This window comes from Acinetobacter sp. YZS-X1-1 (assembly GCF_000804305.1).
GTDB lineage: Bacteria > Pseudomonadota > Gammaproteobacteria > Pseudomonadales > Moraxellaceae > Acinetobacter > Acinetobacter variabilis.
In genome coordinates this window covers 1-57,671 of record NZ_JWHB01000020.1, presented here as the reverse complement: position 1 = coordinate 57,671, position 57,671 = coordinate 1, and the positions used below count along the sequence as shown (strand labels likewise).

The window sequence follows — 57,671 nt, the reverse complement described above, 5'->3', positions numbered from 1 at the left end:
TTCAAACAGAATAAATGATAAAACCCACTGTATAGCAGGTTTTAAATGACGCCCAATATGTCTATGAATCTCATTCTGTACAGCACTTATGACAGCCCTCTACTTTCTCTCTCGGCCAGTTCATTCTTGCCCGTTTATAAGCCAGATCATAATTAGCAAAATATCCAATCAGAATCTGGTTATCAAATTCTGGCAGGTTTTCATAGCCTCGTGTTGCGTTATGAATATAGTGCACGCCTTGGGCAGACTCTTGTTCATCTACAATAAATTTAATCATTTACAGTTCCCCTAATATTGTTTTTATAAAGTTCAACCACAAATAAAACCATACAGAAATTATGTCTTTATTGAATAAAAATCAAGCAATTTCATAAACAAGATAAGGACCTTTCTTTAAGCAAATATTTCATTAAAAATTAGTGATAAATATTTATTTATCTGACTTTTATAAGGCGGAATTTTCTAGCTTGTTTTTCTTTTTTAGACGTATCCAGCGAATTGCCATGATGGCTAGCATTACAACCAGCAAGGCAGCTAGCACTGGCAAAAGCAATGACAGAATGGATAACAGAATAGCCCCGATCCACTCTCCGGTTGAGAGTACCGGATTCGCAACACCGCCCGTGGTGGTAGTTGATAGTCCGCGTGCTGCAACACTGCTCATTTGCACAGCCCCAGCTGTTCCGCCACCGACAATAATCGCTGCGGCCCAAGCTGCAAACTGGGACATTTCTCCACTGCTGGCAGCCATCGTTATCAAGGTTCCGGCCAGCATGGCTGCAGGCGTTGCAATCGTATCGATGGCATTGTCCACCCAGGGAATATAATACGCAGCGATTTCACAGAGGGTCGCGATGGCTAAAGCCAGACAAACTGCCGGCATGGCCAGCCATTCAAAACCGGTCATCGGTTCAAACCAGCCCATCAATGCAGCAATACTCATCACCAGTAAAGGCACAAAAACACGGAAACCACAGGCTGCACTCAAGCCGATACCGATACATAAACCGAGGATTGTTTCCATGCTGGTTATCCTTGAGATTTAGCCATTTTTATGATGTAAATTATACGCTAACAAAAAAGCCCTATCGGGTGATAGGGCTTTTATTTAAAACAGGATCTTCTGTTTTGAATATCGTGTGCTTAGGCAACCTTATCGTTATATTGGGTGCCGAGGCATTTGGTACACGGTGGTAGTCGGTCTGTACCAATTTCTAAGAAGACGCGATGTCCGCATTGAATACAAAAATAGAAACCTGTTCCCGGTTTTGAGCCAGCTGTAACCATCTTTGTTCTCCGTTGTTTTAGAAAATGGTCTAAGCAGTATAACTCTATTGTGATGAATGTCTATTGTCCATTTTTGTAAATGATAGTGTCGTTAAAGCTAAGCGATATTTTTATTTGTGATTTAATAATATTTCGTCGCTGTGCTTAATCACTTTCACTTTCTATGATAAATAGCTTGATAGCATTGGAATAAATGGAGCTAAAAAAGTATATATAGTGACATGATTAGAGAGAAAACTCATTAGCTCACCATATTAGGAAGTATATTCTGGTGTTCCAATTGAGGTTCCTAATTTTTCAATTCTTAGTTCTAGATCGCTAACTAACTCTTCCTCGATTTCAGATTTTCTCAACGTGCTTAATAAATTTAGAAACTCTTCAGGAATTTGAGAGTTATTAATTTCTTGGTGGATAGTGCTGTGATGATTTCCTGAAGCTAAGTTTTGAACATTGCCAGAAATATTAATATTAAAAATTTGACTAACTTGTTCTTGTGGGATTGGGTTGGAATTTAAAGCAGCTTCACCAGCGTCAGGATCCAGAGCTTCGATTTCTAATACAAAACTCAAGATTCTTGTTTTTACAATATCAAGAACTCCTTCTATCTGAGTTGAAGAAATCGACTTCCATGCTTTAATACACACCATATTTTGATAAATAACATATGCGAACTTAGCTATAAAATCTGGACTCCAAGGTTGCTGCAGTATCTTATTCGTAGAATCTTTATCTATTAGAGATTCTAATTCAGCTATAGGGTCCAGTAAGTATGAAGTTGTTAAATCATTCCTAAATTCAGGTGGAAAACATCCTGATGTGATATCAGCATTCCTAAGCCTAGATCCAAAAGAGCCATTAAAATGTCCCTGAGAGATCACAGACAAAATTCTATATTTAGGCAATATCTCTGTTTCTGCATATCCATTTAGTTCAGAATCCACCCACTTTTTGAAATTTTCATTTCCTAGGCGATAGGCCAAAATTTTACATTTTCGTAGCAAAGCAGAAACTTTAGTTGTAGGACTAACTGCTTCGCTTTGAATTTCTCTTAATAAAGACATCATTTTCTCAGTAAAAGACCCTACTTAACAGTAGGGTCTTTTTCAACCAAATTCAATTATCTTTATCTTTTAATATTAAACAATTAGACCTTTTTAAAAAGCTGTAAAAGCACGATCATACCTCACACTTTTTCATTCTAAATATAAATATTTATACTTAAATAAGAGTAAAACTGAAATTTGTTCCTTTAATAGATTTAGAAAAAACTAATTCTGGATAAATTTCTCTAAATTTATTTTCATTAATTAATTTAGATAAATAATCCTCCTCAACTGTAGGATGTAATCCTAAACACCATAAGGATCTTCCAGTACTAGCTTTAGATTCTTTTATTTTTTCATATTTTTCAATGTCTTTAAGCATATAGCGAATACAATTGGATGCATTCTCATGTTGTTTAATTTCCAATGGAATCGAAGACTGTTTGTATTTTTGACGAATCATAAAATCTATTGAGCAAATATATTTATCTTTTGACCTTCGCTTGTCTAACTCATATCTTTTTTCTCTTTCAATTTCAGAAACATCAGGATGACTAAATAAAAAAATCGCAAACTCTACTTGTAACCATATTTCCCATCCACTAATTTTATTCTCTGAAAACTTATTAAGTTTATACACTATATCCTCTTGTGCAAAAAACTCATTTGCTAATTTAGATAAAAACTCTAGATCATCTTTTAATATTTTCATTGTATATACTTATAAAAAAGCCCCACTCTAAAGTAGGGCTTTTATTGAACAATTACAACAACTTTAGTTTTAAATTTTAAGCAATTGAACCTTCCAAGAAATCCTGTGCAAAACGTTGTAATACTCCACCCGCTTCATAGACAGAAACTTCTTCTTCAGTATCCAGACGGCAAGTTACCGGCACTTCAATGGTCTGTTTCTTACCATCTTCAGTCGCACGCTCAATCACCAGAATTAAAGTCGAACGAGGCGCAATATTACCAATTACGCTATACAGTTCAGTACCATCCAGCTTCAAAGTTTTACGATCTGTACCCGGCTTAAACTCAAGCGGAAGAACACCCATACCGACCAAGTTTGTCCGGTGAATACGCTCAAAACCTTCAGCCACAATCGCTTCTACACCTGCCAGACGCACACCTTTTGCTGCCCAATCACGGCTTGAACCCTGACCATAATCTTTACCTGCAACAATGATGAGCGGTTGCTTACGGTTCATGTAGGTTTCAATCGCTTCCCACATACGCATCACTTCACCTTCCGGCTCTACACGCGCTTTAGAACCTTGTTTGATGGTGCCGTCAGAACGTACCACCATTTCGTTATACAGCTTTGGATTTGCTAGAGTTGCACGCTGTGCAGTCAGGTGATCGCCACGGTGCGTTGCATAAGAGTTGAAGTCTTCCTCAGGCACACCCATTTTCGCCAGATATTGACCCGCTGCTGAATCCAACACAATCGCGTTTGATGGAGATAAATGATCGGTAGTGATGTTATCGCCAAGGATTGCTAAAGGACGCATATTCGCAAGGGTACGTGGTGCAGCCAAAGCTCCTTCCCAATATGGCGGACGGCGGATATAGGTACTTTGCGGACGCCAGTCATACAGCGGACTTGCAGCTTTCTCACGCTCACCTAGATCAAACATCGGAATATAAACTTTCTTGAACTGTTCTGGCTTCACGGACTCTTTCACCAAAGCATCAATTTCTTCATCCGATGGCCAGATGTCTTTCAAGTAAATCGGATTGCCATCTTTGTCTGTGCCTAGGGCATCTTTCTCGATGTCAAAGCGGATCGTACCGGCAATCGCATAAGCCACAACAAGCGGTGGAGATGCCAAGAAGGCTTGCTTCGCATAAGGATGGATACGGCCATCGAAGTTACGGTTACCAGACAATACCGCTGTCGCGTACAGGTCACGGTCTATAATTTCCTGCTGAATTTTCGGATCAAGCGCACCCGACATGCCGTTACAGGTGGTACATGCATACGCCACGATACCAAAGCCTAGTTTTTCCAGATCCTTCAGTACACCTGCCTCTTCCAAGTACAATGCAGCCGCTTTAGAACCCGGAGCAAAAGAAGATTTCACCCAAGGTTTACGCACCAGGCCAAGCTCATTGGCCTTACGTGCCAACAAACCTGCTGCCACGGTATTACGCGGGTTAGACGTATTGGTACACGAGGTAATCGCCGCGATGATGATTGCACCATCTGGCATTAAGCCATCAGTACGGTTTTCTACCACACCTGCAATGCCTTTTTCTTTCAGGTCAGATGTTGATACACGTGCATGCGGATTCGATGGACCCGCTATGTTACGAGTTACGGTAGACAAGTCAAAACGCAGTACACGCGGATATTCTGCCTGCGTCATTTCTGATGACCACAGACCAATCTCTTTCGCATAGGTTTCAACCAGTTTAACCTGTTCAGATTCACGACCAGTCAGAGTCAAATAATCGATGGTGTTTTGATCGATATAGAACATGGCCGCAGTTGCGCCATATTCCGGTGTCATATTGGAAATCGTGGCACGGTCACCGACTGACATGCTGTCTGCGCCTTCACCGAAGAATTCCAGATAAGCACCAACCACACGTTCCTTACGCAGGAATTCAGTTAAAGCCAGTACGATATCGGTTGCGGTAATGCCCGGCTGACGTTGTCCTACCAGTTCGACACCGATAATGTCCGGCAGACGCATCCACGATGCACGGCCCAGCATCACATTTTCAGCTTCCAGACCACCCACACCAACAGAAATCACACCCAATGCATCGGTATGTGGGGTATGAGAGTCTGTGCCGACACAAGTATCTGGGCATGCCACGCCATCACGGTTCTGAATCACCGGTGACATTTTTTCCAGATTGATCTGGTGCATGATGCCATTACCAGCAGGAATCACATCGACATTTTCGAACGCAGTTTTGGTCCATTCAATAAAATGGAAACGGTCTTCATTACGGCGGTCTTCTACTGCACGGTTTTTCTCAAATGCATCTGGGTCAAAGCCGCCGTATTCTACTGCTAATGAGTGATCGACAATCAGCTGGGTTGGAACCACTGGATTAACTTTAGAGGGATCACCGCCCTGATCGGCAATCGCATCACGCAGACCGGCAAGATCGACCAGTGCTGTTTGCCCTAAGATGTCATGACACACTACACGCGCCGGATACCAAGGAAAATCATGTTCCTGTTTACGCTCAATCAATTGGCGTAAAGACTGTTCTAAAATCGTAGGCTCGCAACGGCGTACCAGCTGCTCGGCCAGCACTTTAGATGTATAAGGAAGTTTGGCATATGTGCCTGGCTGAATATCTTCTACGGCTTGTCGCACGTCATAATATTCCAGCTGGGTACCTTGCAGCGGTTTCCGGTAGTTATTGTTCATAGCTTGCCTGCCCTCTTTCATTACTCTTTTTATTCATCAAAATATCTTGATGACTTGTTTTTTAATAAAGGCATTGTACGCTGTCGAAAGTCCATTTCCCAAATCTTATGATTTTCAAAAGCTTAAATACTAAAAATGGTATTTTTACCGAAATTTATAACTCATACTTTAGAATTTTGACTCTAAATTGCATTTTTTCTGAAAAATAGGCCTAAATCTGTCTCATTCTTTAGTATGAGATGTTGATAAAAGTATGAAAAATAATCAATTTCTTGGAATGAGTTTAAGGATAAATTTCATATGAAATTAAAGCTTAGAATCTTTCAATTTTAGAAATAGCTCATTTAATAAAAAGCTGAATCTATGTTTTCTATTTCAGTGTTAAGCGTAGCTCTTAACCAGAAATAGTAAATTTCATTGCAGATATGGCTCGATGAGTTTAGGCGAAAAAATCATTTTTTCAGGTTAAGACATAACCCGAAATAAGTTACATTCTCAATTCCATATATTTTTTAAGACTTTCTTACAATTTTAGAAATACGTTAAATATTTATAAGGCATTTATGCATAAACAGGGGCTTATGAAGTACATTCCTTTCTAAAATACTTTATACACGTCATTTCAGCCTACCATCTGTCGCCCTCCCCCTAATTTGGTGATAACAGTCTGTATCTCAACTTTGTAAATCTACCCTCGAATTACTTCACAACAACACTTATCACAAAAGCACATAAGGGTGATTACAATGATACAACTCGCCATTATTGGTATCGTTGCTGCAGTGATCGCTGTACTGGCAGCAAGCTGGAATGGAGGTAAAAATCCTTCCAATCCTAAACCGCCAACTCCCAATAACCCTAACCCACCAACCACTCCCAATAATCCCAACAACCCACAACCTTCTCCAACAACACCTGATACATTGATTAGCAATCCGCCACTATTGCAAAAAAATTCCAAAGGCACCCATGAACTGATCGTCGCTTATAAAACCGGAAAGATTTACAATCCGAGAAATAGTACCTGGGATCAACTGTTCGTCAGAGGTTATCTCACTAATGCCAGCTTGTTTAACAAGAAAAATGCTGGAGAGTCTGTTGAAGACCTTTTAGTTGGTCCACAAATCCGGGTCAAACAAGGTGAAACCCTGAAAATTAACCTAAATAACCAGCTTCCACCTGAACAGAAAGCCACCTGCCCAGACAAAGTGGATAATGTGAACGATCCACATTGCTTTAATACTACTAACTTGCATACCCATGGCTTCTGGGTAAGCCCTCAAGGCAACAGCGATAATGTTTTCCTGAAATTTAAACCTCAGGAAAAATTTGACTATCAGTACAAAATGGAGCCGAATCATCCGGCAGGAACCTACTGGTATCATGCCCATCTGCATGGCTCAACGGCTATTCAGGTATCGAGCGGTATGGCAGGCCCATTAATTGTAGAAGGCTCAAGAACGCCAAAAGTAAAAAATGGCAAAGTTACTGAAACAGGCGATATGGACATTTTATGGAAAGAAAAAAATAGCTATCCAAATGAAAAAATCCTGTTGTTCCAGCAAATTCAATATCGATGCTCTAACCCTGACCCGGATGTAAAATTCGATATTCCTAACAATTGCGAAGGTAAAGGCTTAGGATTACTGGAAGATTATACAGATATCGCTAATCCTAGCTCTTGGGCCGGCCAGAACTTTTATACGTCTATCAATGGTAAAGTTTTAGGAGAGATTAAAGTTGAACAGAATGCATTTAATCGCTGGCGCATGATTCATGGTGGTGTACGCGACACCATTGGTTTGATTATTAAAGAACTGCCAAACTCCAGTAAATTTAGCGCCGCAGACACCCTTAAAGCCTGTCTGGCATATCAGGAAGCAGATCCAAAAGAGTTTAATGAAAGTTTAAAAAGCTTACCGGTTTATACGATTGCTCAAGATGGTTTGACCATGACTCAGGTACAGCGCAGAACACTGTCTGTGTTCCAGCCTGGTTATCGTCATGATGCAATGGTCACCTTCCCAACCACCAACAAATACTGCATTTATGACTCCAAATTAAATATTGAGGATGAAGTGAATGCACCGATCCCAACGGGTCAAATTACTCCTCAACTAGCTCCGAACCATCCTTTCAATGCTCAACTACTGGGATGGGTCAATGTACAGGCAAGTAAGACAAAAGCACAGACTCCTGCCCAGTTCCTACAAGAGCGAGCTAAAAAAATTGGTTTAAGCAAAGAAATTCAGACTCAGTTATCCAAACTTGATCTTACTGCCTTTACTGATCATCCGTCATTGATGACTCCGGCAATTGACAAGCTGGTCGCTTCCAGACCAAAACAGTACAGTAAATTTGAACTGGCTTTCGCAAATGGCCTTAAATTTGGCTTCCGCCATAAAGAAAATGGTGACTTACTCAGTTTTGGAGATGCATTTGATGGCGAAGGATCAGTCGGTCGGACACATGCCAAAGATCCGGATCGTGAATATGTACGTCAGTTACAAATTGGGCAGACGGATGAATGGGAACTGACGACCGAAGCTTTTGGTGGCCACCCTTTCCATATTCATGTTAATCCATTCCAGATTGTTAAAATCTTAAAAACTGTCACTGGTTCTAATGGCGAATCCAAAGAAGTAGATGTGAGTGAATTAGCACCTGATGATAATGATACAGATGATGTGCAATATCGTGGCATGAAAGGACAATTCAAGGATACCCTGTTTATCAAAGCGAACTATAAATTTATTCTTCGAAGCCACTACAAGAAATTTGAAGGCGATTTTGTACAGCACTGTCATATCCTCGATCATGAAGATCAGGGCATGATGGAAACGGTGCGGGTCTGTGGAGGCAAATTCCCTTGTGATTCACCTCTGCCAACCTCATCTCATCATCACTAATTAGACACTCCTGAAAAGGCCAACGATCCCGATTGTTGGCTTTTTTGTTTGCCTCTATTAAATGCTTGCTGCACAATAGCTTGATTGATTTTGAGTATTCAAACTGAGGCTGATCATGGCAACATCTCCTGCTTTTACCTTATTTACGCTGAATGGAGTAGATGCGCAAAAATTCCTTCAGGGTCAAGTCACTTTAAATGTCGAAACACTGGCTGAAAACCTGACTCGCTATACAGCGATCTGTAGCTTGAAAGGACGTATCCAGTTCGGTATCTGGTTGAAAAAAATTAATCCGCAAAGCTTTGAAATTGTCAGCCCTGAAGATCAGGCAGCAGAACTGGCCAGCCATATTAAAAAGTTTGGCGCTTTTTCAAAAATGAAACTGGAACAGGTTGGCCCGGTTTATCCAGTTATCAATGATATCCAGACTGATTTTTTTGAAACTGAAACGGATATTATCCTTTGGCAACAGCAAGCCATTACCTCAGGTCAGGCCTGGATTCAGGCAGCTACTGCGACCCTGTTCCAGCCACAGGAATTGCGTCTGCATCAACGTGAAGGCATTCACTATGACAAAGGCTGTTATCTGGGTCAGGAAGTGATTGCACGTTTATGGTTTAAAGCTAAGCCAAAACACTGGTTGCATTTGATTAAAGGTACAGGTGAAGCACCTGCTGTTGCGACCAAGCTGCACAATGACATCGAAGTGGTCAATAGTATTGGTACAGATCAGGGTTATCAGGCTTTAGTGGTTGCCAAACCTGAAGCATTGGCTGAGCTGGATGTACAAGTTCTGGAATTACCTGAAGCTTTAAGTGGTGATGTAGCACGTCCACAATAACTAACTGTTCTCTTGATGCAAAAGCCAGAATTCAATTCTGGCTTTTTTATTTTTATTAGGCTAAACAATTAAATAGACAAAGATTGACTAAATAAAACACACCTTAAACCGAGCACGCTTTTATTGATTCATCTCCTTTATGATTCTCAAATAATTTGTAATTAGTCACATATTCAGTATTTACAAAGCCTGAAATCGTCTTATGATGTAGATGAAAACGACAAAAATCGCACCATGGAATTAGGTGTTAGAAAAATTAAGGTTATCGGAACAATGAAAAAATTAGTACTTGCTGCAATTCTTGCTGTGTCCAGCCAATTTGCCCTCGCAACCACTTCAAATGCCCCAGTTGATCCTCAATTTGCCAAAATTGAAGAGATGGTGAATGCTAAGAATTTCAAGGGTGCCTACGATGCTTTAAGCAAATTGGCCAGCCAGGGAAATGCACAAGCCATATATAACTTAGGCTATTTAACGCAAACTGGCCAAGGCACGGCCAAGGATGAAAAAAAGGCCATCCAACTATATGAACAGGCTGCCAGCAAAGGTTATCCGGTGGCCAACTATGTACTGGGCAAGAATTATACTGGTGGTACTTTAGGTCTTAAGCAGGATTTGGGCAAAGCCAAGCAATACCTAGAACGCGCATCGGCAGCCAATTTTGATGAAGCGACGGTAGATCTGGCTATACTTTTATTTGCTGAAGGAACAACAGCTTCTGACCAGCAGGCTTTGAAAAAATTACAGCCTCTTATTAGCAAGGGTAATATGCCGGCCATTCATGCCAAAGCCTTATATGACATCAGCAACGGCTTTAAAACCAAGAATGAAAAGCCGATCCAGCAAGGCTTGAGCAGTATTCAGGATCTGGCGAAAAAAGGCTATATCCCTGCCCTGATGGCGATTGGCAATATGTTTGCCAACGGTAGTATTGTTCCGCAAAACCTACCTGAAGCGAAAAAGATCTTTGCAGCCCTAGCACAGGAAAATATTCCTAAGGCCAGAGAATCTCTAGCAGCAGTGGATAAAATGATTGCCGAGCAGAAAAAAGCACCTGCCAAAAAAAGTTAATCAAATTTTATCAAAATAAAAAAGCTCCTGTTGGAGCTTTTTTATGGGCTATAGATTTATAAGCCAGCTTGGTTAACTCCACCACAAAGTAATAAGTCCACTGGCAACCACAAAACCTGCAAGGGTACTCATTAATAATGGCGTTAGAGTCCGCTCATTGAGGCCGTACGCCTGCCCTAACATACCAAAAATCGTTGGCATAGGTAGGGCTGCGATCAAGGTACCCGCATAGATCATTTCCTGACTTAAATGAGTCAATCGACTCAGGCCCAGATACATCAGGATCGGCATCAGGATATTGCTAGAAAATACCAAATAGAAGCTTTGCAGATTCACATATTTCAGACTCATGCCCACGATTCCGCCACCAATCGCGAACAGCGCCAAAGGTGAGGCAGTCTGTCCAATCATGGCAAAGACCTGATCCAGATAAATTGGCAGGCGAATTTCAAAAATCGCACAGGCCATACCCAGCATTACCCCCATAAATAAAGGGTTCTTAAACAGCATCAGAATAGCACTTTTCACAAGACTCCCCAGATTGGCTTGATGTTGGGTACCGAGTGCAGCCAAGATTAAGACCATCGGAATCAGAATCATGCTTTCAATAATGACCACCAATGAGGTATAGGTCATCGCATGCTGTCCCACCAATAAAGTGAGTACTGCTGTACCAATCAATCCGGTATTGGACATCGCTGCGCCCAAGGACAGAACAGCACTATGCGAAGAGGTATTCTTGAACTGACGGCGCATCAGCCAGAAGCTGAAACCATAAAGTAATAAAGTGACAGAGGTATAGATCGCAAAGTATTCAAAATACCAGATTTCATGCAGATCTTTAGAGGCTAGAAACTGAAAGAACAGTAACGGTAAGGCCACTTTGATGACAAAGGCCCCTACCATTTCAACCTGTTCTTTTTTTAGAATTTGACATCTCACACTCAGGTAACCTAGTGCCAACAATAAAAATATAGGCACAATTACCGCAATAATCATATGAAATGTCCTGTTGTTTGAGATGCGTTATTATAAGCCTTTCTAAGAAAAAATGGCCTTAAAACGATTCAAACAACTGATTTAAGCCATGCGGTGCAGAACGTAAATATTGTGGAGAAATTGCTATTTTTTCATCCAGCGTTACTGCAGCATGCCAAGGCCAGCGTGGATCATAAAGCAAGGCACGTGCAATCGCGATCGCATCAGCCTGTTTATACTCCAGTATGCCTTCTGCCTGCTGTGCATCGGTAATTAGACCCACTGCAATGACTGGAATATTTACGTCCTTTTTAATCGCTTCAGCAAAAGGGACCTGATAATTTGGATGCACATCAATTTTCTGGTCGACATGTAAACCTGCACTCGACACATGAATATAGACTGCACCCAGTTTCTCCAGAGCTTTGGATAGTTCAACTGAAGATTTTACATCCCAACTTTCTACGCCATCCATCCAGTCTGTTGCTGAGATACGAACACCAATTGGAAAACCTTCTGGTACTGCAGCTTTAATTGCTTCAAATACTTCAAGCGTCAGACGAATACGGTTTTCAAATGAACCGCCATATTGATCCTGACGATGATTCGATAACGGTGACATAAACTGATGCAGCAAATAACCATGTGCTCCATGTAGTTCAATCAGTTCAAAGCCTGCTTCAACCGCTCGCTTTGCACTGGCAGCAAAATCCTGAATCACTTGTTGGATTTCATCAACACTTAAAGACTTAGGTGGATGTTCATGAGCCTGGAAAGGAATATCACTGGCAGAGACAGTTTGCCAACCGAGTGCATGATCTGGGGCAAACTGCCCTTTGCCACCCCAAGGTTTATCTGTAGAAGCTTTACGGCCTGCATGTGCAAGCTGTATGGCAAAAGGCATAGGAGAAATTGACTTGACCTTTTGCAATAAGGTTTTGATCTGACTGGCTTGCTGATCATTCCAAAGCCCTAAATCGGCATAACTGATACGCCCTTCAGGCTGTACAGCGGTGGCTTCCACAATGCAAAGACCTGCACCGGATAAGGCATAATTGGCCCATTGTTGTTCATGCCAGTAAGTGATTTCACCTTGCACGGTTGCAGAGTACTGACACATCGGGGCAATCACAATTTTATTTTTAAGTTGCAATGATCCAAACTGAACCGACTGAAATAGTAGTGACACGCGGTATTCCCTCTTTTTGTGAAGTGGCTTTTCAGAACTTTTTACTAAAAAATAAAAAACAGGCTCTGATGAGCCTGTTTATTTATAACGTGATTAAATTCTTTTTAGAAGATCACTCGTGTAGTCAAACCTAACACCAATGCATTATCGACTTTGTTGCTAGACCCCGGATTTATAACGTATTGCAGGTTTGGACGTAACATCAGCCATTTTGTTGCGTTATAGCTGTAGTTGAGTTCGATATTGTATTCGGCACTCGCATCATATACTGGACGTGAATCTGCAAAGCGGTCATTTACATGTACGCGGTTAACTGCCAGACCCAAAATATCATTTGGCTGGCTATCCACCAGACCAATATATTTCAGACCCAACTGTTGTGAATTATCTACTTTATTGGTATCACGGTCATGCCAGGTAAAGTTAGCGAATGAGTGTAAGCCCTGACGGCCATTACCTGTTGAAGTCAACTGCTGCTCTACAGCTAACCAGCCCGCAAAGGTGCGGTTTTTTCCTTCACCTGTCGCAACATCTTTCTGGTTGGCCACATCATCAGCAGTGTTATACATACCGCCTACACGATAGCTGCCAGGCAAACCATTTACTAATGATTTTGGTGTCCAGATTACTTCTGCAGGAATCGTCACGCCATCAGCATTGTCGGTATCAAGACTCCAGCCGTGACCTTCTTTAGCACCATTGCCGTTATCTGGATTAAATTCATAAACACCGACTTGTACAGCAACGTCAGGGTTTAGCTGCTGTTTTACACGTGCACCCCATTGTGCGACTGGGGTATTCATCCAGATATTGCCTTGCCATTTGCCCATCTGCGCAGCACAAAATGCTGTACTGGCAAAATCACAAGCCATCACGTTGAAGTCCATACCCAGACCCAGACGACCAGCTTTAATACTCAGGCCTTGTTCCTTATAGTTCTTTTCAATTGAAAGTTCGGTTAAACGGCTGTCCTGATTACCACGACCAAATGTTCCTTGAACATTGGCCCATTGAGCTGCATCACCTTGTAAATCACGTACCGATGTACTTTGTCCCTGACGCGCAGTCGCAACTGCACGAACAGTTACGCCATCCCAGCCAGCCAGTTTTTCCATGTCTAACTGTGTACCTAACCATAACTGTGCTGAAGTTAAAGGATCAGCTCCTTCATTACGGCCGCCATCAGCCAGATACGCTGTATCTGTCAGCAAGTTTGCTTCAAACTTGATGCCTTGTTGAGCAAGTTCAGTACGTTTTCCATTCCAGTCGCCTAATAGGTACTGCCCTTGAGAATCAAATGCAGACTCAGCCTGCGCAGAGGTCATGGCTGCCATCAATGGCAATAAAGCTAGACTTAACTTTTTCATATAAAACCTAAACATATAGAGAGAGTAAACGCAACCTGATGCATGCCCTGTGTGACTTGATACAGAACGTTACATAACTTTTCACTTAAAAACTCAGCATTTTTTTTATTATTAGTAAAACTTTAAGTTATAAGAAAAGATATTTTATATAACAATAAATTTACATATTTTATATTTTTCAGTAAGTTAAATACTAAAAATCAACCAATATATTTCCTGTTTTTATTATTTGAATCTAAAACCATCTCAATATTAAAGTTTATTTTTTAACCAATTGTTAAAATATTTTTGAATGCCCTGCTCATAACTTCTATTCAAACAGGACTTGCATTCAGACTTAAAACGCCCAATATTAGCCTCATGATATTAGCTGCTAAGTGTTATGCCTGAATTACCCGAAGTTGAAACCACCAAAACCAGCCTCCTTCCCCTTCTTAATCAGCAAGTGCTAAAAGTTGAAGTGCGTCAGCCTAGTTTACGTTGGCCAATTCCTGATGATCTCGCGCGTCTGCAAGGACAACGCCTGATTCAGCTTACGCGTCGCTCCAAATATATTTTGGCGCAATTTGAACAGGATACGATGCTCTGGCATCTGGGTATGTCAGGCAGCTTTCGCTTGTGTGAAACCAATGAAGAATTGCGCAAGCATGATCATCTGATTATTCAGTTTGAAGAGATCCAGCTGCGTTACCATGACCCGCGCCGTTTCGGCTGTATTCTCTGGTTAAATGCTCAATCACAAAGCAAACTGATTGATACGCTTGGGCCGGAGCCATTAAGCGATGCTTTTAATGCCGAATATCTATTTGAAAAACTAAAAAATAAAAACGTTGGCACCAAAGTTGCAATTATGGATAACCATGTCGTGGTCGGCGTAGGCAATATCTATGCAACTGAAAGCCTGTTCAATATGGGTATTCATCCGGCCCAGCCAGCCTCAAGTTTGAGTTTCGAACAGATTGAAAAACTGGTGGTTGAGATTAAGCGTATTTTGAAACAGGCGATTGACTTAGGTGGTTCTACTTTACGCGACTATACCAATGCCATGGGAGAAAATGGTTATTTTCAGCAGACGCTGCTGGCTTATGGCCGTGCAGGAGAAATGTGCGTGAACTGCGAAACGACACTGCAAAATATCAAGCTCGGCCAGCGTGCATCAGTTTATTGTCCTGAATGCCAGCCGCTAAAAAAGGTCAAGCTTTCACCTAAGCGTATGGTTGCTGTACGAGGTAAGAAATCATGAAGACCGCGATTGTCCGTCATATTCTGGTTAAGGATAAAGATACTGCCGAACAGCTTAAGAAAAAGATTCTGGCAGGTGCAGATTTTTCCAAAATTGCCAAACAATATTCGACCTGTAACTCTGCCAAACGTGGTGGTGAACTCGGTGAAGTAAAAAAAGGCCAACTCGTTCCAGTGATTGATAAACTGGTTTTTACTGCTGCAGAACATGTTCTACATGGCCCAGTCAAAAGTCAGTTTGGTTTTCATCTGGTAGAAATCAAGTTTCGGATGGATTTTTAATTTTATAAATCCCTCCTAACCTCCATTTAAGAAAGGGAGGAGTCCCCCTTTGAAAAAGGTGAGAAGCACTGCTTCGCAAGGAGGGATTCAATAAAAAACGGCGCACTCAGCGCCGTTTTTTATTTACTCGAAAAGCTTAAGCTTCAGGACGTTTTTTTAGCTCGTCACGGATTTCACGTAATAATGCAATATCTTCCGGAGTAGCTTCTGGCTCTGGTTCTGCTTCTTGTTTACGGCGTAGTTTGTTCATCAGTTTCACCAACCAGAACACCACCCATGCCAATAACAGGAAATTAATGAGAATGGTCAGGAAATTACCATAAGCAAAGACATTTAGACCTGCCGCCTGTGCCGCAGCCAGATTGGTCACATTATTTGGATTATCACCTAATACGACAAACCAGTTAGAGTAATCAACATCACCACCCAAGATCCAACTCACGACAGGCATGATGATGTCTTTCACCATAGAATCGATAATTTTACCGAAAGCACCGCCAATGATCACGCCCACTGCGAGATCCATGACATTGCCTTTTACCGCAAATTCTTTAAATTCTTGAATAATGCTCATAAAGTCACCAGTATTTTTATGCAATTTTGTGATGGATTATACATTAGTTAGGGATTTCTATTTAAAACTAATTTATTAAGTGTATGTAATTTCTACCCAATAAAAAAGCCGCTGAACTGATTCAGCGGCTTTTTTCGTACGAGTGACTAGTCTTATTTAGAACGGTTACGTTTACGTTCGTTTTCAGTCAGGTAACGTTTACGGATACGGATTGACTTAGGTGTTACTTCAACTAGCTCGTCATCTTCAATGAATTCAAGCGCTTGTTCTAGCGTGTATTCAAGGTTTGGAACAAGAGTCAATGCTTCATCAGTACCAGACGCACGTACGTTAGTTAACTGTTTCGCTTTAGTTGGGTTAACCACCATGTCGTCAGAACGTGAGTTGATACCTACGATCATACCTTCATAAACTTCTAACTGTGGTTTAGCAAACAGTCGACCACGGTCTTGAAGTGTGAACAGTGCATAGCCCAGACAAGTACCTTGAACCATAGAAATCAGTACACCGTTTTGACGTTTCGCAACAGTACCTTGTTTAGCAGGACCGTAGTGCGAGAAGCTTGAAGTCATAATACCAGTACCAGAAGTCATGGTCATGAATTCAGAACGGAAACCGATCAAGCCACGTGAAGGAACAGTTGCTTCAATACGGATACGGCCTTTACCGTCAACTTCCATATTGGTCATTTCGCCTTTACGGTGACCCATTTGTTCCATTACAGAACCTTGGTGCTGTTCTTCAACGTCAAACGTTACGTTTTCGTACGGTTCTTGCATTTGACCGTCGATTTCTTTCATGATCACTTGCGGACGTGATACACCAAGCTCGAAGCCTTCACGACGCATGTTTTCGATCAGTACAGAAAGGTGAAGCTCACCACGACCAGATACTTTAAAACGATCAGGACTGTCAGTATCTTCAACACGAAGTGCTACGTTGTGGATCAATTCTCGGTCAAGACGCTCACGGATATTACGTGAAGTTACGAATTTACCTTCTTTACCAGCGAACGGGGAGTTGTTCACCTGGAAAGTCATAGACACAGTCGGTTCATCTACAGAAAGTGCTGGAAGCGCTTCAACATTTTTAGGATCACAGATTGTATCTGAAATGTTCAGTGCATCGATACCAGTTACACAAACGATATCACCTGCAGAAGCTTCTTCAATGTCAACACGTTCTAGACCATGGTAACCCATGATTTTCAAGATACGGCCGTTACGGGTTTTGCCTTCTTTGTCGATCACAGTCACAGGAGTGTTCAGTTTTACAGAACCGCGCTGGATACGACCAACACCGATTACACCTACGAAGCTGTTATAGTCCAAAGATGAAATTTGCATCTGGAATGGACCGTCAACGTCAACTGCTGGTGGCTCAACGATGTCTACGATTGTTTGGAACAATGGAGTCATGTCATCAGCAAGTTCTTCTGGAGAAGGACCAGCAACACCACGAAGACCAGAAGCATAAACTACTGGGAAGTCTAACTGTTCGTCAGTACCGCCAAGGTTGTCGAACAGGTCGAATACTTGATCGATTACCCAGTCTGGACGCGCACTTGGTTTATCAACTTTATTGATAATTACGATTGGTTTCAAACCACGCGCGAACGCTTTTTGCGTTACGAAACGAGTTTGTGGCATAGGACCTTCTTGTGAGTCTACAAGAAGCAGTACGCAGTCAACCATCGACATTACACGTTCAACTTCACCACCGAAGTCGGCGTGTCCCGGGGTGTCCACGATGTTAATACGGTATTCTGTATCTGTACGTTTATCTAACCACTTGATTGCAGTGTTTTTTGCAAGAATGGTAATACCACGTTCAGATTCTAACGCATTCGAATCCATGACACGCTCGATCTCACCCGCGCGATCACCGAGAGCACCTGATTGTTGCAAAAGTTTGTCTACAAGAGTGGTTTTACCATGGTCGACGTGCGCGATAATGGCAATGTTACGGAGAGTTTTAATATCTGACATGTAAATTCGATACGTTTTAAATTTGAGGGCAAATTATACAGAAAAATACAAACTTTTGACAGTGACTGTTTGTAGAGAGCGTCAATTTTTTTTCCAATTACTTTTGTAATGACGTGTAACTCGATTAGAATAGCGCCACCCAGCCTTAATTTGCATTGACACATGTCTGATTTTAATCAATCTCCTCCTTCTAAAGATCAACTTGACCTTGTGTACGGCCTTGAAGATCATCCTAAACCGTTTATCGCATTTTTAGCCGCATTCCAGCATTTATTGGCCATTATTGTCCCAATTGTGACCCCTGGCCTGCTCATTTGTCTGGCGCTGGGAGTCTCCAGAGAAGACACTAACATGATCTTATCCATGTCTTTGGTGATTTCGGGGATTGCGACTTTCTTACAATCCAAGAAAGTAGGTCCCTTTGGTGCAGGCTTGCTGATTGTTCAGGGTACAAGTTTTAACTTTATTGGCCCGATCATCGGGATCGGTTCAGCGATGGTCGCTGCAGGCACACCGGTAGAAGCGGTGATGGCTTCGATCTTTGGTGTAGTGATTGCAGGTTCATTTATTGAAATGGGCGTGTCACGCATTTTACCGTGGGTGAAGAAACTCATTACTCCACTAGTAACGGGTATTGTAGTTCTATTGATTGGTTTAACCTTGATTAAAGAAGGTCTGATCAGCATGGGTGGTGGTTATCAAGCCATGGGCGACAAAACTTTCGCCAATGCAGATAACCTGATCATGTCATGTACCGTTCTGGCATTAATTATTTTACTGAACCGTGTACGCATCACTTGGGTAAAAAGCTCAGCAATTCTGATTGCACTGGTTGTGGGTTATATCCTTGCCGGCTTTATGGGTCATCTCAACTTTGATGGTTTAAAAGATGCACCTCTGGTTCAGATTCCAACCCCAATGCATTTTGGTTTAAGCTTCTCTTGGAGCTTATTCATTCCAATGTCATTCATTTACCTGGTGACTTCACTGGAAGCCATTGGTGATATTACAGCCACATCAAAATTATCGAATCAGCCAGTGGATGGTCAAACCTGGATGAATCGCATTAAAGGCGGTGTATTGGTAAATGGTGCCAACTCCCTGCTTGCAGGATTATTTAATACCTTCCCGAGCTCAGTTTTCGCACAAAATAATGGTGTGATTCAATTGACTGGTGTAGCTAGCCGTTATGTCGGGATCTGGATCGCAGCACTCCTTGTGATTCTAGGTCTACTTCCAGCAGTAGCCGGTGTGATTCAGGCCGTTCCTCAGGCTGTGCTTGGTGGCGCAGTGATGGTGATGTTCGGTGCAGTCGCTGCATCTGGGATTAATATCCTGTCTGGTATTCACTTGGACCGTCGTGCCCTGCTGATCATTGCAATCTCACTTGCACTTGGCTTGGGTGTTGCGCAAGTGCCTCAGATTCTGGAACATCTTCCTGAATTATTCCGTAACATCTTTAGTTCCGGTGTTGCGACAGGTGGTATTGCAGCCCTCGTATTGAATATTGTACTTCCTGAAGTAAAGAAGTAATTTCATGTCCAAAGAACACTGTCTGAGTTGGACTCGGACAGTGTTTTTTCTATTGGAGAGAGATCTATGGATCCTAAAAGCGAAGTTTTATTAAGACAATATGATTATTTGTCTGGTCGCGTATTGCTGGTGAATGCCCCGACCGATGAGCTTCTTGCTGAATGTGGTGAATCTATCCAGCCCTTTGTTTGGACATGGAATTATAATGATTTTCAGTATTTCCAGTCACAGCAGGCCCAGGTTCATTTCGGTGTAGAATTTCCTGATCAAGAATTTGATCAGGCAGTTATTTTCGTACCTAAATCAAAAGAATTATTGAATTATCTGATTCACAATATTGCAGCCCGATTAAAACAAGGCAGCAGTGTCTTCCTGGTGGGTGAAAAGAAAGGTGGTGTAGAGCGTGCAGCAAAGCAGCTACAGGCTTATGGTAAACTCATCAAGCTCGACAGCGCACGACATTGCCAATTGTGGCAATTGACTCTAGACTACACGGTCGAAGCAAAAGCGTTGGCAGATTGGGCACAGACCTATACAGTGGCGACACCAAAAGGTGATTTGCAGATTTGTGCACTTCCAGGTGTATTCAGTCAGGATCATCTGGATGTAGGAACAGCGGTGTTCTTACCCTATTTATCTCAAGTGACTTCAGGCAAGATTGCCGACTTTGGCTGTGGCGCAGGTGTGATCAGTGCTTATTTAGCCAAACTGAATCCTGAGAACCGTATTTTTGCTCTGGACGTAGATGCCTTTGCCTTGGCTTCTACTCAAATGACATTTGAGAAAAATCAGCTCAGTCCTCAGCAGCTGGAAATTAAAGCTGTGTCAGGTATTGAAGATGCACCGCTCTTTTTACATGCCATTGTCAGCAATCCCCCTTTCCATCAGGGAATCCAAACCAACTATGCGGCTAGCGAAACTCTATGTAAGACTTCGCGTCGTCATCTCAAGTCTGGCGGTGAATTGTGGATTGTGGCAAACCGCTTCTTAAATTATCCAATTTTAATTGAACAAAGTTTTGGCCAATGTACAGTCAAAACTGATCAACAAGGTTTTAAAGTGCTCTTCGCCAGCACTCAAAAAAATGCTAAGGAATCATGATGAGCGAAACTCAGAACAGCGTGCAGCTGCAGCGTAAGCTTGGTGCTCGTCATCTCAATATGATCGCGATTGGCGGGTCTATCGGTACAGGTTTATTCCTGGCCTCAGGTGCGACCATTGCCAGCGCAGGCCCGGGTGGTGCACTTCTCGCCTATGCCCTGATTGGCGTAATGATTTATTTCTTGATGACCAGTCTGGGAGAACTTGCGACACATAATCCAACCTCGGGCGCATTTTTCACCTACGGAACCAAATATGTAGAAGGTGGTTTCGGTTTCGCTTTAGGCTGGAACTACTGGTACAACTGGGCGATCACCGTTGCCTTTGAACTGGTTGCCGTACAGTTCATTATGAAATTCTGGTTCCCTGATATTCCCGGCTTTTACTGGAGTGCGATCTTCCTCGCTGTGATCTTTGGGATTAACGCTCTCACAGTAAAAGGTTTTGGTGAATCAGAATTCTTCTTCTCATTAGTGAAAGTTCTGGCGATTATTGCCTTTATCATCATCGGAATCTGGATGATTGCCAAGATCATGCTCACACCGGGTGCTTCAGCATTTGCAAACTGGAGCGTGGGTGAAGCGCCTTTTGTTGGTGGTTTCCAGGCCCTTATTGGTGTTGCCATGATTGCCGGATTCTCGTTCCAGGGAACCGAGATGGTTGGTGTAGCCGCTGGTGAATCTAAAGATCCGCAGAAAACCATTCCTGTCGCGATCAAGCAAATCTTCTGGCGAATCCTGCTGTTCTATATCGTGTGTATTTTCATTATCGGCACACTGGTTGCTTATAATGATCCACGTCTCTTACAGGCAGCTGCAACAGAAGACGTTGCCCTTTCTCCATTCACTTTATTGTATGAGAAAGCAGGTTTTGCTTTTGCAGCGAGCATGATGAATGCCGTAATTTTGACTGCGATTCTGTCTGCAGGTAACTCAGGCATGTATTCTTCGACCCGTATGCTGTTTGATATGGCACGTAAAGGCAGTGCGCCTAAGCTGTTTGCCCATCTGGATCCACGCGGTGTACCGATGAATGCCCTGTATGCGACCACAGCGATTGCGGCACTATGTTTCTTGACCACATTCTTTGGCGAGCAGGAAGTGTTTAACTGGTTGCTGAATATGTCAGGTATGTGTGGCTTCATTGTCTGGCTTGGGATTGCAATCTCACATTACCGCTTCCGTAAAGGTTATCTGGCTCAAGGCTATCAACTTGAAGGTCTGGCCTATAGAGCTAAATTTTTCCCGTTCGCACCTTGGTTTGCCTTCATTCTTTGTTCAATTGTCGTATTAGGTCAGAATTATCAAGCTGTCCTAGACGGTGAGTGGCTGGCTGTTCTTTCTACTTATATCGGTATTTTATTATTCCTGGTGATTTGGCTGGGTTATAAGTGGAAATATAAAACCAAACTGGTTTCTTATCAGGAGATGGATGTTCGACCGATGAATATTGAAAAAGACTAATATCTCACCTTTATTAAAAAAGCAGCTCAAGTGGCTGCTTTTTTATATTCTGAAATCAGCTATGACGCATGACAAAATTACGGTCATCAATCACGATGACTTGCTGACAAATACCTTCTACTCGACGCTGCTGTTCGAAGACTTCTATAGGCATAGCATCAAAACTATCAAAGAAACTGATTTCTTTTTCATTGATTTCATAAATTAATGAATGGTTCCCCATCTCTTCCAGCGTGTCGTAGAATACAATTACAAAACGGCCTTTATCCACTAATTTTTGAATATCTGTATAAGAAAGTGGATATTCATGAACAGGCACTTTGAGTTCTTGTGCTTTTTGATAAAACTGGATTTCAAGCGGCTGTTTATCGGGATCAGTTTCTGTAAAAAACTCAACATCGAGTCCCAATGTTTTGAGGGCAACAGCGAGCGCAATACTTGAAGTTCCCATCTCATCATTATGTTGTGTCAATTGCACTAGATCAGGAATATGCAGATCCACTCCATAATGATGAAAAATCATCCAGATCGCATAAATACCACTATTAGCTTCCAGACTTTGTAAGTCTTCAGGGAGTTCTATGCTCATGCTTTAACTCAAAATCAGTTTCGAGCAGCAAGTGTATGCAAAAAACAGCCATAAAAAAAGCGACTCAAAGAGTCGCTTTTTTTAATCAGTGTTCAATAACGAATTATTGAGCAACTGGTTGTTCAGCTAGAACAGTACGGCTACCAGTGATTGTCGCGAATACACGACGGTTCATAGCACGACCTTCTTTAGTGTTGTTGTCAGCAATCGGTTGATCCCAAGCGAAACCTTGAGTAGACAAACGAGATGCATCTACGTTGTATTCGTTAACAAGTGCAGATTTAACAGAGTTAGCACGAGCTAGAGATAAACGTTCGTTCAATGCACGTGGACCAGTGCTGTCTGTGTGACCTTCAATACGAGCAGTTGCGTTTGGATATTCAACTAGCTTCTCAGCAACTTTCGCGATTTCTGGTTTGTATTGGTCTTTGATGTTTGATTTATTCGTATCAAAGAACACGCGAAGTTCCATGTTCAGGTCTTCAGTCAACTCTTGTGGAGCTGGCGCAACTGGAGCTACTGGCTCAACTGGAGCAACTTCTACAACGTCAGCAGCTGGTTTCAAACGACCACCTAGAACTACGTTAAGACCAGCAAGTGCTGTATAGTTCCAGAATTTTTCGTCGAAGTGGTAAGTACCACGAGCTTCAGTACGTAGCGCTAAAGCATCGTTGATGTGCCAGAATGCACCGATACCAGCATTACCTAGTGTACCTTCTTCTTCAAAACCACGACCAGTACGACCTAAAGCAGCTTCTGAAGCACCATCAAACTCATATTTATAGTGACCAGCACCTAATAATGCATATGGCTTGATTTTGCTGTCATAGTTGCCAGTAAATACGTCAGAAGTTGCATAGAAATTACCTGCAATGTTCTGGCCTTTGTATTCAGCACCTGGTAGATCTCGCATATCGCCTTTAACTTGGCTATATTCAGCTTCAAAACCTAACCATGGAGTTAGTTCAACACCAATTGCAGCACCAACAAATAGATCATCTTCCATTTCACCAGAAGTTGTTAGTTCGCCATCATCACCGCCATTGTTGTGTTGGGTGTCTTGCCAAGTATAACCTAACATTAATGGAGTAACAGTTACACCTGCGTTTGCAGCAGCAAAAGGAGCAGCTACAAGCATTGCTAAAGCAATACGACTCATTTTCATGGATTTATCCTCCAGAGATAACAATTGTTGTTCAAGCTCAAGCCTTCTAATAGGCCATTCTGAGATAGGCTTTTTTTACCCCAGTGTTATTTTTAAGCTATTCACTGCGCATCATACAAACACTTTATTATTTTTCCAAGTGCTTGATTAATCTAATCAAGTAAATTATTGACAAAATTACTTACAATTTCCGTTGTAATTCAGTAATTTTTTACTCAATTTTTTGTTGTGAATCGCCTATTGTCATTGCCAATTTATTTTTAAGCGCCTTTTTGAATTTTGAGTAAGGCATTTCTTACTCGCTCAATTAAGCATAAAAAACGCACAATTAATAGCATGTTTCAAATAAAAATAATATATAAATCAGGTAACTCTATGTATAAAAAGATAACAAGAGCGTTCACTATTGTTGAGTTAATTATCTGTATTGCCCTTATGGCAATTGTGGTCACAATTGCCTTGCCTTACTTTCATGACTATCTATTCAAGCAGGAAGCTAAAAATATTCCGATGAAAATTACAGCAACCAATCGTTATGCACGCAGCCAGGCAGCTGTGTTTCACCAGAATATTGTGATTTGTCCCAGTCAAGATTCATTAACCTGTCAAGCAAACCAATGGAATAAAAATTTGCTGGTATTTATTGATAAAAACCGTAATCGTCAAGTCGACAATGACGAACAAATTTTACACATTGAACAACTTAATCTTAAATACGGTAACCTGAGTTGGCGAGGTGCCTTAAGTATACCGAACGTAACTTATCAAGCCCAGACGGCTTTACCGATTGGATCAAATGGCAGCTTTTATTATTGTTCTACTCACCTTGCATCCCAACAACGTATTGTCTTGAATAAAATGGGACATATACGGATCGAACATCTGGCCTCCTGTTAATAAAACCCTAGAGTCTATGATTTATCCAGATTAGGACTTTAATCCTGCACTTTTTTCAATATACTGCTTAGGTTCGAGAAAAAATGATCAAAACTTATAGGGAGATATAACAATGACTGACATCGTAATTGTCAATGGCGCACGTACGGCGATGGGCGGCTTTCAAGGCAGCTTGGCTAGCGTTACTGCACCTGAACTTGGTGCTGTCACCATCAAAGAAGCGATTGCTCGTTCAGGCTTGCAGCCAACCGATATTGAAGAAGTCATTATGGGTTGTGTACTCCCGGCAGGTTTAAAACAAGGCCCTGCCCGTCAAGCGATGCGTAAAGCAGGTCTGCCTGATTCTACCGGTGCTGTCACCATCAACAAATTATGTGGTTCAGGCATGAAAGCAGTCATGCAAGCGGCAGATATGATTAAGGCAGGTTCTGCAACTTATGTGGTTGCAGGTGGTATGGAATCCATGACCAATGCCCCATACGTATTGCCAAAAGCGCGTGGCGGTTTCCGTATGGGTCATGGTGAAATCAAGGACCATATGTTCCTGGATGGCCTGGAAGATGCCGAAACTGGTCGCCTGATGGGTTCATTTGCTCAAGATATGGCAAATAGCAAAGGTTATACACGTGAACAGATGGATGAATTTGCAATCCGTTCACTGAAACGTGCTCAAACTGCAGTCAATGAAGGCTACTTTGCTGATGAAATCGTGCCAGTCACTGTTTCCACCCGTAAAGGTGATGTGGTCGTTGATAAGGACGAACAACCTTTCAATGCCAATATTGACAAGATTCCAACTTTACGTCCTGCTTTTGCAAAAGACGGGACGATCACTGCGGCAAATGCCAGCTCAATTTCAGACGGTGCCTCTGCCCTTGTACTGACTTCAAGCGACAATGCAGCAGCTAAAGGTTTAGCGCCTTTGGCTAAAATCATTGCTTATGCTTCAAACTCTCAGCATCCATCTGAATTCACGATTGCTCCTGTTGGCGCTATTCAGAAAGTTCTGGATAAAACTGGCTGGAAAGCTGAGGAAGTTGACCTTTGGGAAATCAATGAAGCGTTTGCTATGGTCACCATGTGCCCAATGGATGAGTTCAAGCTTGATCCTGAAAAAGTCAACATTAACGGTGGTGCATGTGCACTCGGTCACCCGGTTGGTTCTACAGGTTCACGTATTATCTTGACCTTGATTCATGCATTGAAACGTACAGGCGGTAAACGTGGTATCGCTGCGCTATGTATTGGCGGTGGTGAAGCAACTGCGGTCGCAATCGAACTGATCTAATTCTTTTATAATCAATTAGTACAGAGGGCTTTTATAGCCCTCTTTTTATTTTATAAATATTTCATTTTTCTATAAGCCATCTTTAAAGTAAATTCTTTTACTTACATTTTCATAAAGCTTCTTTATTAATCAAATTCAATTCAGGGCGTAAATTAAAGGGATTCAAAATAAGAAAAGGAATCCTGCATGCGACTTAATCACTATCTCAATTTCCAGGATGAAACCGAAGCTGCCTTTACCTTTTATCGCTCGGTATTTGGTGGCGAATTTTCCAGTCTAACCCGTTATGGAGATACGCCTGGACAGCAAGGAATTGATTTATCAGATGAAGAAAAAAATCTGATTTTGCATATCTCACTTCCAATCAATGAATACACAGAGCTCATGGGTTCGGATATCAATGACAAGCTCTGTACTGAAAACACACCAGCATTTAGGAAAGGTACTAATCACTATATTGCGATTATTTTAAGTGCCAATGAACAGGATGAAGCCAAACGACTCTATGAAGCTTTATCGTTGAATGGCTAAATCGAAATGCCTTTGGAAAAAACATTTTGGGGTGCACTTTATAGTGCCTTTACGGATCAATTCGGAGTACAATGGATGATTAATTGCCTACTTGAAGAACGTGCACCCTAAGGTTTAAATACAAAAAAGCCTCCAGATGGAGGCTTTTTAGTTGAAGGCGAATTAAGCCCCAGTTTGATAATTCGGTGTTGGTACGGCAGTTGAAGCTTGGTACGGATTGGTAAAATCACCCAAACCTGCAGCTGCTTCCTGAATATCTTTACCTTCTTTAATGACAAAAGTATCGAAACCAGAACGCTTCATGTAGTTCAGGACATCTTTGAACACATCACCAGTCGCACGCAGCTCACCCTGGAAACCTTGACGGCGAAGCAATGCAGCAAATGAATAACCACGGCCATCATTAAAACCTGCAAACTCAATCAAAATTGCATCAAGTTGATCAAGCGGAAATTCATTGGTTTCAGGTGAAGCATCAACCGTTAAGTACAATGCTTTTTTACCAGAAATATTAGTAATCTGGTCCAACTGCTCTACAGTCAGAACCACATCACCCTGTGGCAATACACCATCTTCACCAATTAGCTGGTAAGTGTTATCTGCAATTGTGCCATCTTTAGAGAGCACTTGTAGTGCGGTATTAAGCATATGCGCGCTCCTTGAATGGTTGAATGCCGACACGACGATAAGTATCGATAAACTCTTCACCGTCCTGACGCAAGTCAAGATAAGTATTCAGAATTTCTTCTACGATATCTGGCACCACTTCTGCAGCAAATGATGGTCCAAGAATATCGCCAATAGAGGCATCATGATCTGCATTACCACCTAAAGTGATCTGATAGAATTCAGCGCCTTTTTTATCTACACCCAGGATACCGATGTTACCCACGTGATGATGACCACAGGCATTCATGCAACCTGAAATGTTCAGGTCCAGTTTACCCAAGTTGTAAATAGTATCCAGATCATCAAAACGGCGTGAAATCGCTTCAGAAATTGGAATGGATTTCGCATTCGCTAGTGAACAAAAATCACCGCCTGGGCAGCAAATAATATCAGTCAAGAAACCGATATGCGCACGTGCCAGGTTATGCTGATCCAGCGTCTGCCACAATTCAAATAAGTCTTTTTGTGGTACATCTACCAGCGCAATATTTTGCTCGTGAGTTGTACGCAGTTCACCGAAGGTGTACTTGTCTGCAAGATCTGCAATCAGGTTCATTTCTTCAGTGGTCACATCACCCGGTGCAATACCCGCACGTTTCAGTGAAATCGTGACAATACGATAACCTTTCACTTTATGTGCATTGGTATTGATATTGAACCATTGCTTGAACTTCGGATACTGGGCAAACAGTTCAGTGAAGTCTTCATCCGCATAATCTTGGTAGTCAAATGGAGTGAAGTTTTCATCCATTTTCGCCAGTGTTTCAGCATCAATCTTTAATGTCTTAACAGTATGTACAAATTCGGCTTCAACTTTTTCAGCAAAAACTTCTGGCGTTAATGCTTTTACCAGAATCTTGATACGTGCTTTGTATTTGTTGTCGCGACGGCCGTGCAGGTTATACACACGTAGTACCGCTTCAAGATAAGCAATCAGGTCTTCACGTGGCAGGAAGTCACGAATAAAACTGCCAATTACTGGCGTACGGCCCAAGCCGCCACCCACTTTAATTTTATAGCCGATCTCGCCTGCTTCATTTTTCACGATATAGACACCGATATCGTGGAATGAAGTTGCTGCACGGTCAATCTCTTCCAGCGCAGATACCGCAATCTTGAACTTACGTGGCAAGAAAGCAAATTCCGGGTGGAAAGTTGACCATTGACGGATCAATTCACAAGTTGGACGTGGATCTGCAATTTCACCTGCCACGACACCTGCATACTGGTCAGTGGTAGTATTACGGATACAGTTCCCTGAAGTCTGGATCGCGTGCATTTGCACGGTTGCCAGTTCAGCCAGCATATCAGGCACGTTCTCTAGTGCAGGCCAGTTAAACTGGATATTCTGACGGGTTGAAACGTGCGCATAGCCACGATCATATTCTTTCGCCAGATCAGCCACTTTACGAAGTTGTTTAGAGTTCATCAGGCCATAAGGTACCGCAATACGCAACATTGGCGCATAACGTTGTACATAAAGACCATTTTGAAGGCGGAGCGGACGGTATTCATCTTCCGTCAATTTGCCCGCTAAATAACGTTCCGTCTGGTCACGGAACTGTGCAACACGTTCATTAATCAGTTGCTGATCGAAATCAGTATATAAATACATGGCGTACAGCTAGTAGTTTCTATTATATCGTCGGCAAGGATAACGACATTGAATCTATCAATAAAATGCTTTTTATACATATTTCATAGCGATTTTATTGATAAGCCTAGCAAACTTTCAATGATATAAAGCTTTAGATCAGCTTCCTCTGATTTTTAATGTGAATGATTCATTTTTTAAATCTTTAGCAGTTTTTTTTCATAAACCAAAATGAGAAGGTCGCTCAATTACCACTCTTCGGTTTCGCCTAAAGCCTGACCAATAAATTGATATCGCATAGTTGATCTTGAAAACTTGATCGGGCAAGCTAGTTGAGCTTCGGTTTGCTCCCGCTGATCCGCTTTAACTGGCACTTGCACCACCCATTCACGTTGCTGCGCCAGCTCAGAATGCAGGGCTTCATCAAGCTTTAATACAGGTTCGACACAGAAATCTGCCTGAGAAAATAAGGCTTGCCAGTGAGATAGAGGTTGGGAACTGATTTTATCGCGAATCGCCTGTTTCACTAAAGCATGATCTTCAGGTACGAAAGAAGCACCTTTTTCCAGAATAATCGGCAAATCCAGCAATTGTGCCAGACCTTGCATGAATTGAGGCTCCAGACTGCCTATTGATAGATAGCGATCATCCTGAGTCTGATAATAGTCATAAAAGGTACCGCCATTTAAGTAACCTGATTCTATCTGCTGATGCTGATTACCCGCCAGACTGGCAGAAGCTGCCATATTATTTAATGTCGCCGCGCAATCGGTCATGGAAATATCAATATATTGTCCCTGACCACTACTCTGCCGCTCAATCACCGCTGCCAGAATGGCAACCAGCGCATGCATAGAGCCGCCCGCGACATCAGCAATCTGGATTCCCATTGCCGGTGGTCCGCTTTCAAGCCGGCCACTATGCCCAGCAATCCCAGATAAAGCCAAATAGTTAATGTCATGCCCAGCCCGATCTATATAAGGGCCGGTCTGACCATAACCAGTAATCGAGCAATAGATTAAGCGTGGATTGAGCGCACTGAGTGTTGGATAATCCAGGCCAAGCCGTTGCATCACACCTGGGCGAAATTGTTCGACCACAATGTCATAATCTGCAATTCGGGATTTGATCTGCTTAATATGTTCGGGATTCTTTAAATCCAGTGCGACAGAATGTTTGTTTCGGTTCAGATAATTATGCGTTGTGGCCTGTCCATGTGCAAAAGGTGGCATTAAACGCACCAGATCAGGACGTGCGGGTGATTCAATATGCACAACTTCTGCACCCATGTCTGCAAGATATAATGTGGCAAATGGACCGGGTAATAATGTAGAAAAATCTAATATTTTCAAACCTTTTAATGCATATGACATTGGAGTTATTACTCTATTTATATTGCTTTTTGCCTCATCATAAGAACATAAATGCCCAAAAACAATGTCATGTTCAGCCATTTACCTTGATAGTTTCGGCAATTTAACATGTAAGAAAATGGTAATTGCATTCTTGTAAATTGCCATTGATTTTTTATTTTTTGTCATTTAGGTCAAATATTAGTGAACATTAAAGAGACTGAAGGATTAAACATGAGTCGTGATACGATCAGTATCCATTTCGTCAATGCAGCCTTATACGGCGTTAAGCGCCTGGGCATGGATGTCGATACTTTATTGTCTCACGTTGGGATTGAAGCCGAGCTTCTGCATCAGCCGAAGGCCCGTATTTCGCCTGAACAATATACCCGTTTTATCAAGATGCTCTGGATGGTAACCCAGGACGAACATGTCGGTTTTGACAAACAGCCGCGTCGTCTGGGCACTTTCGCGATTATGTGCCAGTTGATCATCCATGCCAAAACGCTAGGCGATGCACTCGAGCTTTCTTCACAATTTTACAAACTCTTTGGTGATGACTGGTCTGTAACCCTGGAACGTGACAAGCACGAAGCGCGTCTGGTTCCCCTGATTCCAAATTCGATGGATCCGGAACACTTTATTACCGAAAGTATGCTGATGATCTGGCATGGTCTGGCATCGTGGTTAATTGAACGTCGTCTGCCGCTGGAACGTGTACATTTCAGCTACCCGCGTCCTGCTCATGCAGATGAATACGATGCGCTGTTCTTTGCACCTGTGATGCAGTTCGATATGCCGCGTACTGAAATTACCTTTGCAGCGGATTATCTGGATTTGCCAATTCGCCAGAATGAAGAAACGCTGGAAGAATTCCTCAAAGCAGCTCCGGCTCAACTTCTAGTCAAATTTAAAAATACCAACTCGCTGACTTCTCGGATCCGTGATGTATTAAAGAGCCAGATTGGTGAAGAAATGCCGACCTTGAACGATGTCGCATCGATGCTCTACCTGTCTCCGCAAACCCTGCGTCGCCGTCTGGCTGCTGAAGGCAAGAGCTATCAGGGCGTGAAAGATGCACTGCGCCGTGATGCTGCAATTCACTTATTACTTAACCCAGATCTGACTCTGGAAGATGTTGCACAACAGGTTGGCTTTAGTGAAACCAGTACTTTCCACCGTGCTTTCAAAAAATGGACAGGGGTAACACCAGGCCTATACCGTCAGTTACACGGTTACCATTAAAAACCTTGCTATAAAATTGTATACTTGAAAAGTATCGTTTATTAAGCGCTACAAGCCCCTAGCCCAAGCTCCAGACTTGGGCTTTTTTATGCCCGCTTTTTAATCCATCAAGACTGACCAAATTGCTCAAATGATCTGGTCCGTTCTCGTCATTGCACTTCAAGATTTAATCATTACACTCGAAGCATTAGAACAATTTCAGTAAAGCAAGAAAAGGATATTGTATGAGCGAGGCCTATATTATTGATGCCATTCGCACGCCACGCGGAAAGGGAAAAAAAGACGGATCATTATATGAAGTTAAACCAATTAGTTTACTGACTACGCTCTTAAATGAACTGAAAGAACGCCATAACCTGGATACATCTCAGGTGGATGATATTGTGCTGGGCTGTGTGACTCCAATCGGTGATCAGGGTGCAGACATTGCCAAAACTGCTGCAATTGCCGCAGGCTGGGACAATGATGTGGCTGGCGTTCAGATCAACCGTTTCTGTGCTTCGGGCCTGGAAGCTGTAAATCTGGCAGCACAAAAAGTTCGTTCAGGCTGGGAAGATCTGGTCGTTGCGGGTGGCGTTGAATCCATGTCTCGTGTTCCGATGGGTTCTGATGGCGGCCCGTGGGCTTTAGATCCTGAAACCAATATGGCTTGCGATTTTATTCCACAAGGCATCGGGGCTGACCTGATCGCGACCATTGATGGTTATAGTCGTGCAGATGTAGATCAATTCGCCGAGCAATCACAAAAGAAAGCGGCAGCAGCCCAAGCGAATGGTTATTTTGATAAATCCATTATTCCAGTGAAAGATAAAGCTGGCGTCGTGATTCTAAACAAAGATGAATTTATTAAACCGACAACAACTGCAGAAGGCTTAAGTGCATTAAAGCCAAGTTTTGCAACGATGGGCCAGATAGGCTTTGATGCCATCGCTCTACAGAAATATCCGGAAGTAGGCTCTGTAAACCATGTACACCATGCGGGTAATTCTTCAGGCATTGTGGATGGTGCAGCAATCGTATTACTTGCCTCCGAACAGGCAGTGCAACAGCAAAATCTCAAGCCACGCGCCAAAGTACTGGCAACGGCGCTAGTCGGTGCCGATCCAACCATTATGCTGACCGGCCCTGCCCCGGCTGCACGTAAGGCTTTAGCCAAAGCCGGACTCATCATTGATGATATTGATCTGTTTGAAGTCAATGAAGCTTTCGCTGCTGTGGTGATGCACTTTATCAATGAAATGAAGGTTGATCCTGTCAAAGTCAATGTCAATGGTGGTGCCATTGCCATGGGACATCCACTCGGTGCGACCGGTGCCATGATTCTAGGCACTTTACTGGATGAACTGGAACGTCAAGGTAAGAAACGTGGACTGGCCACCCTGTGTGTGGGTGGTGGTATGGGCATCGCAACCATTATTGAGTTGGTATAAGGAGATCAGCATGAGCGCAATTCAATATCAAAAAACTGAAGATCATATTGTCATTCTGACCTTTGATTCTCCAAACCAGTCCGCCAATACCATGAATGCCGACTTTCGCACGGCTCTGGAAGAAGTCGCTGCCCAGTTACAGGCAGATGAACAGATCGCCGGAATTATTTTCCGATCAGCTAAAAAGACATTCTTTGCTGGCGGTGATCTGGATGAGCTGATTCAGGCGACGCCTGAACATGCCACTGAATTCTTCAATATGATTGAAGACATGAAAGCCAAATTACGCTATATCGAAACGCGTGGCATTCCTGTGGTGGCAGCTTTAAATGGCACCGCACTCGGTGGTGGTTGGGAAATCGCTTTATGTGCCCATCATCGTATTGCCCTCAATGATGCCAAAACCAAGTTTGGTTTACCTGAAGTCACTTTAGGCTTGCTACCAGGCGGTGGTGGTATTGTCCGTATGGTTCGTCTGCTAGGCCTGCAAAATGCCTTACCTTTGCTGATGGAAGGCAAACAGTTCGGTGTAGAAAAAGCCAAGTCTTTGGGACTGGTACATGACACAGCCGACTCACTGGATGAGTTACTAGATAAATCTATAGCCTGGATTAAACAACATCCGCAATCCCAACAGCCTTTCGATGTAAAAGGTTACAAAATTCCGGGAGGCTCTCCTTCTTCGCCTGCCGTTGCACAGATGCTGGCCATTGCTCCTGCGATGCTGCGTGATAAAACCAAGGGCTGCTATCCAGCTCCTGAAGCCATTTTATCCGCTGCGGTTGAAGGCGCTCAGGTTGATGTTGATACCGCACTGAGAATTGAGTCGCGTTATTTCACCTATCTCGCTACCGGCCAGATTTCCAAAAACATGATCGGTACATTCTGGCATGGCATGAATGCCATTAAATCAGGTGCCAGTCGTCCTAAAGACTTTGCGCCATGGAAAGCCACTAAAGTAGGTATTTTGGGTGCAGGTATGATGGGTGCAGGTATTGCCTATGTCACTGCCAGCAAAGGCATTCAGGTGGTACTAAAAGATATTTCGGTCGAAGCTGCTGAAAAAGGCAAAGCCTATAGCCAGAAATTACTTGATAAAAAAGTAGCCCAAGGCCGCTTAACAGCTGAAAAACGTGACCAGATTTTAAGTCTGATTCACACCACGACAGAAGCAGCAGATTTTCAAGGCTGTGACCTGATCATTGAAGCAGTATTTGAAAATCAGGGACTCAAAGCCAAAGTTACTCAGGAAGCAGAGCAATATTTAGCATCCAACGGTGTAATGGCATCCAATACCTCGACTCTACCCATCAGTGACTTGGCTCAAGCCTCTCAAAATCAGGTGAATTTTATCGGTCTGCATTTCTTTAGCCCAGTCGACAAGATGCAACTGGTCGAGATCATTAAGGGGAAAAATACTTCAGCAGAAACACTGGCCAAGGCATTTGACTTTGTGCAGCAGATTGGCAAGCTACCGATTGTAGTGAATGACAGCCGTGGCTTCTTTACCAGCCGTGTCTTTGGAACCTTTGTACAGGAAGGTTTACGTTTGCTCGCCGAAGGGGTGCATCCAGCCCGTATTGAAATGGCTGCGCTGAAAGCAGGTATGCCGGTCGGACCACTTGCTATTCAAGATGAAGTCTCTCTGACACTTTCTGAGCATGTAGCTGCAGAAACCCGTAAGGCTCTGGCAGCACAAGGCAAAGAACGCCCAAGCACCGATGCAGATGCCGTGATTCAAACCATGATTCATGAGTTTAACCGTAAAGGCAAAGCTGCTGGTGCAGGTTTTTATGATTATCCTGAAGGTGGCAAAAAGCAGCTGTGGTCTGGCTTGGAGCATTGGTATAAAGAAGTGGATATTTCTGAACAGGAAATGATAGACCGCTTCCTGTTTGTTCAAGCGCTGGATACCGTACGCTGTCTGGAAGAAGGTGTGCTGGAGTCAGTGGTCGATGCCAATATTGGTTCAATCTTTGGAATTGGTTTTGCCACTTGGACGGGAGGTGCAGTGCAGTTCTTGAACCAGTATGGTTTAACCAAGGCCTTAAATCGTGCTGAGATATTAGAACGTAAATATGGCGAACGTTTCAAAGCGCCACAGTTACTCAAACAGAAAGTTGCTGAAGGTCAGCGCTTTTAAAAACTGGGTCTAAAAATGAGGAGCTTGACTCCTCTTTTTTTATTTCGACGCGATAAACTCTCGAAGTCTATTGCATTCAATCAATGACAGATTTTGATCTGCTTTCCAGACAATTTATGTTATAAAGTTACATGAGTTAGACATCCACGATGGGTATATGCATATGACTGATCACAGTTCACCTGAAAAATCACCTTGGGGTTGGAAAGCACTGATTATCTTCTGTATTTTAGGTGGATTATTTATGTTGTTTTTCTGGCTTGCGGTCAGCAATGAACCAGACTACATGCCAAGCCAGCAAAAGAAAGAAAATACCCAGCAGCATGCATTTAAGAATGCACCTGCAATGTCTCCAGAAGCTTTAGCCAAAGCACAGGCTGACCGTGAAGCTCGTCATGCTACCTCTTCATCTCATCAGACTCATGAGATGAGCGCGGAGGAGCATAATATGTCTGCTGAAGAACATGCACAGATGGACAGTGCTAGCCATGACGAAAATACGGCTCATGGTCACTAGACAGTTCCAAGATCAAATTTAAAAAAGCGAGGTTTTCCTCGCTTTTTTATTTTTTTAGTCTTTTAAGCTGAGATACATATCTATATGTGGAATGCCGCAATCCAGATATTCCTCACCCCGCACGTCAAAACCCAAGTTCTGATAAAAGCCAATCGCATGTACCTGTGAAGAAAGCTTTACGAATTTACGTTGCTCTGCCTTGGCCTGATCAATCACAGCCCGCATGGTCTTGTAGCCGATGCCCGTACCACGTGCCGACTGTAATACAGCTACGCGACCAATACTGTGATTCTTTAATAAGCGTGCAGTCGCCACGGCTTGATCCTGTAAATAAGCCACAAAATGCGTAGAGATTGTATCCTCCGCATCCCATTCATCTTCAGGAGCAATTTGCTGTTCCTGAATAAAAACGGCTTCACGTATCACTCGGGCATCTTGAGCTAAATCATCCCAGCTGCCTGACACGATTTTAAGATTTTTATCATCTAGCATTTAGAACCAATTCCCTGCTGATCCCACTGGTCATTCAATAACAATTCCAGTGAATGTTTTTGAATCCCATACATCTCTTTCAATGCCTGAATCTGGGCGAGAACAGCCTGATCGGGCTGTTCATAATCCTTACGTTTGGTCGCCAGAATCATTTTATTTTTACTGGTGTGTTCTAGGGCCACAAATTCAAAGACCTTGGTTTCATAACCATAAGCCTTCAGCAATAAGGCACGAATGGTATCCGTCAGCATTTCGGCTTGCTGCCCAGCGTGAATGCCAAACTGCAACATTGGCGATAGCACTTTCGGACTCTGTAATTGCGGTCTTAACTCTTTATGACAACATGGAGCACACATGATGATTTGTGCATTCAGGCGTATACCGCTATGGATCGCAAAATCGGTCGCCACATCACAGGCATGCAGAGCGATCATCACATCCAGACGTTCCGGTTCATAGGTACGCACATCACCCTGGAAGAAATCCAATTGATTAAAACCGGATTGCTGCGCGACATTCTGACAGAATTCGACCATTTTCGGATTCAGCTCTACGCCGGTGACATAGGGCGTCTGACCATGTTTTTGCATATAGTCATACAGTGCACAGGTTAAATATCCCTTACCTGAACCGAAATCGACGATACGTAATCCTTGTTCCTGCGGCTGGATTTGAGCCAGTGCGCCGGAGAAAATCTCGACAAATTTATTAATCTGTTTCCACTTACGCGCCATGCTCGGAATGATCTGGCCTTGCTGATCGGTAATTCCTAAATGCTGTAGGAATACACTGTCTTGATCGACATAACGCTGCTTGATCCGGTCATGGCCTTGTTCTGCTTTAGCCTTTGTAGAGACTGGTTTAGCTTTACTTCTTGTCAGCATGGCCTTTTTCTTGTTTTTCTTCAGCTGCAACTCTTCCTGATCAGTAAACAGGTTAGCTTGCTTACAACAGGTCAATAATTCCTTTACTTGAGTTAAGGCTTCATTCAAAGGATAATTTTTAGTGACATCTTGAGTCTTGTATCGATAGACACAGCTCAAAACCTTCTGCTCATTGAGCGAAATGACTCTAAAGGTCATTTTCTCCAATTGTTCAAGTTCACCTTTATACTGACTCAAAATCAGACGATCAAAATGATCAGTTTCAAAGGCTTGCTGAAAAGCCTCCAAGAATTGTTGTTCCTGAACCGAGAGAGAAGTCGATGTCGACATAAGAAAAACCTGATATGAATTGCTGCTCAAGTTTAATTGTTCTTAACTTAAAAGCAAAATTGAATTATTATACAAGTGTATATTTAAACAAGAATGACAATCATGCAGAATGCTCCCCTAGTTCCAGATTATGATCACAATGAGGAACGGATTAATTACACTAGTCATGGCCTCGGTGCTGCGCTGGCTTTGATTGCCGGTATTTTATTGATTATTAAAGGCTCTTATTTGAGTACCGGACAATGGATTGGCCTTTGGGTCTATGCTTTCAGCATGATTCTGCTGTTTTCCGCTTCGATGCTCTACCATATGTCTACTGCTGCTGACCGACGCTATTTTTACAAAAAAGTTGATCATACGGCAATTTACTACCTGATTGCAGGTACCTATACCCCGTTTCTATCGATTGCGATTCCAACAGCCAAAGCCCAGTATTTACTGATTGCCTTATGGGTGATTGCTGTACTTGGAACACTATTCAAGTTCATTTTCATCAACCGTTTCCAGAAACTTTCTTTAGTCGCTTATCTGGTCATGGGATGGCTTGCACTACTGGTTATGGACGATATGCAGCAGTACTTAAGTGCTCAATCTTTAACCTTTCTGATCATTGGTGGCTTAGCATACACCGTAGGTGCATTGTTTTACGCTTTAAAAAGAGTAAGATATACCCACGCTATCTGGCACATTTTTGTATTGATAGGCGCAGGATCACATTTTCTGTCTATCTATCTTTACGTGATTTAATCATCTCATTTCTCCATTTCAGTGACCCTGAGCGAGTTGAAACGAGAAGATTGCAGTTGTTTTTTTAAAAAATTACGCCTTTTTTAAAAAGATTACGCTTTTAAAACTAAATTTTTTATTTTTAGTAAGTGTAAGGTTATTCATGGCGTCTTCAGATTCTATCGCTGTAACAGAAATTACAGCAACCAATTCAAAATTTCGTGTTTTAACAGCAAGTTTAGTGGGCACTACAATCGAGTTCTTCGATTTCTATATTTATGCCACAGCTGCCGTTATTATTTTCCCTTATCTGTTCTTCCCTACAAGTACAGATCCTATGACTGCGACTATTCAGTCGCTGGCAACCTTTGCGATTGCCTTTATTGCCCGTCCAATCGGTGCTGCACTCTTTGGTCACTTAGGAGACCGGATCGGACGTAAAGCGACTCTGGTCGCTGCTTTACTGACTATGGGCCTTTCTACCGTTGCCATTGGTTTATTGCCAACTTATGCACAAATCGGTATTGCTGCGCCATTATTGCTGGCTCTTTGTCGTTTAGGCCAAGGCCTTGGTTTGGGTGGTGAATGGTCAGGTGCGGTTCTACTGGCAACTGAAAATGCGCCAGAAGGCAAACGTGCCTGGTATGGTATGTTCCCGCAACTTGGTGCACCAATTGGCTTCATTCTGGCAACAGGCTCATTCTTGACCCTTGGCGCATTCATGTCTGAAGCAGAGTTCATGCAATGGGGCTGGCGTATTCCATTTATTTCTAGTGCACTACTGGTGATTATGGGTCTATGGATTCGCTTGAAACTGCATGAAACCCCTGCATTCCAGAACGTATTGAAAAAGCAGAAAGAAGTGAATGTACCCTTCTTCGAAGTATTCAAAAAGCATTCTAAAATGCTGGTATTGGGCACTATCGCAGCGATCTGTACATTCGTAGTGTTCTACCTGACGACTGTATTCGCATTGCAATGGGGTACCAAACAGCTCGGCTATACACGTGAAGAATTCCTTCAGTTGCAGTTAGTTGCAACTCTGTGCTTTGCTGCGTTCATTCCACTTTCAGCAGTTCTTGCAGAAAAATTCGGTCGTAAGACAACTTCAATCGCGGTATGTGTGGTCTCTGCTATTTTCGGTATTTTCTTTGCCGATATGCTTGAATCAGGCAGTACGCTGGTTGTGTTCTTCTTCTTATGTATCGGCCTAGCGATCATGGGTCTAACTTATGGCCCGATTGGTACCGTATTGTCTGAAATCTTCCCGACTTCAGTACGTTATACCGGTTCTGCCCTGACCTTTAACCTGGCAGGTATTTTTGGTGCATCTTTCGCGCCATTGATTGCAACCAAACTGGCAACAACTTATGGCTTGTCTGCAGTAGGTTATTACCTCACAGCAGCTTCTATCCTGTCATTGCTTGCATTCTTGCTGATCCGTGAAACTAAAAATGATGATGTAAACAATCAGATCTAAGGATCTTGACAGATTAAGTCATCTCAATCGAAGCCAGCAGTTCATGCTGGCTTTTTTTATGATTTCACAACAAAAACTTGCTACTTCTTTGCGGATATTTCGGGAACAATCCAATAAATAAAGCCAGAGAATGAGGCAGAGTGATGCAGGATCTTATTGAGCAACTTACTCAAGAACAGCTGGTAGATATTGTGATTCTGCTAGAGGATGATAAAAAACTGGAAGCCATTCGCTATATCCGGACGCATACAGCTTTAGATGAATCACAGGCGATACAGGTCATTGATGAAATTATCCGCGAGCATGATCTGGCGCTGAATCGGAACAATAAAGGCAACATTGGCCCACGCTTTACAGATGATGCAGATGAAAATATTTCAGTGGTAACTACACCTTTGGAAGTTCCAGATCATCCCAACCTGAGCATCGCCAAAGATACTGAGGTAGCTGCACAGCAAGTCGGCAAACGCGTACCCGGCCGTGAGATTGAAAAGAAAATCTGGATCACCGCAGCCGTGATTTTACTGATTATTATTGTGCTCTGGTTGCTGCTTTAGCTGCAGTGAATGAATCTTTTTTATACCAGTTCAATAATATCAATAGTCGGTGGTACACGAAAACGGAATGGCACGCCTACCATACCCGTTCCCACGGTCACAAATACATCTGCATGTTCATGCCGGTATAGACCTTTTTTATGGCCCAGAATGGAGACCTTTTTCATCACATAATCCGTCAGCCAAGGTAACTCGACCTGTCCGCCATGCGTATGCCCAGAAAGCATCAGTGGCCGTGTGGGCAATTTCGGCACCATATCCACGGTATCTGGATTATGCGACAGAATCACCCAAGGTTTGTCTTGAGGCAGATCCGGCATTGCGCGCATATCGGTTTTTCCAGCCCAAAGATCCCCTACTCCTAAGAGACGAAATTCGTCAAACTCGACAATCTGCCCTTCTATGTCCATCACCTGATTCACTTCCAGCGCATAACGAAGCAATTCCTGAATAGGCGGGCCAGGATACTGTTCATCATGATTCCCTGTCACCGAATATACTGGCGCATGAATTTCTTTCAAGACCGCCAGCTCCTGTGCCAGTTTATTTTCAGGTTCATAGGTCCAGTCCCCTGCGACCACCACCAAGTCCGGTTTCAGATGATTCAGCTTATGCACAATCTGTCTTAACTGGCGTTCATGTCCGGAAAACAGACCAATATGTAAATCTGCAATCAGGGCAATCCGTACCGGCTTTTTAAGTTTCTGTTGAGGATTGATTTGATAAGGCGTGGTTTCAACCCGAATCAAATGCGGCTCGATAAAACGTGCATAACTGAGTACTGCACTAATCAAGAAAATAAAAATAGACTCATGAATCGAATAGTAGCCTATCCATCCTGCATAAATACTGAAGAACACCAACGGAATCAGCAAATAGGCCAGATAGAAAGCCAGCAGGTGACAAAACGCTTTAAAGGGATGAATGGTTTCTGTACGCGACTGACTCGACCAGGCCTGATACACTGCCCAAACGGCAAGAATGGCCATGCCTAGATAAAAATAAAAAAGTACGGAACTGGTATCCCACATAGATTTGCCTTGTCGAGTCGAGGAGCTGATTAGTGGCTTTATATTTATCTTTTCATAGCTGGCAATTATACTCAATCCAAATTTTTCAGTCTTTGATGTTTATGGTAAATGCTCCCCACGCTTCCGCTCACTCAAAACCTTCTGGCTTATCAAAAGCTTACCGCTATAAAGCTGGCATTTTACTGAGCTGCAGCCTGGTACTCGGCATTCCTGCTTGCAGTACGCTGCCTCCGCAAACTGAACAACCTAGCCGGATGGCATTTGAAACGGATACCTCACAAACCAGTCTGGCCCAGATTGTTGAGCCTTTACGTCGGCAGAATATTGGCCTGACCGGTTATCACGTGCTGCCAGATCCGCTTGAAGCACTCGCTGCACGTATCCAGCTGATTAATAAAGCCGAACGCAGTCTGGACCTGCAATATTACATCTGGGATAACGACCGTATTGGAGCATTGGCCTTACATGCCCTCATCCAGGCGGCAGACCGTGGCGTAAAAGTCCGTCTACTGATGGATGATAACAATGCCAAGAAAATGGAAGGTATTTATCTGGCGCTGGATCAGCACCAGAATATTGAGGTCAAACTGTATAACCCCTACCGTTTCCGTAAATACCGTGCCATGGATATGCTGCTGGATCTAAAACGGATCAACCGCCGCATGCATAACAAAAGCTTTATTGCCGATAACCAGATTGCCCTGATTGGCGGCCGTAATATGAGTAACCAGTATTATAACGTCAGTGACAGTTACCAGTTTTCTGATGTAGATGTGATGTTGGTTGGTGCCGCTTCTGATGAAATCATTCATTCTTTTGATGAATACTGGAATGATGATTATGCCTATCCAGTTCGGCAGATTGTTAATCCTCGCCATCACACGCTACGCTTCCCGAGCCTGAAACAGCAGCTGGAAGAATATAGTCATGATACTGCAATCCAGAATTACCTGAATCTGGCCAATCGCTCCCAGGCTTTCGATAAATGGCTGGAACACAACATTCAGCTTGATTGGGTGGAAGCTGAAGTCGTCAAAGACCCGCCAAGTAAAATCAAGTCAAAGGCTAAAACTGAAGATCACTTGAACTTCCAGCTATTACAACATCTGGAAAAACCGGAAGAAAGTGTGGATATCGTGTCGGCCTATTTTGTACCGGAAAAACAGGGGGCAGAACGTCTCAAGAAACTGGCTTCAGAAGATGTCAAAGTCCGAGTACTGACCAACTCTTATAAGGCCAATGACGTGCCGCTGGTCCATGCCTTTTATGCCAAATATCGTCAGGAACTGCTGGAAAATGATGTAAAACTCTACGAGTTTTTGGCCGCGCCAGATGCCGACAACCTGAATGCCAATACTGAAGAGCTGGCACAAAAAGCGAAGGTCAGCTTAAAAGGCCTGAGCCGTTCCAGCCTGCATGCTAAACTGATGGCTATTGATCAGAAACAGGTATTTATCGGCTCTTTTAATTTCGATCCGCGTTCGGCTTATTTGAATACTGAAATTGGCGTATTGCTAAATAGTCCTAATCTGGCCCGTGCGGTACACGAAACCATGGACAAAAACTTAAGCAAGTATGCCTATAAGCTGGTTCTGGATGCCAACCAGAACATTAACTGGAAAATCCGCAATGCCAAAGGTGAAATAAAGACCTTTAAAAAAGAGCCGGGAATGAAGTGGTATCAAAAAGCCTCAATAAAATTCCTGTCGATACTCCCAATCGAAGGTTTTATGTAATGAATATCTCTGAGTATTTCTATTAAAAAAGCCTCTTAATGAGGCTTTTTTAATACTTTGGCTTGCAACCTTTGCAAACCCTCTAGCATATTTTCATGCACTAGTGCAGTCAGGCTTTCTACTGTATGCCCTTCGGTCGCAATTGCCGGCAAGGCCATCAGATGAGCTGTTACTTTAGGCATTTCCAGAACATTTTGTACATGTTTGGCAAAACTGATATTCCCAATAAAAGGCGCCACCATATCCAGCTCACCCTGCTGATTTACATAACAGATCAGACAGATTTGTACCGGACGTTGCGCTTCGATTGCTGCACCGAGAATACGACCATAGATTTTTTTAATTGAGCGTCCATCAGATGTGGTCGCTTCAGGAAAAAACAGGACCGGAATATTCTGTTTCAGGAAGCCGGTAATCTGTTCACGGATTCTGACTGAATCTCCTGAACCACGCTTGATAAATAAGGTGCCACCGCCTTTAGCCAGCTTACCCAAAATTGGCCAATTTTCAATTTCAGCTTTGGCCAGAAAAAACACTCGCGCGCCTGAACCCAAAACGGCGATATCCAGCCAGGATACATGATTGCTCACCCATAATGCAGGCTCACGTGGAATCACGCCATGAACCTGAACCTCGATATTAAACACCTTGCACAACTGGCGACAGAAATACTGCACATATCGGGTATTGTTCGGGTTATTCGGGTCTTTATACAAACCGTGACGGTAAACCAGATAAAACCCCTGGCTGATGGCTGCTAATGCAGAAGTCGTTTTTCTTGTATAAAGAAAGAATTTTGCTAAACCTTGTATCTCAGGTGATTGATTTTGTACAGTCGAGTTCATAAAAAGATCACTAAATCCTAAACAAGATACAGGGAATATCCACGAATTAAACCTATTTTATACTGTTCATGTCCAACTTGCATTGATAATAAAAAACGACCAAGTACATCTATATTTTCAATTTAAATTCATTAAATGAATTAAATAAAATAAATAAATCGAAATATTAGATTGAAAAAGGATGCTCATCATGCAAGATGAAACAGTGAAATCAGCTGAAATGATTCGACCCTTAAAAGTATTAAGCTATATCTTGGGTGGTACCTTGTTATATACAGTTTTGCTCGTAACACTTGCACAACTGTTTGTCACGGCACTCTAAAACAAAGCTCGCTATTTCAGTATCTGTAAAGTTCATTTTCAACTAAAATGAAGTTTTCAACTGGAGATTGGCCTGAGTGGAATATTTTGAGCAACATCAGGGAAAAGAACGCGTCATACTGGTCAGTGTGAGCGTACAAATGCTGGATGACCTTGATGCTGAAGAGTTTCATCTGTTAGCTCAATCTGCAAATGCCGAAATTCTGGAACATCTTTTTGTTCAACGCTTAAAACCGGATGCCAAATTCTTTGTGGGTTCAGGAAAAGCAGAAGAAATTGCTGAACGGGTCAAAGAACTCGATGCCAATCTGGTCATTTTCGATCATGCACTGACACCTGCCCAAGCACGTAACCTGGAAAATGTGGTGCATTGCCGGGTAGTCGATCGTACCGAACTTATCCTCGATATCTTTGCACAGCGTGCCCGCACCTATGAAGGGAAACTGCAAGTTGAATTAGCACAGTTACAGCATCTGTCTTCACGACTGGTTCGTAGCCGTACCAATCTGGATAGCCAGAAAGGCGGGATCGGTCTGCGTGGTCCGGGTGAAACCCTACTAGAAACAGATCGCCGTTTATTGCGTATCCGCATGGGACAGCTTAAAGCCAAAATAGAAAAAGTCCGTCAAACCCGTATTCAAGGCCGTGTTGCACGCCAAAAAGCGGCTGTTCCAACCGTGTCTTTAGTAGGTTATACCAATGCGGGAAAATCTACCTTATTCAATATTCTGGCCGATAGCGATGTTTATGCAGCTGACCAACTATTTGCGACTCTGGACCCAACTTTAAGACGCCTGCAATGGGACGGCGTCGGTAATCTGGTACTGGCAGATACGGTAGGTTTTGTACGTAATCTTTCACACTCACTGGTTGAATCTTTTAAAGCAACTCTGGAAGAAACCGTTGAAGCCACTCTGCTTTTACATGTGATCGATTCCAGCAGTCTGGAAATGCTTGAACAAATTGAAGCCGTTGAAAAGGTGCTCAAGGAAATTGGCGCTGACGTTCCAGTTTTAAGGGTTTATAATAAAATCGACTGTAGCGGTGAAGATGCCAAAATCATTTACCGCCAGCCTGGTCAGCCTGAACGAGTCTATGTTTCAGCACATAGCGGTGAAGGTCTGGATCTGTTACGCAAAGCCGTGCATGAAGCATTAATGGGTCAGATTCAACACTTTGAACTGGTATTGAAACCTGCCTATGGCAAACTGCGCAATCAATTTTATGCGCTGAATGTGATTCAGTCCGAACATTATGACGATGAAGGTCAATTGCATATCAATGTAAGGATTGCACCTCCGAAGCTGGAACAATTGATCAAACAGGCACATTTACCGATAGAAGAAATTCTGGGATCTCAAGCACTTCAATTCCAGCGTCCACTTGAAGAGTTTGAAATTCGGCCTAAGATCGAGTAAAACTTGATAAGTAAACTTTTAAATGACATCACCAATGAACTGGATAAAACATATTGACTGGCCAGCATGGATCGGCACTCTCCTCTTAATTATTGTATTTCGTGAAGCTTCAGTCTGGCTAATGACCCAGCTAGATCACCCTGAACTGGGCAATCTGGTCGGACTCATCAGCCTGCTAGTCACCTTATTTGCCTGGCGCTATTTTGGCAAAATTCCAGCGCGTCTGGTGGATACCAATAACAAGCTGATGAAAGAAAGTGCCTTCGCTTTTTTACCAATTAGTGCAGGCGCGCTAATTATGCTGATGCATATGGGACAAAAAATTCCGGCCTTCATGCTGGTGTTATGCCTGAGCACTCTGCTCCCTCTTTGGATCTACGCCAAAATGGCAAAACGCTGGTTATAGGAGTCGCACATGTTTTCTGTTCTTTATGGCTTTGCGATTACCTTAATTGCTTATCTGCTTGCTAAACCCTGCAATCGTGTTATTCCGCAAATTCCTGTGATTGTGTTTAGCATGTTCTTGGTGCTGGTGATTTTATTGGTGCTCGGTATTCCTTATGAGCATTATATGGATGAAGTCAATCCACTGTTTAACCATTTGCTCGGTTATGTCACGGTTGCACTGGCGATTCCACTAGCGGCCATGCGTTATGATGACTTGCCGCTGAAAGCCATTATTGGGATTCTCGTTTTTGCCAGTATCAGTGCGGTTGCCTTACCGATGGGTCTCGCCTATTTGCTGCATATGTCTTCTGGCGACATCATGGCCTTTGCCACCCGTGCAGTCACAACACCAATTGCAATTAATATTGCAACCTTACTGGAGGCACCTGTTAGTCTGGCCATTCTGATCGTCATTTTGTCTGGCGTAATTGGTGCAGCATTTTCACCATTTATTTTACGATATATCAATGATGAGCGTGCTTCAGGTCTGGCTCTAGGTCTAGCAGCACATGCGATTGGTACAGCTCAAGCTTGGCAGCGTGGTAGTGTTGCCGGACGTTATGCTGCGTTTGGCATGGCAGTGAATGCCGTTTTTACTGCGATCTGGTTGCCAACTTTTATACTTTATCTGCAAAAAATGTGACTCATCAATCAATATTTAACGTTTGTTTCTGAATGAAACTATTCTTACTATAGGGAAATAAAGAATTTTTCACTCAGGAACAGACCTATGAAAAAGGTTCAATTATTATCCGTTTTAGCCCTGACCTTTTTCAGTCATCTGGCTTTCGCTTCTGATATTTCAGGTACCTGGAGAAGTATTGACGATAAAACAGGATCCGCCAAAGCGATTTTGGAAATTCGTGAAACTTCAAATGGTGTTTATACCGCCAAAATTACCAAGATTACGCCTCGTCCTGGCTACACACCGCGCGAAACCTGTGTTTCCTGCCCTGCACCTTATACCAATAAACCGATTCTTGGTCTGGATGTACTCACCGGCTTAAAGGATGCAGGTAATAATAATTTCTCTCAGGGCAAACTGATTGACCCTTTATCTGGCAATATTTATAACACCAAAGCTAAATTAAGTGCCAATGGCAAACGTCTAACCCTACGTGGTTATGTGGGTGTTTCAGCCTTAGGACGCAGCCAGACTTGGATTAAACAAGATTAATTCATGACTTAGTGCACAGAAGCTTGCATTTTCATGCATTAAGTTGTATCAATATTAGACAGATGCTTTTTTTATGCAATATAAAACATGCATATAAATATTAGATTCATTTGCTTTAACAGGCTTAGCATCAAACGGATTTTGATGGGCAATATAAGGAGATAGAATGCAAGACATTACCATGTTAAAGATCTTATTGAATTTCTCTGCTTTTACTGAAAATTCAGCCACAAAGCAATTAACATCGGCATATTTCTGTCATGGGGAATCAACAGGGTTAAAGCAGATTGATCGAGCAATCTGCAACGCTCATTACTCTAAAATCAACCAAAATTAAAAAACCACACGCTTGTGTTTGGGATAGTTTGTTTCATCTATGAAAAAAGGATAAATATAAATGAATAAATCTAAATTAGGATTAATGCTCATTGCTACATTCATGACTGGGACCATTTATGCACAAGACTTGACCGGGACATGGCAACAAATCGATGATAAGACTGGTTCACCAAAAGCACTGATTGAAATCCGTCAGGACAGCAATGGTACTTATGCCGGCAAGATTGTCAAAGTAACGCCTCGTCCAGGTTATACCCCGCAAAAAACCTGTAATAAATGTCCTGCTCCTTATACTAATCAGCCAATCCTGGGGATGGATGTACTGACAGGTTTAAAACAGGTTGGTGATAGCGTGAATTATGAAAAAGGTCGTGTGATTGATCCATTGACAGGTAAAATTTACGATGCCAAGGTTCGTCTGAGCAGCAACGGCAAACGTTTAACCCTACGCGGTTATGTGGGTGTATCTGCTCTGGGTCGTAGCCAAACCTGGATTCGTCAGGAATAAGTTCACACTTTTTCTCAAAGCTGCCAAACAGGCAGCTTTTTTTATAAATTTAATTCCATGTTTTTAATTATTTATTGACTATTTGTGCAATCTTCCTAACATGTGCGGGTAATAATGAAAAGTTCTTTGGAATGATGGATATGTTAAAGAAGATATTCCTTGCCACATTGACTACAGGATTCATGATGAACCTGTGGGCTCAAGATATTAGCGGAACCTGGCAACAAATTGATGATAAAACTGGAGCAGCAAAAGCCATCATTGTCATCGAAAAAGAAGCAAATAATACTTACTCAGGCAAGATTGCGAAAATCACGCCACGTCCAGGTTATACACCACGCGAAAAATGTAATAAATGTCCAGCCCCTTATACCGATCAACCGATTTTAGGCATGACTATTCTAAAAGGCCTGAAACACGTTGAAGGCACCAAAAATTATGAAAAAGGTCGTGTCATTGATCCATTGGCAGGTAAAATTTATGATGCCAAGGTTCGTCTAAACAATACCGGCAAGCGTTTAACGCTACGTGCCAGTATGGGCGTTTCAGTTCTGGGTCGCAACCAGACCTGGATTCGTGTAGACTAATGATCAGCACACAAAAAAGCCACGTTGAACGTGGCTTTTTTAGCTTTGAATTTTTTAAAATACCGGATTATCGACAGCGAACATTTGTTGGTCTTCCAGACGATAAGCCATCAGCTGATTACCCCAGACACAGCCACCATCGACATTCTGAATTCGCTCAGAAATGGTTTTACCCTGTAAAGCGGCCCAGTGTCCAAATACAATTTGATGGGTTGCTGCAGTTTTCGATTCAAATTCAAACCAGGGCTTAAAACCTTCTGGCATCGGATCATCCAGTGAATCTTTAAAACTATATTCCAGACGCCCTTCTGCATCAGTTAAACGCATCCGGGTCAGGTAATTCACGATACAGCGTGTACGCTCATGACCTTCTAATTCATCTGACCAGAGTGTAGGCTCTTTCCCAAACATTTCCTTTAAGAAAGTATCCACCACCTCAAAATCATCATGGGCAATAATGGCTTCTACTTCTTTAGCCAATTCAGCCGTCTTGGCTGCATCCCAGATATTGGGAATACCGGCATGGGTCAGTACCGTCTGTTCATTCGGAAACAGACACATCGGCTGTTTACGGATCCAGTCAATTAACTCATCACTGTCGATCGCATCAATCACATCACGGACATTATCCTTGTCTTTAATCGGCTTAATACCGCGTGCATAAGCCAGCAAAGTCAGGTCATGATTACCCAGCACTGTTGCCGCCACGCCATTATCGACAAGCTTTTTAATGAAGCGTAATGCACCCAGCGAGTTTTCCCCTCTAGCCACCAGATCACCAGCAAACCAGACAAAGTCCTGATCAGGATCAAAACGGATTTTTTTCAGCAGTGCCTTCAAGGCTTCAAAACAGCCTTGTACATCACCAATCATATAATTGTATCGAACAGTGCGGGTCATTATTTTTAAGCTACCATTTGATCAGATAATGCCACAAATTGGGCAAGTGACAGTGTCTCTGGACGTGCCATTGGATCCACACCTGCCTTTTCAAAACCATCTTCAACCAGCATCCCTTTCAGGCTATTACGCAAAGTCTTACGGCGCTGGGTAAATACATGCGATACCAGACGAGCCAAAGCTTTTTCATTTTTTGCCATGATCGGTTTTACATCATATGGCTCCAAACGGAACACGGCAGATGTCACTTTTGGTGGCGGATTAAAAGAACCTGGCGGCACTTCAAACAGAAAAGTCGGTTTGCAGTAATACTGGATCATCACCGACAAACGACCATATTCTTTGGTGTTCGGTGAAGCTGTAATACGATCGACCACTTCTTTTTGCAGCATGAAGTGCATGTCTTTCACTTTGTCACCAAATTCCAGGAGATGGAACAATAGTGGCGTTGAAATGTTATAAGGCAGGTTTCCGACTACACGTAGCGGACGACCTTCTTCAAACAAATTGGTGAAATCGTATTTCAGTGCGTCTGTTTCAATAATGGTTAAACGTTCAGGATGCGGCACACGACCCGGCAAACCAGCGGCCAAGTCACGGTCCAGCTCAAGTACGGTCAAGGCATCACATTCACCAATTAAAGGAGATGTCAAAGCAGCCAGACCCGGGCCAATTTCAACAATATTTTCGCCTGCACGCGGATTTACCGAACGCACAATTTTGGCAATGACACGTTGGTCATGTAAGAAGTTTTGACCAAAACGCTTGCGCGTGTGATGCCCTTCATCTTTTGGGTTTAAGGCATTAATCTGATACATAGACATTTCCAACGTGTAATAAAGACGAGATCATTGACGCGCTAAATCCAGCGCCAAGTCCACAGCCACATGTAAGCTTGAGCTTTTCGCAAGGCCTGTACCTGCGAGGGAGAGTGCTGTGCCGTGATCGACAGAAGTTCGGATAAACGGTAAGCCCAAAGTAATATTGATGGCTTCACCAAAACCCTGAGATTTTAACACAGGTAAACCCTGATCGTGATACATCGCCAGAACAGCGTCGGCATCTTTCAAATTTTCAGCGGTAAATAAAGTATCTGCAGGCAGGCTCAGACTCATATTGATACCTTGAGTACGGTAAGTCTCCAGTACTGGATTGATGACTTCAATCTCTTCCATACCCAAATAACCGCCCTCACCTGCATGTGGATTTAAACCACAGACCAGAATATGCGGATGCTCGATTTTAAACTTCGATTTTAAGTCATGAATCAGGATATCAATCACCTGATGTAAGCGTTCCGGAGTAATGGCATCGGCAACTGCACGAAGTGGCAGATGGGTGGTTGCTAAAGCAACACGTAAAGTTTTAGTCGCTAGCATCATCACCACACGCGGTACACCAGCAAATTCCTGGTAATACTCGGTATGACCACTGAAATGGATGCCTGCATCATTAATGACTGACTTCTGCACTGGCGCTGTAGCCACTCCGACACTTTTGCCTGACATGGCATATTCGGCTGAACGATGTAGCTGTTCCAGTACATAAGCAGCATTATGGCTATTCAGCTGACCTAGTACTACCGGCTCTTTTAAAGGCACATGCTCGACATAAAGCTGACCTTTTTCTGAAGAAGTCGTTTGCCCCTGATAATCGATCAGTTCAACCAGAAGTTTTAACTGCTGTGCCCGTTGACGGAGCATTTCCAGATCGGCAAGTACCACCAATGGACGCTCATCAATACGATCCGCCAGACTCAGGCAAATGTCTGGACCAATTCCGGCAGGTTCACCACTGGTAATATATAAAGGCAGCATGACTTTCTTCTGTATTATCAATTGTCCTTATTTTAGTACAAATTTCACAGGGAAAGTTTTAGATAAAGGTTTAGATGATGTTTATTCAAATAATACTGTACCTTTCTCATTATATTAAAGAAAGATAAAACCGGACTGACTTCAATAAACCCTATAAAGAGTTTCAGGCAATCCTCTCAACACTCGACATGTTTAGCTTTTGGTATTTTCAAGGAGGATTGTCTCAAGTTTAGAAAGCAAACCTAGGCAGACTCGAAGACAGGCCATTTGCTAAAGAAATACATATTAAAAAACAGGTGAATCCATTCATACAAAGACGTGCCCCTAGTCTTAGGTCCGTTTTATTATTTAATGATTAATCATATGTGTTTATAAGCTAAAAATCCTACTGGTCATTCATTGAAAGACGTTGTAAAATACAGCGCTTGAAATTTTATATTTTCATTGTGGTTCTCCTGGCTTTCGGGTAGAATTCGGTCTCCTTTTGTTTGGACAGCTTCCATAGTCCAAACCAACTATAATAGGTAGTGGTTTAATGAAAACTCTCAGCGCTAAGCCAGCTGAAGTTCAACACGACTGGTACGTTGTTGATGCTTCTGGCAAAACTTTAGGTCGTCTCGCGACTGAAATCGCTCGTCGTTTACGCGGTAAGCATAAAACTTCTTATACTCCTCACGTTGACACTGGTGATTACATCGTTGTTATCAATGCTGAGCAAGTTCAAGTGACTGGTAACAAATCACTTGACAAGAAATACTATCGCCATACTGGTTTCCCTGGTGGTATTCGTGAAACTAATTTTGAAAAATTAGTTGCTCACAAACCAGAAGAAATTTTCCAACGCGCTGTAAAAGGCATGTTGCCAAAAGGTCCTCTTGGTTATGCAATGATCAAAAAAATGAAAGTGTACGCTGGTACTGAGCATCCACATACTGCTCAACAGCCACAAGTTTTGGACATCTAAGGGATACAGCACATGGCTACTAACTATGGTACAGGTCGCCGTAAGACCGCAACTGCACGTGTTTTCCTATCTGCTGGTACTGGTAAACTCGTAATCAACAACCGTTCTTTAGAACAATACTTCGGTCGTGAGACTGCTCGTATGGTTGTTCGTCAACCTCTAGAGCTTCTTGAAGCGACTGAGAAATATGACCTTTACATCACTGTTGCTGGTGGTGGTATCGGTGGTCAAGCAGGCGCTATCCGTCACGGTATTACTCGTGCACTGATCGCTTCTGACGAAACTCTTAAACCTGCTCTTCGTCAAGCTGGTTTCGTTACTCGTGATGCTCGTGAAGTTGAACGTAAGAAACTTGGTTTACGTAAAGCTCGTAAACGTCCTCAATTCTCTAAACGTTAATTCGTTTACCGAATCGGACAAAAAAACCCTGGTTTATTCCAGGGTTTTTTATGGCTTGAAATTGACCACTTAGTTGGATTCTATATTTATTGTTCATGCACATCCTTACCCCATACCCCTTCATGACACCAGAAGGATTTGGTCAGATAATAATTCGCAACACCGATGATAATAAACAGAATGATTAAGCCAAAATTCATGATCATATTGTTCTGCTCCTTTCATTTTTTTCTCTACTCTACCCTGCCTTAGTCCAATTGGCTTTTTATGCTTCGTGCTTTTTAGGTTGATTTTTAGTATCCTAGTCTATTCATTAGAACTTAATCAGGATTTATGTCAGTCGAAAGCGCGCCACTTCAAGGACTCACCTTATATAGCCATGCCGATGACTTTCGTTCCCATTGGATTCGCTACGTACTTGCCGAAAAGCAGATTAAATATAACCTGATTCTGGTCGATAGCGATGATGAAGATCTGGCCAGCCTCAATCCTTATAACCAGCTGCCCATGCTGATTGAAAATGATTTAAAATTGTTCAATACCAGCATCATTTCAGAATATATAGACGATCGTTACCGCCAGAACAAGCTCTATGCAGATGCCCCTATGCCACGTGCGGAACAGCGGCAATATATCTGGCGTTTTGAAAATGACTGGCTCAAACTGGCCGATATCATGTTATGCCACCCAGATACCTTGGATGCTGTAGCTAAAGTGAAAGCTCAAAAACAGTTGCATGATATCCTGATTTCATTAACGCCCCTGTTCCAGCATTTTCCTTATTTTATGTCGGAACAATTCAGCATCTTAGATTGTATGCTGGCTCCCATTTTCATTCGACTCAAAAGCATGGGAGTAGAATTACCTCGACAACAATGTCGTCCATTTTATTTATATTGCCAACGAGTTTTTAGCCGTCCTGCATTTGCAAAATCCATGACCTTGCAGGAAAAAAACCGCTACCAAGAGCAAATCAAATCTGTAGAGAAACATCATGTCTGAACAAGAATTCAACTTAAGTCCTACCCGTCCCTATATGGCACGTGCAATCTATGAGTGGATTTGCGATAACAATATGACGCCTTATCTGCTAGTCGATGCTACACGTCCAAATACCATGGTACCTGAACAGTTTATTAAAGATGGCCAGATTGTCCTGAATATTGTGCCGCATGCAGTTCATGCGCTGAATATGGATAATGAAGCCATCACCTTCTCAGCACGTTTTGGTGGTGTATCACGTGATATCTATGTACCGATGGCAGCAGTCCTCGGGATCTATGCACGTGAGAACGGTCAAGGATTATTCTTTGATCCAAATGAATATGAGCATACACAAAATGATGAAGATGCTTTAAAATCAAGCACTGAAGAACAGCCTGAACCCGCAAAGAAAAAACCAACCCTAAGGTTATTAGATTAAAAATAATGGAGTAAGTGAATGGCTTTTGATTTAGTACAATATTTTGTTGAACAGATAGAAACTCAAAAGCCTGAGCTTCTACAAAGCTATACAAAAGAAGAAAGACGTAAATATATTTCAGAAATCAATGCTCTCACTTTAGGCAAACTGATTAGCGAATGGCGCAATAACCCGCAAAAAATTTATAATGAAATCAAGCATCCAGATGAACTTTATATCCTGGAAATCGCCCGTCACCTGACTACCCGAGTGGAAAACCAGTCAACTTTACCAAAACCCGAGCTGGAACAGCTCACGTCTGAAATTTTCCATTTTCAGCTGACTGAATTAAAGCAGTTACATGATACTGGCAATCATAATCAGACCAGTATCCAAGAGCTGCTAAAAGGACAAATTGAACATTTGTCTGGCCAGGCAGATGATTGGGTTTGGACAACAAATAACCTAACAGAACTCAAAGGCTCTAAACCAATTCATGAAGAAGAGCTATCATTAGAAGCATCAATGAAGGAGTTTAGCCAAATGGTTCATCAAAATAGCCAGCATCATGATGTTGAAGAAGTTGCTGTTGTAGAAACACCAACCTGGGCAAAAATCGTTGAGCCAGTGGTTGCGCTTGCGATTCTTTGGGTATTGATTGATGCAGTATTACGCGTATTTGCATAAATACTTCAACCTCAAAAATTCAGTTTTACTAAAAGCCAATGAGATATTGGCTTTTTTTATTCTTTAAATTTATCAGGAAATGAAGTGAATCAATTTTCTTAACTGAAATTTTTACCTAACTAGCCCCATAATTCATTCAAAATATTTTATTACATCTTTTAGATTAAGGTGAGATTATAGATCAAAAAATAATCACAAAATCACTTCACATATCCTTAAATAAAAAGGTAAACGCATCACATAATTAAAAAGTACAAGTTAAAAATTAAAATCTAAAGTAAACCATTAAATTTTATATAGTTTTTATTTCAATTGTAATTTACTTGCCCATTTTTATAATGAATTTGAATGAAAAAGATAATATTCGAACTTCATCAAATACAACTAACGCATCAACTATTTTTATAACAGGGAAATAATTGTGGCTAAGGTAACCTTAGATACACTTACAGATATTGATGGTTTCGTTGCTGCAGCATTAGCTGATGGTGAAAGCGGGCTTGGCTTTAGCAACTCAAGGTGGTGGCAATATCGATCTTAAACTTGCAGCAGCCGGCAATACAGAAGTGGTTCGCGCTAAACGCCGTGTAGCGAATTCATTAAACCTGAATGACTCGATTGAAGATATTCTGATTACGCTGGGCAAGCAATATCATCTCATTCGCCCACTAGAAAAGAATAACAATGTATTTCTGTACCTTGTACTGGATCGCTCTAAAGCAAACCTGGCTATGGCTCGTCATGAGCTTAAATCTTTTGAATAAGGTTTAGACTTCAGCTAATACACAGTTTTCCCCTTTATTTCATGCGATAAAGGGGATTCTTATGCGCTTCACCCAATAAAATATAAAGTTTAATCGAGACTTAAAATGCATAGGCATTATATTCATATTGGAATAGCAGGTTTAAGTATTCACGATGCTGATGAACTAAAAAAGACTTTACAACACATCACTCCTGACCATTTTATCCTGCAATGGAACACTGCTTCCGATCCTCATCTCGATTGCCTGTTGGTGTATGAATACTTTCTTGAAACAGAGGGTATTCAACGTGTTCTCAAAAACCAAAAATGTCCTTATTTATGCATCTCTAAAAATGCTCAATATTCGAACCAGATTATAAATAACACGCTCGCTTTACCCCTGCAAAACACACAAATTCTCAAGCAATGGTTTGAGCAAAATGTTCTTAATTCAGAAATTAAACCAGAAATAGAAGAACCTATATTTTCAACGCTAGTTCATTCCCAGCAATCTTCTGACCATCCCTACACAATTAACTTTTTTAAAGAGATGCTGCATCCTGAAAAAGGCAAATTACATCTTTATGACCGGCATGGCACCATTGCCATCATTGACTCAGCAAAAACCTAGCCTGGTTAAACAAAGACCGGGCTGAAACAGGCACAGACTTTTCTTTTCAATATGACTTCGCCTCTACTAGCGACCTATTAAAAGTGACACGTAGAGAAACGCAGATTTTACAAGACTGGTTATGGAATTTTTTCTGTAACTCGCCTAGTTTTGCCCAGATCGCACCTGAAGATGGTCACTATAAAATTCATTACTGGCCAAAGCCGGCTCATCCGCTGCATAAAAAACGTATTTTTCAGATATCTGCCTGCTTTATTTAAGGCGGTAAGATTTCAAAAATTGCTGAGCAACATGCAATTTCTTTACTCACGCTTCGACAATTTATCGCAGCCAGTATGGCTTCAGGAAATATTGAAAAAATTAATGCTTGGGAAAGTCGTTATCGCGCCACTGCGCCAGTTGAAAGAACAGAACAGCAAAGTTTCATTAAAAACTTTTTTGGAAAGCTACGATTTAAATTTGGATTTTAATAAAGTAAATACTTATGATTTTACAACAATATAAAATCGTTTTTGCGGGCTCCATGGGCGCAGGTAAAACAGCCGCGATACGTTCATTATCTGATATTCCAGTGTTACTCACTGAGGCACTGAATACTGACGACCACAGTCATTCAAAAATGGAAACCACGGTAGGAATCGATTATGGTGAAATCACCTTAGAAGATGGAACCAAAATTGGCCTATATGGGACGCCAGGACAAAGCCGCTTTGACTTTATCTGGCCTGTCATCTGTCAGGGCGCACTAGGTGCTATTATCCTTATTGATCATACAGTAAATGACCCGATCCAGGAACTGGAAAGCTCTATCGAAGTATTCCAGGAATATACCAATAATATTGCCATTGGGATTACGCATAGTGATCTTGAAAGCCCTCATTTTACCCAGATTTATAGGGACTGGCTGATCCAGCCGGATCTCTATACTCCCCCTCTTTTTTGTAGATGCACGTCAAAAAGACAATATCTTACTTCTCTTAGAAGCCTTAATTACTTCAATCGAAATCAACCATAACCTCATGAGCTAAGGATTAAAGCATGCTTACTATACAAGAAAGACGTCAAGCCCCGGAAGCCCTCGTTCAGCATGCTAAACAACAAATTCAGGAGATTATTAGCAATGTTCGTGGCGTATATTATGTAATGGTCTGCTCAACAGATGGGTTTGAATTGGCCACAATTCATAAGAAAGACAACTATAACAACAGCAAACTGGCTGCGGTGAGCAGTTCGATTTTAGCGATGGTTTCTGCATTTACCAAGGAAATCCATCTTACTGGCTGTCAGAGTATTACTTTGGATGCAGAAAATGGTAAAGCCATTTTGACAGCGGTTGCAGCACCGAAACATCCTCTCATTCTGGTTACCTTGGCTGAAAAAGATATTTTTATTGGGTCAGGCCCTGTATATGCTAAAGCATGCAACACAATCCATTATCGCGGCAGATCAATAAATAGATAGATTCAAAAAGGCTTAAATTTATTTAAGTCTTTTTCTATTTCATCTTTATTTCACGCATAAAAAAAAGCCCCCAGCGTGAGCAGAGGGCTTTTGGAATAATGAGC

Annotated in this window: 56 protein-coding genes and 4 pseudogenes; 37 read left to right on the top strand and 23 right to left on the bottom strand. The window is 42.4% G+C overall.

Annotation, left to right across the window (positions count from 1 at the left end; translation table 11 throughout):
* Positions 1–70: 70 nt before the first annotated feature.
* From RJ01_RS11215 to acnD, 6 genes are all read right to left on the bottom strand, one after another.
* Entirely contained in the window at positions 71–277 is a 207-nt protein-coding gene (locus RJ01_RS11215; protein WP_034171127.1) for a hypothetical protein, read from the bottom strand.
* Positions 278–445: 168 nt separating this feature from the next.
* Positions 446–1,024, bottom strand: coding sequence for a DUF4126 domain-containing protein (locus RJ01_RS11210; RefSeq protein WP_034171126.1), 579 nt, complete (start codon positions 1,022–1,024; stop codon positions 446–448).
* A gap of 119 nt (positions 1,025–1,143) precedes the next feature.
* The gene (locus RJ01_RS16130; protein WP_262477982.1) at positions 1,144–1,335 is read right to left on the bottom strand and encodes a hypothetical protein; all 192 of its coding nucleotides are present in this window, start codon (positions 1,333–1,335) and stop codon (positions 1,144–1,146) included.
* A 206-nt stretch (positions 1,336–1,541) separates the two neighbouring features.
* Complete coding sequence (locus RJ01_RS11205) at positions 1,542–2,348, bottom strand: hypothetical protein (RefSeq protein ID WP_227504424.1); 807 nt, start codon at positions 2,346–2,348, stop codon at positions 1,542–1,544.
* Positions 2,349–2,505: 157 nt separating this feature from the next.
* The gene (locus tag RJ01_RS11200; RefSeq protein ID WP_034171125.1) at positions 2,506–3,042 is read right to left on the bottom strand and encodes a hypothetical protein; all 537 of its coding nucleotides are present in this window, start codon (positions 3,040–3,042) and stop codon (positions 2,506–2,508) included.
* A 76-nt stretch (positions 3,043–3,118) separates the two neighbouring features.
* A complete protein-coding gene (gene acnD, locus RJ01_RS11195) occupies positions 3,119–5,725 on the bottom strand; it encodes a Fe/S-dependent 2-methylisocitrate dehydratase AcnD (protein WP_034171124.1) in 2,607 nt (868 codons plus the stop codon).
* Between the two features lie 746 nt (positions 5,726–6,471).
* On the opposite strand from acnD, the gene RJ01_RS11190 reads away from it, so the two are divergent.
* From RJ01_RS11190 to RJ01_RS11180, 3 genes are all read left to right on the top strand, one after another.
* Positions 6,472–8,634 carry a multicopper oxidase family protein gene (locus RJ01_RS11190; protein ID WP_034171123.1) on the top strand — a complete coding sequence of 721 codons (2,163 nt, stop codon included), beginning with the start codon at positions 6,472–6,474 and terminating at the stop codon, positions 8,632–8,634.
* Positions 8,635–8,749: 115 nt separating this feature from the next.
* Positions 8,750–9,475: a folate-binding protein YgfZ gene (locus RJ01_RS11185; protein ID WP_034171122.1), complete on the top strand. Its 726-nt coding sequence runs from the start codon at positions 8,750–8,752 to the stop codon at positions 9,473–9,475.
* A 273-nt stretch (positions 9,476–9,748) separates the two neighbouring features.
* Positions 9,749–10,546, top strand: a complete 798-nt coding sequence (locus RJ01_RS11180) for a tetratricopeptide repeat protein (RefSeq protein ID WP_034171121.1) — start codon at positions 9,749–9,751, stop codon at positions 10,544–10,546.
* 72 nt (positions 10,547–10,618) lie between these two features.
* Here the strand turns inward: RJ01_RS11180 and RJ01_RS11175 are convergent, their stop codons facing one another.
* The 3 genes from RJ01_RS11175 to RJ01_RS11165 form a co-directional block, all read right to left on the bottom strand.
* The gene (locus RJ01_RS11175) at positions 10,619–11,545 is read right to left on the bottom strand and encodes an AEC family transporter (protein WP_034171120.1); all 927 of its coding nucleotides are present in this window, start codon (positions 11,543–11,545) and stop codon (positions 10,619–10,621) included.
* A gap of 58 nt (positions 11,546–11,603) precedes the next feature.
* Positions 11,604–12,713 carry an NADH:flavin oxidoreductase/NADH oxidase gene (locus RJ01_RS11170; protein WP_034171119.1) on the bottom strand — a complete coding sequence of 370 codons (1,110 nt, stop codon included), beginning with the start codon at positions 12,711–12,713 and terminating at the stop codon, positions 11,604–11,606.
* A 104-nt stretch (positions 12,714–12,817) separates the two neighbouring features.
* A complete protein-coding gene (locus tag RJ01_RS11165) occupies positions 12,818–14,080 on the bottom strand; it encodes a carbohydrate porin (RefSeq protein ID WP_034171118.1) in 1,263 nt (420 codons plus the stop codon).
* Between the two features lie 382 nt (positions 14,081–14,462).
* On the opposite strand from RJ01_RS11165, the gene mutM reads away from it, so the two are divergent.
* Both mutM and RJ01_RS11155 read left to right on the top strand, forming a co-directional pair.
* Positions 14,463–15,323 carry a bifunctional DNA-formamidopyrimidine glycosylase/DNA-(apurinic or apyrimidinic site) lyase gene (gene mutM, locus RJ01_RS11160; protein ID WP_034171117.1) on the top strand — a complete coding sequence of 287 codons (861 nt, stop codon included), beginning with the start codon at positions 14,463–14,465 and terminating at the stop codon, positions 15,321–15,323.
* Positions 15,320–15,604, top strand: a complete 285-nt coding sequence (locus RJ01_RS11155; protein ID WP_005237136.1) for a peptidylprolyl isomerase — start codon at positions 15,320–15,322, stop codon at positions 15,602–15,604. Before mutM ends, RJ01_RS11155 begins: the two co-directional genes overlap by 4 nt.
* A 136-nt stretch (positions 15,605–15,740) precedes the next feature.
* On the opposite strand, the gene mscL is transcribed toward RJ01_RS11155, so the two are convergent.
* A complete protein-coding gene (gene mscL, locus RJ01_RS11150; protein ID WP_005237137.1) occupies positions 15,741–16,178 on the bottom strand; it encodes a large conductance mechanosensitive channel protein MscL in 438 nt (145 codons plus the stop codon).
* 152 nt (positions 16,179–16,330) lie between these two features.
* The gene (gene typA, locus RJ01_RS11145; protein ID WP_004785176.1) at positions 16,331–18,166 is read right to left on the bottom strand and encodes a translational GTPase TypA; all 1,836 of its coding nucleotides are present in this window, start codon (positions 18,164–18,166) and stop codon (positions 16,331–16,333) included.
* 162 nt (positions 18,167–18,328) lie between these two features.
* Between typA and RJ01_RS11140 the strand changes: the two genes are divergently transcribed.
* From RJ01_RS11140 to RJ01_RS11130, 3 genes are all read left to right on the top strand, one after another.
* Positions 18,329–19,699 (top strand): uracil-xanthine permease family protein, encoded by a 1,371-nt coding sequence (locus RJ01_RS11140; protein WP_034171116.1) that lies wholly within the window; start codon positions 18,329–18,331, stop codon positions 19,697–19,699.
* Between the two features lie 66 nt (positions 19,700–19,765).
* Positions 19,766–20,800, top strand: a complete 1,035-nt coding sequence (locus RJ01_RS11135; RefSeq protein WP_034171115.1) for a methyltransferase — start codon at positions 19,766–19,768, stop codon at positions 20,798–20,800.
* The gene (locus RJ01_RS11130; RefSeq protein WP_034171114.1) at positions 20,800–22,263 is read left to right on the top strand and encodes an amino acid permease; all 1,464 of its coding nucleotides are present in this window, start codon (positions 20,800–20,802) and stop codon (positions 22,261–22,263) included. The genes RJ01_RS11135 and RJ01_RS11130 overlap by 1 nt, the downstream gene beginning before the upstream one ends.
* A 55-nt stretch (positions 22,264–22,318) precedes the next feature.
* Here the strand turns inward: RJ01_RS11130 and RJ01_RS11125 are convergent, their stop codons facing one another.
* On the bottom strand, positions 22,319–22,852 hold the full coding sequence (locus RJ01_RS11125) for a cysteine peptidase family C39 domain-containing protein (RefSeq protein WP_034171113.1): 534 nt from the start codon (positions 22,850–22,852) through the stop codon (positions 22,319–22,321).
* Between the two features lie 103 nt (positions 22,853–22,955).
* On the bottom strand, positions 22,956–24,017 hold the full coding sequence (gene omp38, locus RJ01_RS11120) for an outer membrane protein Omp38 (protein ID WP_005237141.1): 1,062 nt from the start codon (positions 24,015–24,017) through the stop codon (positions 22,956–22,958).
* Between the two features lie 375 nt (positions 24,018–24,392).
* Here omp38 and RJ01_RS11115 point away from each other — a divergent pair, with 375 nt between their 5' ends.
* The 3 genes and pseudogenes from RJ01_RS11115 to RJ01_RS11105 all read left to right on the top strand — a co-directional run bounded on the left by RJ01_RS11115 (position 24,393) and on the right by RJ01_RS11105 (position 26,844).
* Entirely contained in the window at positions 24,393–24,914 is a 522-nt protein-coding gene (locus tag RJ01_RS11115; RefSeq protein ID WP_034171112.1) for a GspH/FimT family pseudopilin, read from the top strand.
* A 112-nt stretch (positions 24,915–25,026) separates the two neighbouring features.
* Positions 25,027–26,202 (top strand): acetyl-CoA C-acyltransferase, encoded by a 1,176-nt coding sequence (locus RJ01_RS11110; protein WP_034171111.1) that lies wholly within the window; start codon positions 25,027–25,029, stop codon positions 26,200–26,202.
* Between the two features lie 186 nt (positions 26,203–26,388).
* A pseudogene (locus RJ01_RS11105) lies at positions 26,389–26,844 on the top strand (VOC family protein).
* Positions 26,845–26,895: 51 nt separating this feature from the next.
* Here the strand turns inward: RJ01_RS11105 and RJ01_RS11100 are convergent.
* From RJ01_RS11100 to RJ01_RS11090, 3 genes are all read right to left on the bottom strand, one after another.
* Positions 26,896–27,381, bottom strand: coding sequence for a DUF934 domain-containing protein (locus RJ01_RS11100; protein WP_034171110.1), 486 nt, complete (start codon positions 27,379–27,381; stop codon positions 26,896–26,898).
* Positions 27,374–29,017, bottom strand: coding sequence for a nitrite/sulfite reductase (locus RJ01_RS11095; RefSeq protein WP_034171109.1), 1,644 nt, complete (start codon positions 29,015–29,017; stop codon positions 27,374–27,376). Before RJ01_RS11095 ends, RJ01_RS11100 begins: the two co-directional genes overlap by 8 nt.
* Before the next feature lie 227 nt (positions 29,018–29,244).
* Positions 29,245–30,369, bottom strand: a complete 1,125-nt coding sequence (locus RJ01_RS11090; protein ID WP_034171108.1) for a CaiB/BaiF CoA-transferase family protein — start codon at positions 30,367–30,369, stop codon at positions 29,245–29,247.
* A 213-nt stretch (positions 30,370–30,582) separates the two neighbouring features.
* On the opposite strand from RJ01_RS11090, the gene RJ01_RS11085 reads away from it, so the two are divergent.
* From RJ01_RS11085 to RJ01_RS11070, 4 genes are all read left to right on the top strand, one after another.
* A complete protein-coding gene (locus tag RJ01_RS11085; protein ID WP_004785199.1) occupies positions 30,583–31,593 on the top strand; it encodes an AraC family transcriptional regulator in 1,011 nt (336 codons plus the stop codon).
* Between the two features lie 224 nt (positions 31,594–31,817).
* Positions 31,818–33,023, top strand: a complete 1,206-nt coding sequence (locus tag RJ01_RS11080; RefSeq protein ID WP_034171107.1) for an acetyl-CoA C-acetyltransferase — start codon at positions 31,818–31,820, stop codon at positions 33,021–33,023.
* A gap of 10 nt (positions 33,024–33,033) precedes the next feature.
* Entirely contained in the window at positions 33,034–35,166 is a 2,133-nt protein-coding gene (locus RJ01_RS11075; protein WP_034171106.1) for a 3-hydroxyacyl-CoA dehydrogenase NAD-binding domain-containing protein, read from the top strand.
* A gap of 163 nt (positions 35,167–35,329) precedes the next feature.
* Entirely contained in the window at positions 35,330–35,683 is a 354-nt protein-coding gene (locus tag RJ01_RS11070; RefSeq protein WP_034171133.1) for a hypothetical protein, read from the top strand.
* A 54-nt stretch (positions 35,684–35,737) separates the two neighbouring features.
* Here the strand turns inward: RJ01_RS11070 and RJ01_RS11065 are convergent, their stop codons facing one another.
* Together RJ01_RS11065 and RJ01_RS11060 are read right to left on the bottom strand one after the other, a co-directional pair.
* Complete coding sequence (locus RJ01_RS11065) at positions 35,738–36,175, bottom strand: GNAT family N-acetyltransferase (RefSeq protein ID WP_034171105.1); 438 nt, start codon at positions 36,173–36,175, stop codon at positions 35,738–35,740.
* Positions 36,169–37,389, bottom strand: a complete 1,221-nt coding sequence (locus RJ01_RS11060) for an SAM-dependent methyltransferase (RefSeq protein WP_034171104.1) — start codon at positions 37,387–37,389, stop codon at positions 36,169–36,171. Before RJ01_RS11060 ends, RJ01_RS11065 begins: the two co-directional genes overlap by 7 nt.
* 102 nt (positions 37,390–37,491) lie before the next feature.
* Here RJ01_RS11060 and RJ01_RS11055 point away from each other — a divergent pair, with 102 nt between their 5' ends.
* The 3 genes from RJ01_RS11055 to RJ01_RS11045 all read left to right on the top strand — a co-directional run bounded on the left by RJ01_RS11055 (position 37,492) and on the right by RJ01_RS11045 (position 40,152).
* Positions 37,492–38,136: a hemolysin III family protein gene (locus tag RJ01_RS11055; RefSeq protein ID WP_034171103.1), complete on the top strand. Its 645-nt coding sequence runs from the start codon at positions 37,492–37,494 to the stop codon at positions 38,134–38,136.
* Positions 38,137–38,278: 142 nt separating this feature from the next.
* The gene (locus tag RJ01_RS11050; protein WP_004785216.1) at positions 38,279–39,595 is read left to right on the top strand and encodes an MFS transporter; all 1,317 of its coding nucleotides are present in this window, start codon (positions 38,279–38,281) and stop codon (positions 39,593–39,595) included.
* A 143-nt stretch (positions 39,596–39,738) separates the two neighbouring features.
* Positions 39,739–40,152, top strand: coding sequence for a hypothetical protein (locus RJ01_RS11045; RefSeq protein ID WP_034171102.1), 414 nt, complete (start codon positions 39,739–39,741; stop codon positions 40,150–40,152).
* Between the two features lie 20 nt (positions 40,153–40,172).
* On the opposite strand, the gene RJ01_RS11040 is transcribed toward RJ01_RS11045, so the two are convergent.
* Complete coding sequence (locus RJ01_RS11040; RefSeq protein WP_034171101.1) at positions 40,173–41,183, bottom strand: metallophosphoesterase; 1,011 nt, start codon at positions 41,181–41,183, stop codon at positions 40,173–40,175.
* Positions 41,184–41,284: 101 nt separating this feature from the next.
* Here RJ01_RS11040 and RJ01_RS11035 point away from each other — a divergent pair, with 101 nt between their 5' ends.
* Positions 41,285–42,919 (top strand): phospholipase D family protein, encoded by a 1,635-nt coding sequence (locus tag RJ01_RS11035; protein ID WP_034171132.1) that lies wholly within the window; start codon positions 41,285–41,287, stop codon positions 42,917–42,919.
* Between the two features lie 35 nt (positions 42,920–42,954).
* Here the strand turns inward: RJ01_RS11035 and RJ01_RS11030 are convergent, their stop codons facing one another.
* Positions 42,955–43,764 carry a 1-acyl-sn-glycerol-3-phosphate acyltransferase gene (locus RJ01_RS11030; protein WP_034171100.1) on the bottom strand — a complete coding sequence of 270 codons (810 nt, stop codon included), beginning with the start codon at positions 43,762–43,764 and terminating at the stop codon, positions 42,955–42,957.
* Between the two features lie 190 nt (positions 43,765–43,954).
* Between RJ01_RS11030 and RJ01_RS16745 the strand changes: the two genes are divergently transcribed.
* From RJ01_RS16745 to RJ01_RS11000, 7 genes are all read left to right on the top strand, one after another.
* Positions 43,955–44,086, top strand: coding sequence for a hypothetical protein (locus tag RJ01_RS16745; RefSeq protein ID WP_257220898.1), 132 nt, complete (start codon positions 43,955–43,957; stop codon positions 44,084–44,086).
* Between the two features lie 76 nt (positions 44,087–44,162).
* Complete coding sequence (gene hflX, locus RJ01_RS11025) at positions 44,163–45,503, top strand: ribosome rescue GTPase HflX (protein ID WP_034171099.1); 1,341 nt, start codon at positions 44,163–44,165, stop codon at positions 45,501–45,503.
* Between the two features lie 34 nt (positions 45,504–45,537).
* Positions 45,538–45,909: a hypothetical protein gene (locus RJ01_RS11020; RefSeq protein WP_004785228.1), complete on the top strand. Its 372-nt coding sequence runs from the start codon at positions 45,538–45,540 to the stop codon at positions 45,907–45,909.
* Positions 45,910–45,918: 9 nt separating this feature from the next.
* Entirely contained in the window at positions 45,919–46,593 is a 675-nt protein-coding gene (locus RJ01_RS11015) for an LrgB family protein (protein WP_034171098.1), read from the top strand.
* Between the two features lie 87 nt (positions 46,594–46,680).
* Positions 46,681–47,127: a DUF2147 domain-containing protein gene (locus RJ01_RS11010; RefSeq protein ID WP_004785231.1), complete on the top strand. Its 447-nt coding sequence runs from the start codon at positions 46,681–46,683 to the stop codon at positions 47,125–47,127.
* 397 nt (positions 47,128–47,524) lie between these two features.
* Entirely contained in the window at positions 47,525–47,974 is a 450-nt protein-coding gene (locus RJ01_RS11005; protein ID WP_005237150.1) for a DUF2147 domain-containing protein, read from the top strand.
* Positions 47,975–48,114: 140 nt separating this feature from the next.
* A complete protein-coding gene (locus tag RJ01_RS11000) occupies positions 48,115–48,561 on the top strand; it encodes a DUF2147 domain-containing protein (RefSeq protein WP_034171097.1) in 447 nt (148 codons plus the stop codon).
* 54 nt (positions 48,562–48,615) lie between these two features.
* On the opposite strand, the gene RJ01_RS10995 is transcribed toward RJ01_RS11000, so the two are convergent.
* Genes RJ01_RS10995 through pdxA form a run of 3 tightly spaced genes read right to left on the bottom strand, consistent with a single transcriptional unit; the run spans position 48,616 to position 51,278 of the window.
* Positions 48,616–49,461 carry a symmetrical bis(5'-nucleosyl)-tetraphosphatase gene (locus RJ01_RS10995; protein WP_034171096.1) on the bottom strand — a complete coding sequence of 282 codons (846 nt, stop codon included), beginning with the start codon at positions 49,459–49,461 and terminating at the stop codon, positions 48,616–48,618.
* Between the two features lie 5 nt (positions 49,462–49,466).
* The gene (rsmA, locus tag RJ01_RS10990) at positions 49,467–50,279 is read right to left on the bottom strand and encodes a 16S rRNA (adenine(1518)-N(6)/adenine(1519)-N(6))-dimethyltransferase RsmA (RefSeq protein WP_005237157.1); all 813 of its coding nucleotides are present in this window, start codon (positions 50,277–50,279) and stop codon (positions 49,467–49,469) included.
* A gap of 30 nt (positions 50,280–50,309) precedes the next feature.
* Positions 50,310–51,278: a 4-hydroxythreonine-4-phosphate dehydrogenase PdxA gene (gene pdxA, locus RJ01_RS10985; RefSeq protein WP_034171095.1), complete on the bottom strand. Its 969-nt coding sequence runs from the start codon at positions 51,276–51,278 to the stop codon at positions 50,310–50,312.
* A 535-nt stretch (positions 51,279–51,813) separates the two neighbouring features.
* Between pdxA and rplM the strand changes: the two genes are divergently transcribed.
* The 11 genes and pseudogenes from rplM (at position 51,814) to RJ01_RS10940 (ending at position 57,559) form a co-directional block, all read left to right on the top strand.
* A complete protein-coding gene (gene rplM / locus RJ01_RS10980; RefSeq protein ID WP_004785249.1) occupies positions 51,814–52,242 on the top strand; it encodes a 50S ribosomal protein L13 in 429 nt (142 codons plus the stop codon).
* Positions 52,243–52,254: 12 nt separating this feature from the next.
* The gene (gene rpsI / locus RJ01_RS10975; protein ID WP_004785251.1) at positions 52,255–52,641 is read left to right on the top strand and encodes a 30S ribosomal protein S9; all 387 of its coding nucleotides are present in this window, start codon (positions 52,255–52,257) and stop codon (positions 52,639–52,641) included.
* 333 nt (positions 52,642–52,974) lie between these two features.
* The gene (locus RJ01_RS10970) at positions 52,975–53,643 is read left to right on the top strand and encodes a glutathione S-transferase N-terminal domain-containing protein (protein WP_034171094.1); all 669 of its coding nucleotides are present in this window, start codon (positions 52,975–52,977) and stop codon (positions 53,641–53,643) included.
* The gene (locus tag RJ01_RS10965; RefSeq protein ID WP_034171093.1) at positions 53,636–54,064 is read left to right on the top strand and encodes a ClpXP protease specificity-enhancing factor; all 429 of its coding nucleotides are present in this window, start codon (positions 53,636–53,638) and stop codon (positions 54,062–54,064) included. The genes RJ01_RS10970 and RJ01_RS10965 overlap by 8 nt, the downstream gene beginning before the upstream one ends.
* Before the next feature lie 18 nt (positions 54,065–54,082).
* Positions 54,083–54,730 carry a hypothetical protein gene (locus RJ01_RS10960; RefSeq protein ID WP_005237167.1) on the top strand — a complete coding sequence of 216 codons (648 nt, stop codon included), beginning with the start codon at positions 54,083–54,085 and terminating at the stop codon, positions 54,728–54,730.
* 421 nt (positions 54,731–55,151) lie between these two features.
* Positions 55,152–55,494 (top strand): annotated as a pseudogene (locus RJ01_RS10955) (roadblock/LC7 domain-containing protein).
* Positions 55,495–55,599: 105 nt separating this feature from the next.
* Complete coding sequence (locus RJ01_RS16580) at positions 55,600–56,106, top strand: hypothetical protein (RefSeq protein WP_227504423.1); 507 nt, start codon at positions 55,600–55,602, stop codon at positions 56,104–56,106.
* Positions 56,107–56,189: 83 nt separating this feature from the next.
* Positions 56,190–56,366: a hypothetical protein gene (locus RJ01_RS16575; RefSeq protein WP_227504422.1), complete on the top strand. Its 177-nt coding sequence runs from the start codon at positions 56,190–56,192 to the stop codon at positions 56,364–56,366.
* 75 nt (positions 56,367–56,441) lie between these two features.
* Positions 56,442–56,576 (top strand): hypothetical protein, encoded by a 135-nt coding sequence (locus RJ01_RS16740; RefSeq protein ID WP_257220897.1) that lies wholly within the window; start codon positions 56,442–56,444, stop codon positions 56,574–56,576.
* A gap of 14 nt (positions 56,577–56,590) precedes the next feature.
* A pseudogene (locus RJ01_RS10945) lies at positions 56,591–57,134 on the top strand (ATP/GTP-binding protein).
* Between the two features lie 10 nt (positions 57,135–57,144).
* Positions 57,145–57,559, top strand: a pseudogene (locus tag RJ01_RS10940) (roadblock/LC7 domain-containing protein).
* The last annotated feature ends 112 nt before the right edge of the window (positions 57,560–57,671 follow it).

Bases quoted from the DNA above. Each gene is read 5' to 3' on its own strand.
- RJ01_RS11045 (WP_034171102.1), top strand. From the start codon at position 39,739: ATGCAGGATCTTATTGAGCAACTTACTCAAGAACAGCTGGTAGATATT.
- RJ01_RS11065 (WP_034171105.1), bottom strand. From the start codon at position 36,175: ATGCTAGATGATAAAAATCTTAAAATCGTGTCAGGCAGCTGGGATGAT.
- omp38 (WP_005237141.1), bottom strand. From the start codon at position 24,017: ATGAAAATGAGTCGTATTGCTTTAGCAATGCTTGTAGCTGCTCCTTTT.
- RJ01_RS11055 (WP_034171103.1), top strand. From the start codon at position 37,492: ATGCAGAATGCTCCCCTAGTTCCAGATTATGATCACAATGAGGAACGG.
- RJ01_RS11185 (WP_034171122.1), top strand. From the start codon at position 8,750: ATGGCAACATCTCCTGCTTTTACCTTATTTACGCTGAATGGAGTAGAT.
- RJ01_RS11060 (WP_034171104.1), bottom strand. From the start codon at position 37,389: ATGTCGACATCGACTTCTCTCTCGGTTCAGGAACAACAATTCTTGGAG.
- RJ01_RS11090 (WP_034171108.1), bottom strand. From the start codon at position 30,369: ATGTCATATGCATTAAAAGGTTTGAAAATATTAGATTTTTCTACATTA.
- RJ01_RS11175 (WP_034171120.1), bottom strand. From the start codon at position 11,545: ATGATTATTGCGGTAATTGTGCCTATATTTTTATTGTTGGCACTAGGT.
- RJ01_RS11140 (WP_034171116.1), top strand. From the start codon at position 18,329: ATGTCTGATTTTAATCAATCTCCTCCTTCTAAAGATCAACTTGACCTT.
- RJ01_RS11125 (WP_034171113.1), bottom strand. From the start codon at position 22,852: ATGAGCATAGAACTCCCTGAAGACTTACAAAGTCTGGAAGCTAATAGT.
- typA (WP_004785176.1), bottom strand. From the start codon at position 18,166: ATGTCAGATATTAAAACTCTCCGTAACATTGCCATTATCGCGCACGTC.
- RJ01_RS11205 (WP_227504424.1), bottom strand. From the start codon at position 2,348: ATGTCTTTATTAAGAGAAATTCAAAGCGAAGCAGTTAGTCCTACAACT.
- RJ01_RS11200 (WP_034171125.1), bottom strand. From the start codon at position 3,042: ATGAAAATATTAAAAGATGATCTAGAGTTTTTATCTAAATTAGCAAAT.
- mscL (WP_005237137.1), bottom strand. From the start codon at position 16,178: ATGAGCATTATTCAAGAATTTAAAGAATTTGCGGTAAAAGGCAATGTC.
- RJ01_RS11080 (WP_034171107.1), top strand. From the start codon at position 31,818: ATGAGCGAGGCCTATATTATTGATGCCATTCGCACGCCACGCGGAAAG.
- RJ01_RS11010 (WP_004785231.1), top strand. From the start codon at position 46,681: ATGAAAAAGGTTCAATTATTATCCGTTTTAGCCCTGACCTTTTTCAGT.
- RJ01_RS11210 (WP_034171126.1), bottom strand. From the start codon at position 1,024: ATGGAAACAATCCTCGGTTTATGTATCGGTATCGGCTTGAGTGCAGCC.
- RJ01_RS11100 (WP_034171110.1), bottom strand. From the start codon at position 27,381: ATGCTTAATACCGCACTACAAGTGCTCTCTAAAGATGGCACAATTGCA.
- RJ01_RS16580 (WP_227504423.1), top strand. From the start codon at position 55,600: ATGCATAGGCATTATATTCATATTGGAATAGCAGGTTTAAGTATTCAC.
- RJ01_RS11130 (WP_034171114.1), top strand. From the start codon at position 20,800: ATGAGCGAAACTCAGAACAGCGTGCAGCTGCAGCGTAAGCTTGGTGCT.
- RJ01_RS11000 (WP_034171097.1), top strand. From the start codon at position 48,115: ATGTTAAAGAAGATATTCCTTGCCACATTGACTACAGGATTCATGATG.
- RJ01_RS11095 (WP_034171109.1), bottom strand. From the start codon at position 29,017: ATGTATTTATATACTGATTTCGATCAGCAACTGATTAATGAACGTGTT.
- RJ01_RS16745 (WP_257220898.1), top strand. From the start codon at position 43,955: ATGCAAGATGAAACAGTGAAATCAGCTGAAATGATTCGACCCTTAAAA.
- RJ01_RS11030 (WP_034171100.1), bottom strand. From the start codon at position 43,764: ATGAACTCGACTGTACAAAATCAATCACCTGAGATACAAGGTTTAGCA.
- RJ01_RS10965 (WP_034171093.1), top strand. From the start codon at position 53,636: ATGTCTGAACAAGAATTCAACTTAAGTCCTACCCGTCCCTATATGGCA.
- RJ01_RS11190 (WP_034171123.1), top strand. From the start codon at position 6,472: ATGATACAACTCGCCATTATTGGTATCGTTGCTGCAGTGATCGCTGTA.
- RJ01_RS11035 (WP_034171132.1), top strand. From the start codon at position 41,285: ATGGTAAATGCTCCCCACGCTTCCGCTCACTCAAAACCTTCTGGCTTA.
- RJ01_RS11075 (WP_034171106.1), top strand. From the start codon at position 33,034: ATGAGCGCAATTCAATATCAAAAAACTGAAGATCATATTGTCATTCTG.
- RJ01_RS11135 (WP_034171115.1), top strand. From the start codon at position 19,766: ATGGATCCTAAAAGCGAAGTTTTATTAAGACAATATGATTATTTGTCT.
- RJ01_RS11050 (WP_004785216.1), top strand. From the start codon at position 38,279: ATGGCGTCTTCAGATTCTATCGCTGTAACAGAAATTACAGCAACCAAT.
- RJ01_RS11005 (WP_005237150.1), top strand. From the start codon at position 47,525: ATGAATAAATCTAAATTAGGATTAATGCTCATTGCTACATTCATGACT.
- RJ01_RS11070 (WP_034171133.1), top strand. From the start codon at position 35,330: ATGACTGATCACAGTTCACCTGAAAAATCACCTTGGGGTTGGAAAGCA.
- RJ01_RS11110 (WP_034171111.1), top strand. From the start codon at position 25,027: ATGACTGACATCGTAATTGTCAATGGCGCACGTACGGCGATGGGCGGC.
- RJ01_RS11015 (WP_034171098.1), top strand. From the start codon at position 45,919: ATGTTTTCTGTTCTTTATGGCTTTGCGATTACCTTAATTGCTTATCTG.
- rplM (WP_004785249.1), top strand. From the start codon at position 51,814: ATGAAAACTCTCAGCGCTAAGCCAGCTGAAGTTCAACACGACTGGTAC.
- RJ01_RS11165 (WP_034171118.1), bottom strand. From the start codon at position 14,080: ATGAAAAAGTTAAGTCTAGCTTTATTGCCATTGATGGCAGCCATGACC.
- pdxA (WP_034171095.1), bottom strand. From the start codon at position 51,278: ATGCTGCCTTTATATATTACCAGTGGTGAACCTGCCGGAATTGGTCCA.
- RJ01_RS11155 (WP_005237136.1), top strand. From the start codon at position 15,320: ATGAAGACCGCGATTGTCCGTCATATTCTGGTTAAGGATAAAGATACT.
- rpsI (WP_004785251.1), top strand. From the start codon at position 52,255: ATGGCTACTAACTATGGTACAGGTCGCCGTAAGACCGCAACTGCACGT.
- acnD (WP_034171124.1), bottom strand. From the start codon at position 5,725: ATGAACAATAACTACCGGAAACCGCTGCAAGGTACCCAGCTGGAATAT.
- RJ01_RS10970 (WP_034171094.1), top strand. From the start codon at position 52,975: ATGTCAGTCGAAAGCGCGCCACTTCAAGGACTCACCTTATATAGCCAT.
- RJ01_RS11180 (WP_034171121.1), top strand. From the start codon at position 9,749: ATGAAAAAATTAGTACTTGCTGCAATTCTTGCTGTGTCCAGCCAATTT.
- RJ01_RS11040 (WP_034171101.1), bottom strand. From the start codon at position 41,183: ATGTGGGATACCAGTTCCGTACTTTTTTATTTTTATCTAGGCATGGCC.
- RJ01_RS11115 (WP_034171112.1), top strand. From the start codon at position 24,393: ATGTATAAAAAGATAACAAGAGCGTTCACTATTGTTGAGTTAATTATC.
- mutM (WP_034171117.1), top strand. From the start codon at position 14,463: ATGCCTGAATTACCCGAAGTTGAAACCACCAAAACCAGCCTCCTTCCC.
- RJ01_RS10960 (WP_005237167.1), top strand. From the start codon at position 54,083: ATGGCTTTTGATTTAGTACAATATTTTGTTGAACAGATAGAAACTCAA.
- rsmA (WP_005237157.1), bottom strand. From the start codon at position 50,279: ATGTATCAGATTAATGCCTTAAACCCAAAAGATGAAGGGCATCACACG.
- RJ01_RS16740 (WP_257220897.1), top strand. From the start codon at position 56,442: ATGGCTTCAGGAAATATTGAAAAAATTAATGCTTGGGAAAGTCGTTAT.
- RJ01_RS11085 (WP_004785199.1), top strand. From the start codon at position 30,583: ATGAGTCGTGATACGATCAGTATCCATTTCGTCAATGCAGCCTTATAC.
- RJ01_RS11215 (WP_034171127.1), bottom strand. From the start codon at position 277: ATGATTAAATTTATTGTAGATGAACAAGAGTCTGCCCAAGGCGTGCAC.
- RJ01_RS10995 (WP_034171096.1), bottom strand. From the start codon at position 49,461: ATGACCCGCACTGTTCGATACAATTATATGATTGGTGATGTACAAGGC.
- RJ01_RS11020 (WP_004785228.1), top strand. From the start codon at position 45,538: ATGAACTGGATAAAACATATTGACTGGCCAGCATGGATCGGCACTCTC.